A 57671-nucleotide genomic window follows, 5' to 3' on the forward strand; every position below is an offset into this window, starting at 1 on the left:
TGAGGTGGAACACCCTCTTGGCATTGACGGGTTAAGATATGGCTGCGTATGCAAAACAAGGGGAGGAGAGGTCCAGATGGCTGAAGTCACCAAGATTTTTCTAAGTTCTGCTGCGGATCCCGAGTTTAAAAACCTGCGATTAGAAATAAAAACCTCGTTAGAAGAACTAAATCATCGCGTAATTAATTTTGAACACCAGTTTGGTCCTATTGGGCGTGACGCTATTCATACATATCTAGAACGGGTATCGGCCTCTGACGTCTACTTGTTATTCATAGGTCGTCGATCAGGGGCCTATATCAAAAATGAAGACCGAACGACCACCCATCTTGAGTTTGAGCAAGCATATAATGAAAACAAGCAAATTTACGTACTGGTCAGCGATTTTATTAAGGACCATTATTTTTCCACGATCAAACCGTATATTGACCGCTTCTGGAATGATCATGGCAGAATGCCCCTTGCATCGTTCAAAGATGAATTTTTACCCTTTCTTGAATCCCAAGTTGATGTAGATGCTCATGGCGTAGAGCCTTATATTTGGTTTTTCCTTACGGATTTGTATCATAAAAAAATATATTTTGAATCCTTCAACATAGAGAATCCGGAATACTTTTCGCGGTTGCGGAAATATTTAAGCGATGATCTGCGTCGCGGATACAAGTACTTGGCACAGGAAAATGAAATACAAGAGCAGCTTTTACTGGCTCAGTCTTACCCAAGGCTGCAGCGTACCGTATTTTCGCTTACTGCATTACTTGAAGATGGACACATATATGACATGTCCCGCTTTCTTACAATATTAAGGGATGAATTGGATGGCGGCCGCATCGTTTACTCAGGTCGTCATTATGCCGCGCCAACTTTGGGTACGTATCGGCGATGTTGTGGCATTACCCTCTATCAACATTTCAATGGCAAGATGCGATTAGTCCAAAGCGAGGGAAATGTCGGTTATCGATTGGTGCGTTCGTTGGAAGATCCCAATTCCTATGTGGGGGATACGTTCAAAAATTACGATAACGGGTTATATTATGATCAAGCAAATCAGATGCTTTACTTTACGGTGTCCAAAGGGTCCTACGTATTGTGCTTTCATTATCCCTTAGAAGATCGGTGGGGTGATGAACAATTTGAACAATATCAAGAACATGTTAAATATGCTCTAATGCATTCACCAACCTATGACGTCTGCTTGTTTGCAGCTTATTTATTGGGAGGGATTAATAATCAACCCGAAGAAGACGCCGTCTCGAATTAAGCTCAGAATAAAACGAAGAAAACACCTTTCGCGCTGAAAGGTGTTTTCTTCTTTTCTTGAGAGATACCGTTATTGTGCCTTATTTTTTCTCCAGAACAACCATCCTGCAAACAGAATGATCAATCCGAGGAACCCTAAGTTGTAAACGTTCGTAGCTGTGTTCGGCAGCTTGCTGCCGGACTGCATTCCCGTTTGGTCCGCTGGCGAAGGAGCTTTTCCAGACTCCCCGGCAACGGTTCCGTTATCTCCAAACGGAGAGCCCGATCCGTCGCCCGCATCCGGAGCCGTGCCCTTTCCAGGATGGGTTGGCGTTGTTCCTGTTCCAGGATTCGTTGGTGTCGTTCCGCTTCCCGGATTCGTTGGCTCAGGGGTGGTTCCTGGAACGGTTGTTCCAGTTTCAGTTCCCTTTACATTGACCGTCACGACGGACGTCACGGTGCCTCCCCGGCCGTCGCTCACGATCACCGTAAAGCTGTCGCTGCCGGTATAATCGCGCTCCGGTACATACGTCCACGTTCCGTCCGGATTCACCGTTACCGTACCGTGCTTCGGATCGCTTCCTTTCGTATACGTCAGCTTGTCTCCATCCGCGTCCGTACCTTCTATTTTTCCGGTTGCCGGCGTGTTGATCGTCGTCTCCGTAGTATAGGAAGGCACGCTTGGTACCTGATTTGGTTTTCCAGGGTCCGTTCCCGTTCCAGGATTCGGCGTGGTGCCTGGGCTTGTTCCAGGGTCCGTTCCTGGATCTACAGGTGGAGTAACCGGTGGATCTACTGGATCGACCGGCGGGTCGACGGGTGGCTCTACTGGTGGATCCGGATCTACTGGCGGGTCAACCGGAGGATTGACCGGCGGTTCCGGCTCAACGACCACTTTTTCCGTGGGTGTGCCCGGCTGAGTAATATTGTCGCCTTCAACCAATGCGGTATTTTCGATCGTCTTACCGCCTTGTCCCGGTTGAATGACGGCCTTAAACTCCAGCGTATGCCAGTTAATGCCCATAACATTGCCAAATGAGCCATACACTTCTCCCGTTACCGAATAACCGGCATCGTTGTCGTTCTCATCGGTGACCGATGCACCGTCCACCTTTAGGCTGTCCGGCACGTATTTCAAGCCTGCAGGCAATGTATCTGTAATCGTCAGATTCTCCAGATACGTATCGTTGACCACGCCTCTTACACGAATCGTATAGGCGATCGTATCCCCGACTTCATAGGTGGCCTTGCTTACTGTATTCGCTGCGGACTTCTTCGTTTCAATCTGCGGATTCCGCGGATAAACTTCGACTTCATTTCTTGGTCTGTCCGGCGTTCCAATATTGTCGCCCTCGACGGCCGCAATATTGATAATATTCTTGCCTGCTTGTCCCGGCAGCACTTTCGCCTGGAACGTCACCTTGTGCCACGCGGTATCGGTAACATCTCCGAACTGACCGAAGATTTTGCCGTTAGCGAAATGGCCCTTGTCGCCATCTTGGTCATCGGTGACTTGCACGTCGTCAACTGTCAGCGTGCCCGCGACATATTCCAGACCAGCTGGAATCTCGTCCGTGATCGTCAGGTCGGTCACCCGACTATCGGAGGCCGTGTTGCGTGTCTGAATCGTGTAGTGCAGTGTGTCCCCGACTTCCGGATGTGCGGCGTCAGTGTTGCCGTCTGCTTTTTTAAACAGTTCCGCTGTTTTCGTAGACTCCAGAGCGTTTTCGCGCGGATAAACTTCAACAACTTTCTCTGGCGTGCTTGGCGTGGTGATATTATCGCCATTCACGACAGCTACGTTTCGGATGTTTTTGCCAGCTTGACCCGGCAGCACTTTCACTTGGAATGTCACCTTGTGCCACGCAGTATCGGTAACATCTCCGAACTGACCGAAGATTTTACGGTTAGCGAAATGGCCGTTGTCGCCATCTTGGTCATCGGTGACTTGCACGTCGTCAACTGTCAGTGTGCCCGCAACATATTCCAGACCAGCTGGAATTTCGTCCGTGATCGTCAGATTGGTTACCAGACTATCGGAGGCCGTGTTGCGTGTTTGAATCGTGTACTTCAGTGTGTCTCCGACTTCCGGATGTACGGTGTCGGTGTTCCCGGCCGCTTTATCAAGCAGTTCCGCTGTTTTCGCGGATTCCAGCGAAGTTTTTCGTGGGTAAACCTCTACTGCGTTCTCCGGCGTTTTAGGTGTGTTGACATTGTCGCCATCCACGACAGCGATATTTCGGATGACTTTGCCGGCTTGTCCCGGCAATACCTTCACTTGGAACGTCACTTCGTGCCAATTGGTATCCATCACATTCCCGAATTGAGCGAAGACTTTACCGTCTGTGAAATGACCTGCATCGTCGCCTTCAGCATCTGTGACAGCAGCGCCGTCGACTTTCAGCGTGCCTGGTACGTATTGCAGACCTGCCGGAATGTCGTCCGTGATCGTCAAATTTTTAACTAGACTATCTTTGATGTTGTTCCGCGTTTGAATCGTGTACTCCAGCATGTCCCCGACTTCCGGATTTGTGGCGTCGGTGTTGCCGGATGCTTTTTCAAACAGCTTCGCTGTTTTCGTGGACTCCAGCGAAGTTTCACGCGGATAAACCTCGACAATTTGCTTCGGCGTGCTCGGCGTGGTGACATTGTCGCCATCTACGACAGCCACATTTTGGATGTCATTGCCAGCTTGCCCCGGCTGCACTTTCACCTGGAACGTCACCTTGTGCCACGCGGTATCGGTAACGTCTCCGAACTGACCGAAGATTTTACGGTTAGCGAAATAGCCCTTGTCGCCATCTTGGTCATCGGTGACTTGCACGCCGTCAACTGTCAGCGTGCCCGCGACATATTCCAGACCAGCTGGAATCTCGTCCGTGATCGTCAGGTTGGTTACCCGACTATCGGAGGCCGTGTTGCGTGTCTGAATCGTGTACTGCAGTGTGTCCCCGACTTCCGGATGTGCGGCGTCGGTGTTTCCGTCCGCCTTTTTAAACAGTCCCGCTGTTTTTTCAGCTTCTAAATGCGGTTCTCTATACTGGACGGATGTTGTCACATTATTGGACTGGATTGTTTCATTTCCACCTGTCAGCAAGTTTTTGTAGCCAATAGTCGCTATATTGGCGACAGAACCTTCTGCATGGCTGGATAGTGCTTTCACTTTGAATTGTACGGTAATTCCATCAGGTGAGTTAGTCGTGTTTGGCAAATCGCCGAGCCTGATGATTACCTTTTGCCCGTCAAAATGCCCTGCGTCTTGATCGTCTGTATCGGTTAATGCCCCGGCATTCGGACCGTTCACAATTCTTATCGAGCCTGGAATGTATTCCGTTCCTTCTGGAATCGCATCTTCAAAGACGGTATTGGCTGCAATATCTCCACCATTGTTTTTAATGGTTACTTCATAGGTTAATACATCGCCAGCGTATACTTTTCCTTCTGGAGAGACAGTCTTCTCTGCAACTACACATGGCTCTGTTCCTAAGAAAATGTTATCAAGGTAATTACCGAAAGCCACTTTTCCAGTAGATGTACTAATTGCTTTAAAACCAAAACGTGTCACTGTTTGACCTGCTGGAACCGTATAACTCCCTGAATATGTTTTCCATGTAGTCCCAGTTGAAATTCTCATTATTTCTGGTGTGGTATTGAATGGATCAGCCGTAACCGGTCCAATATTCACACTCATCGTATCCACACCACTGTATCCTCTGTGATCTAAGCGCCAATAAATCGTCTGTCCTGGTGTGGTCGGTAATTCCTGGTATAACATACTGTTTTGATCAGCATTCAATTCAGCATATCTACTCGTAAGATTTTCCTTATTCGGAGTATCTGGTGGTATCGTGCTCGGTCGGGCAGGGTCCATGATTTGAATAATTCCTCTTGGTGTACGCCAGACATCAGTCGTTTGCCACCCTGGAACCGTGTCTGCATAGTAATAACCGCCTCCTGCTACCGAGTTATCATAGGTACCAGGTCCCTCCGGCTTTGCAAAATCACCATTAATCAACGCTACTGGTGTAGGACATACCTTGGGATTTAGCTCCGCGGCTTCCGTTTGCACCGGGTTCAATGGAAAAAAACCGCTCAAAGCGACCAAAAATACACTAAATTGAATAAACAGACGTTTTACCACATTTGCTCTAGTTACCGTACGGGTAAGGTTCAATTCCTCTCCCCCCAATCGTTGTTATTTCCAAATCACGCCGGTACTCTCGTTCTTTTAGGATAAGTATGTATTATTCTTGGTCAAAGCCTCTCCTCCTCGCTTATTCATCTCTTCTATAGACAAGGCATAACCCCTCGACTATCCATAATTAAAATTTTAAATATCTGGAAAAGAAAAAACCCCATCCACAAGCAAACGCTAATAGACGGAGTTGTCCGTCGTATTCGGCAACTGGCTGGCATAGCATTCGCTCTTTACAGCAAATACGTTAGCCCCTTTAGCTTTGCGTCCTCATTTTTCAATGAGTTTGCCTTGATCGTACGATCTTGTATGTAATCAAAAATTTAATATATATCTAAAAATATAGTATATATCTAAAAATATAATATAAAAGAATCATAAGTTAGGTTCTTTAGTCTCATTTTTCTAGTATTTTCCTCACCATTTGTCGTTTTTGTGAAAATTGTGACTTTCTTATAAAGCGAAGAAACACCTTTCGTATAGAAAGATGTTTCTTCTTGAGAGATCGTTATTGCACTTTATTTCTTCTCCAGAACAACCATCCTGCAAACAGAATGATCAATCCGAGGAACCCTAAGTTATAAACGTTCGTAGCTGTGTTCGGCAGCTTGTTGCCGGACTGCGTTCCCGTTTGGTCCGCTGGCGAAGGAGCTTTTCCAGACTCCCCAGCAACGGTTCCGTTATCTCCAAACGGAGAGCCCGATCCGTCGCCCGCATCCGGAGCCGTTCCGGTTCCAGGATGGGTTGGCGTTGTTCCTGTTCCAGGATTCGACGGCGTTGTTCCGTTTCCAGGATTCGTTGGTGTCGTTCCGCTTCCCGGATTCGTTGGCTCAGGGGTGGTTCCTGGAACGGTTGTTCCAGTTTCAGTTCCCCTTACATTGACCGTCACTACGGACGTTGTCGTGCCTCCCCGGCCGTCGCTCACCGTCACCGTAAAGCTGTCGCTGCCGGTATAATCGCGCTCCGGTACATACGCCCACGTTCCGTCCGGATTCACCGTTACCGTACCATGCTTCGGATCGTTTCCTTTCGTATACGTCAGCTTGTCTCCATCCGCGTCCGTACCTTCTATTTTTCCGGTCGCCGGCGTGTTGATCGTCGTCTCCGTATTATAGGAAGGCACGCTTGGTACCTGATTTGGTTTTACCGGGTCCGTTCCCGTTCCCGGATTCGGTGTAGTGCCCGGGCTTGTTCCAGGATCTGTTCCCGGATATACAGGTGGAGTAACCGGTGGATCTACTGGATCCACTGGATCGACCGGCGGGTCAACGGGTGGCTCCACTGGTGGATCCGGATCTACTGGCGGGTCAACCGGAGGATCTACTGGAGGATTGACCGGCGGTTCCGGCTCAACGACAATTTTCTCTGTTGGTTCGCCTGGTTGAACGATGTTGTCGCCATCAACCAGCGCCGTATTTTGGATCGTCTGACCGCCTTGTCCCGGTTGAATGACAGCCTTAAACTCCAGCGTATGCCAGTTCATGCCCTTCACATTGCCAAATGAGCCGTACACTTCGCCCGTTACAGAATAACCGGCATCGTTATCGTTCTCATCGGTGACCGATACACCGTCCACCTTTAAGCTGTCCGGCACGTATTTCAAGCCTGCAGGCAATGTATCCGTAATCGTCAGATTCTCCAGATACGTATCGTTGACCACGCCTCTTACACGAATCGTATAGGTGATCGTGTCCCCGACTTCATAAGTGGCCTTGCTTACGCTATTTGTTGCATACTTCTCAGATTCAATCTGTGGATTCCGTGGGTACACTTCCACTTCTGCTCGCGGTCTGTCCGGCGTGCTGGTATTGTCGCCACCTACGGTCGCGATATTGATAATATCTTTACCCGCTTGTCCAGGCTGTACCACGGCCCCAAATTGAACCGTATGCCAATCCGTATCGGTCACATCTCCGAATTGTCCCGTCACTTTTCCATTGGCATAATGACCTTTGTCGTCTCCTTCGGCATCTGTTACAGATTCTCCGTCCACAATGAGGCTGCCCGCGACATATTGCAGTCCCGCAGGAACCGCATCGGAGATCGCGAGGTTTTTCACCAGACTGTCTGTGATCGTGTTTCGCGTCTCAATGGTATACAGCAGTGTATCCCCTACTTCGGGATGCTGCGCGTCCAGGTTCCCTGGTGCCTTTTCCTTAATAACTACGGATTTTTTCGATTCCAACGCTGGAGCATGATAAGTCACGCTGCTTACAACTTCATTGGATTGAATTTTTCCCTCTGATGAGGTTACTGTTGCAGTATTTAAGATTTTCGTATCAAATGCAGCATCATCTTTTACTCGTACTTGAAAACGAATGGTTGCCGCATTTTCTTGACCATTAAGTATCACGCCATCGTTCGCATTGTTCGCAGAAGATTTAATCTTTAACCCTGTGACTAACGGGCTTTGACCGTTAACATCACTAATGGCATTTCCATTAAATTTCGTGCTATTAGCAACATACTCGGTTCCTTCTGGAATGATGTCCGTCAATACGACGTTGTCAGCCGGCATGTTTCCTGCATTGCTAACGACGATCTTGTATTCGATCACGTCGCCTCTTTTAACAGAACTTATTTCTTTGCTTCCATTCACAAACTTCTCTGCCTTCAAATCTGTATAAAAATTGGGGAACACGGCAGAAGTAGCATCCGTAAGAAAATTGATATCCGGTATTTGCACAAGATGTCTAGCCATATTATCCTTCGGATTGGAGGCAAAGAGATCTCCTTGTGTGAACACGATAAGCAGCTCATTCGAAGGCAAGTAGCTTAAACCCGCACCGTATCCAGGAGTTGTGAGTGGAATATTTCCGACTCGCCCATAAACGGTTTCTTGACCTGTACCACGATCATATCGAACCCATTCTTCATTTGTCGCGTCAATATAATAGATGTTTCCTTGATCATCAAAGATGATATCGCGTAAGTTCACTCGGTTATTGGGACTCATACTGCCATCGGTTACAGTCCCCGTATTGGGGTCGATCAAAACAATTCGTGATAATTTTTGTGCCACGTCCCTAACAAATACAGCATAATTCCCCGTAATTGGATCAATGGCCCCTCCGCCTTGGGGTTTGAACGTCTTTAATTCATTTGGCATAGATAAAGGTTCTAAAGTTACATTTCCATCTTCTTTAATTTTATAAAAAAATGTATTATCTTCAGCCTTTATTCCATAGAGCTGCGTTCCATCCTTAGACATGGCTATAGAATCAATCGTCGATACAGTAGAAGGTAACTGTTTCTCAAACTTGACCCCCGCTGAAGGGTTATTGCCATCAATTTGTAAGAGCCATACACCCGGCTTTCCTTTGTAATCTGTAACACTTAAATAGGTATCAGTAGCGTTAAAATTAAACGCTGTTTCCTCAGCCTTTACATATGTTATAGAAGGCAAGATTCCGCTTGTAGTCATAAAGGCTACCATTACGCATGCTAATACGTACTGGAGCCCTTTCCTCGCTTTTTTCGGTATTCTCAAGTTTTTCTCTCCTTTTTTAATTTTTGACCCTAATCCCCGTCTTGGACATCGCTAGGCAGAAATTCGGATCGCTCAGACTGTTAAGGAGTTGTTTGAATTCATTTCTCGCACCTAAATCCAGTTAGTCACCTCCCACTCCAAGATGGACTTTCCAACCTGCCTCCTCTCTTCATAAAAAAAGAAAAAACTCCATCCAAAAGCAAATGCTAATAGACGGAGCGATCCGTCGTATTCGGCAGCTGGCTGGCATAGCATTTGCGCTTTACAGCAAATCCGTTAGCCCCTTTAGCATTGCGTCCCCATTTTTCAATGAGTTTGCCTTGATCGTACGATCGTGTATGTAATTTAAAATTTAATATATATCTAAAAATATAATAGAAAAGAATCATAAGTTAGGATCTTTAGACTCATTTTTCTAGTATTTCCCTCGCCATTTGTCGTTTTTAGGAAAATTATAGGATTAAAAGGTGCCCTCACTCGGGTCATGTTCTGTATCCGGTAGGCGTCCGTTTTTTGGCTTTCGGTTTTGACCGGTTCGGTTCAAGAGCCACTTTTTGGGTTTACAGATCAAGCGCTATTTTTTAAACTATCAGAAAGTATTTGTTTTCAGCGATGGCTTGAACCATGTTGCCAATAACGTCAAAAAACAAGGAGTGATCGAATGAGCAGCGCTCCGAATACGTTGCGCTTCGGATTATGTACCGACGTCCACAACGATATTGCCCATGACGGCCGCGAAAGGCTGGCCGCATTTATCGACCGGATGAACGAAGAACAAGTTGATTTTATCGTTCAGATGGGCGATTTTTGCCACCCGATTCCGGATAACGAAAACTTTTTGGCGATATGGCATCGATTCAAAGGGCCGAAATATCATGTGTTAGGCAACCACGACATGGACAGCTGCGACAAACGGACAGTCATGAATTTTATCGGAATGGAACGAAATTATTACGCATTCGATCACGGCGACTTTCATTTCGTCGTGCTGGATGCCAATTTTATTAAGCACGACGGTCAGTTCCTGAATTATGAACACGGCAATTATTTCAGATACCGCGGCGAGATCCCTTATGTCACCGACGAACAGCTCGAATGGCTGCGGGAAGATTTAATGAATACAGACAAACGTACGATCATTTTTAGCCATCAAAGCTTGGAAAATGAATGGGACGGCATTCTCAATCGCGATCAGTTGCATTCGATTCTGGTTTCCGCAAATGAGGAAGCCGGCTATTCCAAAGTGGTGGCCTGCTTGAACGGGCATAATCATCTTGATGCAGTCACGACCATCGACGGCATATCTTATATCGAGATCAACAGCATGTCCTACCAATGGCTCGGTTCCGGGTATGAGTGCATCCGATACTCCGAGGAAGTCGACAAGCAATATCCGACGTTGAAATATACGGTCCCTTACAAAGATCCGCTGTATGCGATCGTTACGCTGAAGCAAGGCGAGCTGTCGGTGGAAGGCGTACAGAGCGAATTCGTCGGGCCGAGCCCTCTTGAGCTTGGGCACTGCAATATGGAGTCGGGACACGAAATTACGCCGGTTATTTCATCCCGCAGGCTAACTTTTAAATGATCCTGTAGGACCCGAATTACATATTCATTGGGGAGGTAACCGTATGAAAAGATTAAGTTTTCAAGTGATCAGCGACATCCATATTACCGAGACGGATCTGCAATCCAGACACAGTAGGCAGTTCATTCGCGTGTTGGAGGACATTCGGGAAAATGACCCGGATAGCGCGGCGCTCATCATTGCCGGAGATATGACCGACCGGGGTATGGAGGAAGAATACGACGGCTTTTTGGCGGTTTTGGAAGCGGTACCACATCCCCGCCCGTATTTTGCGCTGGGCAATCACGATATTCGGTGGCATGAAAGCTATGAGGTCAAAAGAAAGCGCTTCGAGGAGAAGCTCGGCACGGGCATTACATACGACTTTTGGCTGAACGGCTATCATTTTATCGTTTTGGGAACGGATTATAAAGACGAGGCGACTTTAAAAGATCATTCCTATATATCCAAGACACAGCTGGATTGGCTGGAACAAAAGCTTGCAGAGCGTTCGGATCCCGCTAAACCGATCTTCGTGATTCTGCATCAGCCATTTCAGGAAACGGTTGCCGGGTCCGTCGAATGGCATGGCGTCGTTCCGGATGCACAGCTGAGAAGCTTGCTGGGCCGGTATCCGCAAGTCGTCTATTTTTCCGGGCATTCCCATGCGGCACTGGAAATGTCTCATGCGTTGCACCGCGATAAGTTCACGATGGTGAATACGGCGAGCGTGATGGCATCATGGAACAGTATAACCGAAGAACAAAGCAGCCAAGGGTTATACGTGGAAGTTTACGACGACAAGGTTTTGATCAAAGGAAGAGATTTTGCCAAGAAGGAATGGGTACAGGAAGCCCAATATAGCATTGAATTTCAGGCTCGAGAATCAACCGCATAGCCTATAACCCCATAAAATAACGGCCCGGCCGACGATGCTGCCGGGTCGAGTCGTTTGCACGGTTTCTATTGATTTTGACGCGCCTCTGGTTGTTAATAAATCTTCTTCGATGGTGAGGCCAAAGATTTGTAATAAGAAGTGTCGTTAACCATTTGCTTCAGGGTCATTTCGTTGAGCCTTTCTTAAAGACTACATATGATGTTAAAAAATCGTAGGCACCATACCCCCGTCCATACGGATCGGAGAACCTTTGAATGCGGATGCATAGGGGCTGCAGACGAATGCAACCAGCCTGCCTATTTCAAAAGGTTTGATAAATCGCTGTATTTCGGATTGGGGCAGGTTTGCAGCCATAAATTTTTTCTCTTTTTCCGAAAATGCCATATCTTCAGGAAACATACTGTCAATGATTTGATATACGTTTTCGGAAAGCGTTGGTCCCGGCATGATCGTATTGGATGTGACTTCCGTTCCCGCTGTTAGTTTAGATAAGCTTTTTGACAGCGATAATAACATGGATTTGGTCATGCAATACTGGGGCATTTGCCCTGATGGCATAATGGCTTCTTCACTTGCAATAAAGATGATTCGCCCATCATTGTTATTCAACATGTTAGGCAAATAAAATTTAGATAATCCATTCGCGGCAAGGACATTCGTACGGAAGTATTTTTCCCATATTTCATCGTCAACGTCCTCATATTGCATGATTTCATAAATCCCCATATTGTTCACCAGAATATCGACGTGGGGATATTTCTCGAGCAACGCTTCTCTTTGCTGCAAATCCACAAGATCGGCCGTTGCATTCTGAGGAGAAGTAGCCGGGAACTCCGACCTCAATTCATTTACGGTTCTTTCTACCTCTTCATGCTCCCGTCCGTTAACGAGGACATTGACGCCTTCTCTGGCAAGTTCAATGGCAATGGCTTTCCCTATCCCTTTCGTCGATCCGGTTACCAAAGCCGTTTTGTTCTTTAATCCCATTTCCATAACTTAGGTGTCTCCTTTGTTGTCATTCACATCAAGCTGAATTAGAAATTATTCTTGGAACATCCTTGTGCTCCGGATAGGGATTATGTTACTTTGTCCGGACCGTCCGGTAACTAGCGTACAACGCCAAATTTCTTGTTTACCCCGCCAAATATAATGAAGCCGGAAAATGCCAGCCATGTTAGGAACAAGTTAGGCCCGGATTCTATGACATTGGGTTTGCCCTTAAATGTTCGGAACGCCAATTGGAAGGAGTATCTCCTTCCCAAAGGCGAAAGGCGCGGTAAAACGAGTTTTGGTCTTCATATCCAATTAAATAAGCCACTTCTTTTATGTTAAGCTTGGGTTCTGCCAAGTATTCTCGAGCCTGTTCATGCCGAACCTGTGTCAGCAACTGCTTGAAAGTTGTACCTTCGCCAGTAAGACGGCGCTGCAAGGTACGATCGCTCATGCAAAGCTCGCTTGCCACAGCCCGAATGTCCAGCCCCCCTCCGATTAAACTGCGCTTCAAGATCCGTCTGACGATCTCAGAGATTGAACGGTTGCGATCTTCCTCCAATGATTGGTCCAATACAGGAGTCAAGATCTCCAGCAACTCTTTATTATGCGAAATAAAGGGGCGATCCAGGTCTCTTCGATGCAGCGTCAATCGGTTGGCGGTTGCACCCGTCCGGATCGGACACCCGAAATAAGCTTCGAGGGCCTTTACACCCCCCATCGGGTGAGAAAATTCTACGGACCGTGCAGTTAAAGGCAAGCCCGTTCCCCGTCGTCCAAGCTCCAGAAGAAGGGCCAGTGTAGCTCCAACCAGCACGGGCGGCACAGGCTCTCCTCTGTGCATCCATTCCAATTCGATCGTACAGACATCGCCCTCTTCGGTTATACGCAAGCTTTCCGGAGGGCACAGTTGTTTGTACCTGGCCATTCGGTAAAGAGCGTCACGATAATCATGCGCATGGTAAGTCGCCAAGACGGGCGGCGGGTACTGTGCCGTTTCAAACACGGTTGCAAGTTTGATGATTCCAACGGCAGTGTCACCAACGAGATCGGAGTAAGCTTGCCAGATTTTAAAATACTGGGCTGCGGTGACGCCAGCCGATTCTGTCATCATGCTGAGCGGCAACCGAGCTTTGCTCGCTACGTCGTGCGGAGAAATTCCCAATAGTTGTAGTCCCGCCCAATATCCTGACGGAAATTTTATACGGTCGGATTTCATAGCCTATAACTCCTTTAGATGCTAACCTAAAAAAATAAAAGGTCAGCCAAGATACATCCTGACTGCCCTTTTATATAGTTTTTGACTCTTTATGGAGGCGAGGGGAGTAAAACCCCTGTCTGAAGATAACGCCACATAAGCTTCAACGGGTGTAAATGGCGACCATTGTGGTGTCACCGGCCCTCGCTTGATTTAGTGCTTCGTCTGATTAGGACTTGTATTTTCTAAAACAGGCAGCATTTTCTCGCTCTTCTCCATGAAGGAATGGCATTGGACACAAATGGGTTGAATCAAAAAAACAAAATTATCCCTCATCCATCCGTTGCACTTTTCATTCGTGCATGACCATATCGTCGTCATTTCCTCTGGAAGTTCCATCATCAGTCTTTTCCGCGAATCGTACAAGCAGCATCCCTCTTTCTCTTCTGGAATCATGAGCGAAAAAAAGGCCCCGACACTAAGTGCGGGACCTTTCAACTACAGTTTTACAGTTTAACGACATTCTCAGCCTGCGGGCCGCGATTGCCTTGAACAACATTAAATTCGACTCTTTGACCTTCGTCCAAAGATTTGAAGCCGTCGCCAACGATTGCACTGAAGTGCACAAATACGTCGTCTCCGCCTTCAACCTCGATAAAACCGAATCCTTTGTCTGCATTAAACCATTTTACTGTTCCTTGTGTCATGGTCAATTACCTCCATATTTTTATTTTTACATGATCTTTGAATTTAAAAAAAAATCACATATTGTACAAGGCTACATATCAAAATCTAACCCTCTACAATATGTGATCTCAGGTTCAAATTCTAATAAATCAACTATAACACAACCGGAGTTCATTTACAAGCTTGTTTTGCTTTTGTTTCCATTTTATTTCCTTCGCCTCATCCTGCAGTACGACACCGCATAAACTTTCCTGTGTGATCCTTAAAGGCGAACAGCGGCTTGGTAAAACCACAATTCGCCGGAGTGTATTGATGAGGTTACGGTAGGCCAAGTAACGGATCATAAAAAAAAGAGAGCTTCTAAAGCTCTCTATGGGCAGGCTGCATCATCCCTTGCGTGAGGTGGTCCTCCTGGTATTCATCATATCGCGACTGAACGGACGCATGGATTGGTTCTTCCATTGGCCGCACTGACGGCTGCTGATATGGCTCATCCACATACATGATTCTGCGCTGAATTTGCATGAGCCCATTCACGACGCGCAGCGCGACCCAGAACAGAACAAGGCCAACGCCAACGTACAGCAGATATTGCTGATTATAAGTCCAATCGATATGAAAGTAACTAAACAAGCTATTTTCTAAAATATCAAGCTGGATTTCATTCATTAATATGATATGCACAACGGGAAGCGCAATCAATCCGAGTCCTAGTGAAATCGCTGTAACCATAATAACAAAGAATACGATACCTGTTACAAATCTCAGGAATACAAGCAGCAGATTCCGAATGAATAGTCCGCCCTCAAAACCTCTCACCATTCGCATAAACCAGTTCTGCCCAGCTTCAGACTGTTGATGGTAGGAATACGAAACGGAAGGAGCAGGCAAACCTAAAATTTGTCTAATCATGCTTTGTTCAAAAAGCACAATCCCGTTCAACAGCTTCGCTACGCCGAAGAACAGCGGTATTCCGATAAATATGGGAGTTAATCCGATGGATAATGCCAGTCCTGTTATCGCTACTGTAAAATAAATAATCCCTAACGGGAGGGATAGCAATAAATAGAGGATCGTTGCGTAGGTTTTCGGATTAAAAAGGACCCATTTCACCTTACCTGCCCGCGCCGTGTTCGTCGCTTCTATTGCTTTCAAATTCAAACACCCCTTTTGGCTTCCTATATCACGTATCAGCGAGTTATATAGATTCATTATAACCGCCTTATTGGGCTGACATAACCGTCTCAGGGGGGGTCTGAACCTAGACTTAAGACTAGGGATCGGCCGGCTCAGATGAACTTTTTCTTCGGCATTCTCAATCGGAGCTTCTGTAAAGGGTTCAGTTCAAATCGTTGCTCTTTGATCGCGAAGGGATTATACACCCATTCACTGGACTATACGGGGGACCTTCATTAATGCTGATCCTTGAGGACTAAAACCGGGTATGATAAGATAAGAATAGAAATAAGGACGGATGGCAGTCCGTCCTCAGCACAACCTCTTGAGTGGGGATTCCCTCCAGGGTAATGCTTGTCCAGAGAAGTAACCCACGGTTTGCCAACCTTAAGAGTGGGTTACTTCTTTTTTCGGTCGATATAGGTCAGTAACGCAACGATAAACCCTGCGAATACGATCACATCGGAAAAAGAGAAGTGCATATGGACTCACCTCCTTTCCGGAGGAAGCCCCACCCACTCAAGGTGTGTTGTACATTCCAAATTATAGCATACAAGCTCCGTTATTCGGGGCTTTTTTCTTTCGCCTTTACATCAGTAAAATCCTATTAAAATTGACCCGCTTTTTCAGAAATTTCTCGGAGCTCTCCTTTAATCCAACCATCCCTTGCTACGTGCGATATCTATTGCCTCGATCCGCGTATTCGCCCCGAGCTTCCCAATCGCTTCCGACATATAGTTCCGCACCGTTCCATAGGATAGAAACAGCCGTGCTCCAATATCTTGAAGAACTAAGCCTTGAGCAGCCAACTTCATGACCTCCCGCTCCCTGGGTGATAATGGACATGGATCATCCCATACCGCGAGCGACAATTCTGCATTGATGACACGTTTCCCATCATAGACCCGACGAATCGCATCAGCCAGTTCATCGCTGCCCGTATCTTTAAGAAGATATCCATAAACTCCTGCCTGCATCGCCCGCTGGAAATATCCGGGGCGCGCGAATGTCGTCAAGATGATGACACGACAAGCGGACTTATTTTTTTGAACCAGCTCCGCAATATCTAACCCTGTTTTCAGCGGCATCTCAATATCCAGAACGGCTACATCTGGTTCATATTGCTGAATCATGGACAGCACTTCTTCCCCATTTTCAGCTTGACCGACGACTTCAATATCATCTTCTAACGAGAGTAACGTTGCCAGTGCTCCCCTTAATAACTTTTGATCTTCTGCCAACACAATACGAATCATCTAAGCGCTACCTACCTTTTCATTTCGTATTACCCTAGGTATATGTAAGGTGACCTCCGTCCCCTTGCCTGAGGACGAAGACAGCGACATACGTCCGTCGATCATAACCAACCGCTGCCGCAATCCGGCGAGGCCATTACTGCTAGTAGAGAGTTGCTCCGGATCTGCCCCAATCCCGTCATCACTTACAGATACACGGACTTCCCCTTCCTGAATGTCGAGAAGAACGTTGCACTTTGTTGCCCGGCTATGTCGAACCACATTCGTAATCGTCTCGCGAAAACACATCGCCAAAATCGTCTCCTGCAAGGGTGTTAACGGAAGCGGATTGTTCACTAAAGCGTCATCCGTTCCTACATTCGAAGGTCTGGAATCTGAAATCGATTGATATTGAAAAATAAGCGGTATGCCCGCAGCTGAACATAACGATACGGCATGCTTATATTCGTCAGCAAAATATGTAACTTTCATCTCCGTAACCAATTCACGCATTTGTTTCAAGGCTGCGCGTGCCGTTTCCCGTATTTCGCGAGCCTCTTCGATCGCTCTCTCGGGATGGCGATGGACCAATTTCTCAACGACCTCCCCTTTTAGCGCGATTAATGACAGCGTATGTCCCAATGTATCGTGCAATTCACGTGCGATCCGCTGGCGCTCCTCCTGCTGTGCCATTCGTTCAGCCGTTTCTGCCCGCAGCCGAGCAGACTTCTGTTGAAACCGATTCGAAGTTCGAATAATATACGGCAGAATACAGATGCCAAACATAGGCACCAGCCCTATCCATACTAGGCTGCCCATCCGGTCCAAGTAAGGAACGGCGATAAATCCCATAGCTACCGTAAAAACGATCGTTATAGAGAGTAATATCGGCAGCTTTTGTTTGCTCAGCGGAGCGGCGATCATAAAACCCATAAACGTATACATAGGGTGAAATACAGCGGCTAAAATTAAAAGTATACCCACCTGTACGATCAATATTGGCGTGGCCCACTTTGCATAAAAGTAGGATTGTCGAAACAATAGAACGAATAGGCCTAACAGAACAAAGCCAAGCCACTGTATATTTGATGGCTCATAGAGTAAAAAGTACATGGGTATCATTACATTTGTTAACAAAATATAAGGAGCGACTCCTTCCGATTTTGGAAAGAGGCGCCACTTTTCTCTATTCAATTAGACCGCATCCCGTCGATTATATATATAGATTGATAGTAGCATAAAGAGGAGACCGCATCCTGTCAAAATTATGAAATCGATACTTGCTGGATTTTTACCAGCGATCATATTCCATGCCCCATTGGCGTAACGGTGAGATGGAAGCCATTCCCCGACAGAGCCCATCCAGCTCGGCAAAGTGCTAAGCGGCATCCAAAGCCCCCCCACAATGGCAAGCCCCATCTGTAGTACATTTCCGATGGCAACGGAGGTGTTCGCGTTTTTAAGCGTTCCTAACAAGGCACCAAGCGCCAGAAAAGATATGCTCCCGATCCATAACCATAATCCGCATAAAATCCATTGCCCGGCTGTCAATTGTATATCATGAACAAGGCCAGCCGATAAAAATATAACAACAATGACGATTAAGTGAACAGCCATTTGCGATACAATTTTGCTGGCGATCCAGACTGCGGGAGATAGCGGAGTCAGCTTCAACAAGCGCACCCACCCGTCTTGATGCTCGAACGATAGACGGATACCGAATTGGGATACGGCCGTACCAATCAAACTGAATGCAGTCATCGACATCAATGAAAAGACGCCCCACGTTGTCGATTGAATCGATTGATCTACCCCATTCATGCTCGCAAATAAAAAGTAGAAGGCAAGCGGCATTGCAATGGAGAAGAGCAAGAAAAATGGACTGCGGATAATTCGTATACTTTCTGCTTTGGTCTGGGCAACGAACATATGTAACATAGCTGTTTTCCTCCTAAAAATGTTTTTTTATCGTATCATCGTTGGTTTATGTGTACCTGTAAGACTTAGGAATGTATCTTCCAAGCTGGCGGATTGTATATCAATATCTGATATTCCCCATTCAGACTGCATCAGTGTAAATAACAATGCATCGGTCTCCTTGACGTACAGACGAATCCGCTCGCCGTTGCACTCTGCCTTTTCTACACCAGGCAATGTGAACCATTCCTGCTGGGCTGGCGCGTTCGCCGCCCGAAATGAAACGGTTCTAAGCGCTGTCTGAGCCTTTAAACGTTCCGGAGTCCCTTCCGCAACAACCTGTCCTCTGGCGATGACTGCGATATGATCTGCGACAGCATCCGCTTCCTCTAAATGATGTGTAGTTAAGAGCACCGTACGTCCGTCATTTGCCAGCGCTTGGATGGTGTCCCAAAAGCGGCCACGAGCCTCGATATCCATTCCGACGGTTGGTTCATCAAGCAGGAGAAGCTCTGGATTCCCCGCCAAGCTTTGGGCGAAGGCTAATCTACGGCGTTGTCCTCCAGACAGGGAGGATGCGCGGCGTTTCTGATCCGCGTGGAGACCCGAAATATCTAACAATCGCTCGAGCGACATCGGATTACGATAATAACTGCGGAACAGTTGGAGCACTTCTTTGACCGTAAGTCCATCTGCTGCTTTCACATCCTGCAAAAGCGCTCCGACGCGTTGCCGTAATTCTTTTGTTCTGGATGGAACCCCCAAGATCCTGACTTCTCCTGAGGTTGGCTTGATCATTCCGAGGATCATGGAAATGGTTGTCGTCTTGCCTGCCCCATTCGGTCCGAGCAATGCGGATATTTGACCTTTCTCAAATGATAGATTCATATGATCAACGGCACAGTAGTCGCCGAATTTCTTCACCAGATTTATACATTCAATTGCCTTTGTCATTTTGTACTAACCTCCGCTAATTTCTTCTTTCGTTCCTTGATGTCCTCATTATATTGAAAAAACGCGGGATTCAATTAGTGTGGGTTGTCACAAGCTGGTTATGACAAATGTCAGATAAAAAGGACGAAAGCAAAAAAGAAGGACCTCTAAAGGCCCTTCTTCTGCAAAAGGTTCATTGGACACTCTTTAATTGGAGGCATTGGGGTGTCTTGCTTTGCAAACTTATAGCTAAGGAATTTGCCGTTTTTAATTGAACATAGAAAAAACCACAACCTCTACGGTTGTGGTTTTATGTATGGAGGCGAGGGGAGTCGAACCCCTGTCCGAAGACAACGCCACATAAGCTTCTACGGGTGTAGTGACAGTTTTGATGTCACCCTAGAGACTCCCTGTCACCGGATTCTCTTTGGGTCAGCCTGTTTGTCTTCTTCAGCTAGCCGCAGGCGGAGACTAGACAGCGTATCCCACTAAAAGTGAGCCCTCATCCCGGCACATGGGCGATGCAGAGCGAGAGCACGTCTGCAGGTTATTAAGCTGCGAGAGCGTAGTTGTTTTGTTGTTTGCCAGTTATTATTGGCGTTAGCGTTGATGAAGCGGACGCGTCCCCACTACCCGCTACTCATGCTCGAACTGTCCCCGTCGAATCCAAGAACGCCCCCTTGTTATAAAGGGCTTCTCCGGATTAGATGAGCTGCTCTGCAGCACAAGAAGCAATCTAATTCCGCATCCTTTCCCTCCATAAAGAAAGGACGATCAGAAGCAATTCGGTGATTCTGTAAAAGAATCGCGGCACTCCGCATCTCTTACATCATTTATTATATCACACCATCCGGCCAAAATGACACAGATGATGCAAGGAAACACAGGTGAAACTTGCTAACCTTTCACATAACAGGTCATTAACGCGCTATTTTCTGCTTTTCGCGCAAAGCACGCTGGATATCGCGCTGTGCATCGCGTTTGGCGGCGGATTCGCGTTTGTCGTATTGCTTCTTACCGCGGCCGAGGCCTAACAGCAGCTTGGCATAGCCATTTCGAATGTAGATTTTGAGCGGAACGATCGTGTAGCCTTCCTGTTTCGTCTGACCCAGCAGCTTATGGATCTGTTCCTTATGCAGCAGCAGCTTGCGCGCCCGCGTCGGATCGGTCGGATTGTACCGGTTTCCCTGCTCGAACGGGCTGACGTGCATATTGTGAATATGAATTTCCCCATTGCGGATCGTCGCAAACGCATCGCCGATGTTCGCTTTCCCGTTCCGGATCGATTTGATCTCGGTCCCGGTCAGCACGATGCCGGCCTCGTACGTATCCTCGATGAAATAATCATGGGAAGCTTTCTTGTTCTGGGCCAGTACCTTCCCGTCACTCTTCTTACCACCCATGTCTTTCACTCCTCACCCATTACAAAATAGCGGACTTCCGGCTCGGGCATCACAGTTCGTCGCGACACACGTACCAGAAGTCCATTGTATCAACTGGTTTCGCCAAAATCAAGGCAAAGACCGAGCTTGTCCAGATGCGAACGAAACCGCCGCTGATAAATCCCCAGTGCCCCAGCACTACCGAAAGCGATCTTGCACAAATTCCTGAAAAAGCTCAGAACCGGTTGAATCTCATTCTAACGGTCCTCACCAGCGTACCGAATTCACTTCTTCTTCTTCCGAACAAAAGCCGCCGTACCGTTTTTGCTGGCACCCTTTTTCTTCTTGCCTTTGCGGAACTGCCAAAAAGCTTCGCCGCCGCCCTGCTCGGAACCTTCGCCGCGTTTTCGCTTGCTTTCACCCGATCCGGCTCCTTCGCCGATAAAGATGCCGCTGCCCGACGTCTTCTTGCGGCGTCCGCTGCCGGCTTGTTCGCCTTGCGCCGGAGCCGAGTTGTAGCCGCCCTTGCCGGAGCCGAAGCTGAACGTCTTCGGCCGGTTGGCCTCGACGCTCTCGCCCCCCGCCGGGCTGCCTCCCCCGGCGGCGCCTGCGCCGCGCTTGCGCTTCCCGGCCCCCGCAGCCTCCCCGGCTGCGGACGCCCCGCGCTCGCGCTTGCCCGGCCGGCCGGCTTTGCCGCCGCTGCCGGCCTTATTGCCACGACCGCCGCGCTCACCGCCGCGGCCGCCAAACCCGCCGCCCGGTCTCCGTTCGCGGCGCGGCTTCATGTCCACCATCTCAAAATCGATGGTGTGATCGTCCATGTTCACCCGTGCCACGCGGATTTTCACTTCATCGCCGATGCGGAACACTTTGGAGGTCCGCTCGCCGATCAGCGACATCGAAGCCTCGTCGAAGTGGTAATAATCGTCCGTCAGCCCGGCCAGACGGATGAGCCCTTCCACCGTATTCGGCAGCTCGACGAACATGCCGAAGCCGGTGACGCTGCTGATCAGGCCGTCGAACTCTTCGCCGACCTTATCCAGCATGTATTCCGCCTTCTTCAGCTGATCCGTATCGCGTTCCGCTTCGACCGCGACGCGCTCCCGCTCGGAGGAATGCTGGGCGATGTCCGGCATCCGCGACGCCAAATATTCCTGCCTTTTCTCCGGCAGAATGTTGTTGTTTTCGATGACCTCGCGAATGACCCGGTGGATGACAAGGTCCGGATAACGGCGGATCGGCGACGTAAAGTGGGTATAGAACTCCGCCGCGAGGCCGAAATGGCCCGACATCTCGGCGTCGTATTTCGCCTGCTTCATCGACCGCAGCATCATCGTGCTGATGACGGTTTGCTCTTTCGTATCCTTGATTTCCTCCAGAAGCGTCTGCAGCGCCCGCGGATGAACCGAGTTGCCTCTGCCTTTCACGTGGTACCCGAGATTTTCGGCAAATGCAAGGAAGTTTTGCATTTTCTCAGGATCCGGATTATCGTGCACACGGTATATGAACGGCACCTTCAGCCAGTGGAAATGCTCCGCTACGGTTTCGTTGGCCGCAAGCATAAACTCCTCGATGATCTGCTCCGCGATCGAACGTTCCCTTTTTACGATATCGACCGGCTTGCCGTTCTCGTCTACGATCACCTTCGATTCCACGAAATCGAAATCGACCGCGCCGCGGTTCATCCGCCGCGAGCGAAGCTTGAGCGCCAGCTCCTTCATCAGGCGGAAATCGTCTACAAGATCCTTGTAGCGCTCCATCAGCTCCGGATCTTCTTCCTCGAGGATTTTGCGCACATTGTTGTAGGTCATCCGCTCTTTCGTTTTGATCACGCTGGTGAACACGTCATGTTTGACGACCTTCATATGCTCGTCGAATTCCATTTCGCAGGACAACGTCAGGCGGTCCACCTTCGGATTCAAGCTGCATATGCCGTTCGACAGGCGGTGCGGCAGCATCGGAATGACGCGGTCCACGAGGTAGACGCTGCAGCCCCGATTGTAGGCTTCCTTGTCCAACTCGGACTTCTCCCGCACATAATAACCGACATCCGCAATATGAACGCCCAAGCGGTAATGCCCGTTGTCCAGGCGTTCCACGTTGACGGCATCGTCGAGGTCTTTGGCGTCTTCGCCGTCGATGGTGACGATATTTTTGCCGCGCAGATCCCGCCGCCCCTGCTTCAGAATCTCTTCCTCGGTAATCGAATCCGGGGCGCTCTCCGCCTCAGCCATCACTTCATCCGGAAAATTTTCCGGCAGCTGATGCTTGCGGATGATCGACAAAATATCCACGCCCGGATCGTCCTTATAGCCGAGCACCTCGATGACTTCGCCTTCGGCCGCAGCGCGGCCCTCCGGATAACTGACGATGCGAACGACGACCTTGTCGCCGTCCACCGCGCCTTTCACCGATTCCTTCGGGATGAAAATATCCCGCACAATCCGTTTATCGTCCGGCAGTACAAATCCATAGGCTTCATGGCCCTGGAACACGCCGACGACCTGATTCACCGCGCGGGTGACGATTTTGACGACTTCGCCCTCGAGTTTGCCTCCGGCCGGACCGCGGGTCGTCACGCGCACAAGCACCGTATCGCCGTTCATGCCGCCCAAGAGATCATGGGCCCCGATATAGACGTCGGGATGCTCCTTATCCTCCGGGATCAGGAAAGCAAAACCTTTCGCATGTACCTGAAGCCGCCCGCGCAGCAAGTCCAACCGCTCCGGCAGGCCGTAGCGCTCCGTACGGGTCATCATGATTCGGCCTTCCTGCTCCAGCTTGTTCAAGACCTTCAGGAATTCCCTGAATTCGGAGCTGTCCGTGATCCCGAAATGTTTTTCGAGCTCTTGGTAGGTCATCGGTTTGTAGTCAGGGCTCTGCATCAAATCCAATATTGTTTGTTCCGTTATCATCAATTATCTCCTCGGTTCGCATGCGGGCAGGGCGTCCCTCCCGCAAGCCTCTATGTTATCTTACCAGTCGGCATTTTCCGTATTTATATACACATACCCTAGTATACACGGAATTAATCGTTTGCATCCCTGCGGGGCCGTGAAAGGCATCCAAGGATCAGCCTCTTGGAGCCTTCGACATCGGAAGATGTTTCCAAGGCCCAGGGATATTAAAAAACCCCCGCTCTTCTTCATGAAAGAGCGAAGGGTTTCCAAGTCAAGCTATATCATTTCGAAAAGACCGCCACAAGAATGGCCACAATCATGAAGCACGCCGCCACGACGACCGTCACGCGCTGCAGGATCAAGTCCATGCCGCGGGCTTTCGTTTTTCCGAAAAGATGTTCTGCGCCACCGGAGATGGCACCGGCCAGTCCTGCGCTTTTCCCTTTTTGCAAAAGAACGATTGCGATCAAAGCGATCGAGAAAATGACGAGCAGTACTTTCAACAAAATTTCCATTCGATCCACCTCCCAGTGAGCTAAACATCATTCTATATCAGTGCTCAACATTGCTTCTCAAACATTACCTGTCGTTCATAAAACAGCATTTTTATTGTACCATAGCCCAATTCCTAAAACAAGGACTTCCCCTGATCCTTCAACGAAAAAATCGCAAGAAGCGAATCGGAACGAGCCACTGGAAAATCCCCTGGACAGCCAAGCTGCTTCACAGATAAAAACTTTGCATCCCCTTCGTACTTTTTTATATCGGTCTCATTAAAACGGAATTTTAGCGTCCCCCGAAGCGATTTCTCCATGCGCACTTGCATGGCACCGAAACACGACAAAAAAACCGCCCCGACATCATGCCGGGACGGTTTTCGTTCAGCTTAGAAAAGCTGCTTCTTATCTATTCAAGTTGTAGAAGGACTTCAAGCCGTTGTATTGAGCCATTTCAGCCAGTTCGTCCTCGATGCGGAGCAATTGGTTGTACTTCGCGATGCGGTCGGTACGGGAAGGAGCACCCGTTTTGATTTGGCCGGCATTCGTTGCCACCGCGATGTCCGCGATCGTGCTGTCTTCGGATTCGCCGGAACGGTGGGAAACAACCGCAGTATAACCTGCGCGTTTCGCCATTTCGATCGCGTCGAAAGTTTCGGTCAGCGTACCGATTTGGTTCACTTTGATCAGGATCGAGTTGCCGATGCCATCTTTGATGCCTTTTTCAAGACGTTCGGTATTCGTTACGAACAAGTCGTCGCCAACGAGCTGGATTTTGTCGCCCAGTTTGTCGGTAAGGAGTTTCCAGCCTTCCCAGTCGTCTTCGGAGCAGCCGTCTTCGATCGTGATGATCGGGTATTTGTCGACCCAAGAAGCGAGCAGATCCACGAACTCTGCGGAAGTGAAGGATTTGCCTTCGCCTTCCAGGTGGTATTTGCCGTCTTTGTAGAACTCAGTAGAAGCAACGTCCATACCAAGGAATACGTCCACGCCTGGTTTGTATCCAGCCTTTTCGATGGCTTCCATGATGGAGGACAAAGCGTCTTCGTTGGAAGTGAAGTTCGGTGCAAAACCGCCTTCGTCGCCTACGGCCGTGTTCAGGCCTTTGCCCTTCAATACGGATTTCAGGCTGTGGAAGATTTCAGCGCCTGTGCGGAGTGCTTCCTTGAAGGAAGGAGCGCCTACAGGCAGAATCATGAACTCTTGCACGTCGACGTTGTTGTCGGCATGAGCGCCGCCGTTGACGATGTTCATCATCGGTACAGGCAGTTGTTTTGCGTTGAATCCGCCAAGGTATACGTACAGCGGCAGGTCAAGCGCGTCGGCTGCTGCGCGGGCAACGGCCATGGATACGGCCAGGATCGCGTTGGCGCCCAGCTTGCCTTTGTTCGGCGTGCCGTCCAGTTTGATCATCAGCTTGTCGATGCCGAGCTGGTCCAAAGCGTCCATGCCGATCACTTCGGGAGCGATGATTTCGTTCACGTTTTTCACGGCGTTCAGAACGCCTTTGCCAAGGTAACGGTCTTTGTCCCCGTCGCGAAGCTCAACGGCTTCGTGGGCGCCTGTGGAGGCACCGGATGGAACGATGGCGCGGCCCATGGCGCCGGATTCGAGGTAAACTTCAACTTCTACAGTCGGATTGCCGCGGGAGTCGAGGACTTCGCGAGCGTACACGTCAGAAATAATAGTCATAGTACTTAGTCTCCTTTGTTTGTGTATTTAGTCCATTTTCATACCATCTCTATCATTATACCGTTTATTTGCGGCTTGCAATCATCGATTCTCCGGTCATTTCCGCTGGTTTCGGAAGCTGCATCAGATCGAGGATCGTCGGAGCCACGTCGGCCAGGATGCCGCCGTCGCGCAGCGTCACGTTTTCGTCCGTCAAAATGAACGGTACCGGGTTCGTCGTATGCGCCGTAAAAGGTCTTCCCTGCTCGTCAAACACCATGTCGGCGTTTCCGTGGTCGGCGATGATGATCGCTACCCCGCCTTTGGCGATGACCGCGTCAACGACTTTGCCCATGCATTCGTCCGTCGCTTCAACCGCTTTGATCGTCGGCTCCAGCATGCCGGAGTGTCCGACCATGTCCGGGTTGGCGAAGTTCAGAATGATCGCGTCATGTTTTTCGGCTTCGATTTCCTTGACGCAAGCGTCCGCGACTTCGTAAGCGCTCATTTCAGGTTTCAGGTCGTACGTGGCAACCTTCGGCGAGTTGATGAGGATCCGGGTTTCCCCTGGAAGCTCGACGTCGCGTCCGCCGCTGAAAAAGAACGTGACATGCGGATATTTTTCCGTTTCGGCGATGCGGAGCTGCTTTTTGTTATGCTGCACCAGCACCTCGCCCAGCGTATTGTCCAGGTTTTTCGGCTCGTAGGCCACATATCCGCCAACCGTTTCGCTAAAGAGCGTCAGGCAGACGAAATGGAGGTTTTCAGGAAACTTCGGCCCGCGGTCGAATCCGCGGAAGTCCTTGTTCGTGAATACCTGGGAGAGCTGGATGGCGCGGTCCGGACGGAAGTTCAGGAATACGACGGAATCGCCGCTTTCCACGAGCGATACCGGCTGGCCGTTTTCGTCCACGATGACCGTAGGCTCCACGAACTCGTCGAATACCGACTTGTTGTAGGATTCCGTAACGGCTTCAAGCGGATCGGTGTATTTTGGTCCGTCCCCGTATACGATCGCACGGTAGGATTTCTCTACGCGTTCCCAGCGTTTGTCGCGGTCCATCGCATAATAGCGGCCTTGCACGGTCGCGATTTTGCCGATGCCCACTTCCTGGATTTTCGCTTGCAGATCCTGAATGAACTTCTTGCCGGAATCCGGGGCCACGTCGCGGCCGTCCAGGAACGCATGGATATACACATCATGCATACCCTCTTTTTTGGCAAGATCAAGCATGGCGAACATATGCTCAATGTGGCTATGTACGCCCCCATCCGACAGCAAGCCGTACAAATGCAGCTTTTTGCCGTTATTTTTCGCCGCGCGAACGGCTTCGACCAGCGTAGAGTTCTCGAAAAACTCGCCTTCACGGATCGATTTCGAAATACGGGTCAAATCCTGGTACACGATGCGCCCCGCGCCGATGTTCAAATGGCCCACTTCGGAGTTGCCCATTTGACCTTCCGGCAAACCTACGGCTTCGCCGCAGGCGGTCAGCGTCGTGTGCGGGTATTTGGCCATCAAGCGGTCATAATTCGGCTTTTTCGCTTGGGCAACGGCGTTGCCCTCCACGGTGTCGCGCAGACCGAATCCGTCCATGATAATCAATGCTACAGGTCTAGGTGCGTTCATCTTACTTCGCCCCCTGAACGAGCTGGATATAGGAAGCCGGCTGCAGGCTGGCGCCGCCGACAAGAGCGCCGTCGATGTCGCTTTGGCCCATGTACTCGGCTACGTTTTCAGGCTTCACGCTGCCGCCGTACTGGATGCGAACCTTGTTCGCCACGTCTTCTCCGTACAGTCCCTTCACCAGGTCGCGGATGTAGGAGATGACTTCGTTGGCGTCCTGCGCTGTCGAAGATTTTCCTGTTCCGATCGCCCAGATCGGTTCATATGCAATTACGGCTTGAGCCGCTTGATCAGCGGACAGTCCTTGGAACGCCGCTTCGGTTTGCACCTTGCAGACATCCTTCGTTTGTCCGGCTTCACGCTCTTCGAGCTTTTCGCCCACGCAAACGATTGGCGTCAAGCCGTGGCGGAATGCAGCGTGCATTTTTTTGTTGACGGTCTCGTCGGTTTCGGCAAAATAAGCGCGGCGCTCGGAGTGGCCGATGATGACATAGTCCACGCCAAGCTCCTTCAGCATTTCGCCGCTGATTTCGCCGGTAAATGCGCCGTTGTCTTCAAAATGCAGGTTTTGGGCGCCGATTTTGATGGACGTGCCTTTTACGGCCTCAACCAGTGCCGGAAGGTTGGTGAACGGTGCGCAGATGACGCTTTCCACGCCTTCCACTTCCGCTTTGCCCTTCACTTCTTCGATGAATGCTTTGGCTTCCGGAACGGTCTTGAACATTTTCCAGTTGCCTGCAATGATTGGTGTTCTCACTTGCTTCAACTCCTTCTTCGGAAATCCTTACGGCTGTACCCGCCCGGATTATTTATCGTTCAGAGCCACGACGCCAGGGAGCGCCTTGCCTTCCATGAATTCCAGCGAAGCGCCGCCGCCTGTGGAGATGTGGTCCATTTTGTCCGCCAGATGGAATTTCTCCGCCGCTGCCGCGGAATCGCCGCCGCCGATGATCGTGTAACCTTCGGTTTGGGCGCAAGCTTCGGCCACTTCACGCGTACCATTGGAGAATGGATCGATTTCGAATACGCCCATCGGTCCGTTCCATACGACAAGCTTGGAGTTTTTAATGATTTCGGCATACTTAGCGCGTGTTTTCGGTCCGATGTCCACGCCTTCCCATTTTTCAGGGATGTTGCCCACTTCCACGATATTCACGTTCGCGTTTGCGCTGAAATCGTCCGCGATGACGATATCGACCGGAAGCAGGAAGTTTTTGCCGAGATCCTTCGCTTTTTGGATAAATCCGAGCGCTACATCCAGCTTCTCATTATCGCACAAAGACATGCCGATTTCATACCCTTGCGCTTTCATGAAGGTATAGGACAGGCCTCCGCCGATCAGCACGTTGTCCGCGATGTTCAGCAGGTTGTTGATCACGTCGATTTTGTCTTTGACTTTCGATCCGCCGATGATGGCCGTGAAAGGACGCTCCGGATTCGACAAAGCTTTGCCGAGCACGCTCAGTTCTTTTTCCATGAGCAGACCGGATACGGCCGGCAGGTAATGCGCGATGCCTTCCGTGGAAGCATGGGCGCGGTGAGCGGCGCCGAATGCGTCGTTGACGAACAGGTCGGCCAGTTCGGCGAACTGTTTAGCCAGCTCCGGATCGTTTTTCTCTTCCCCAGGATAGAAACGCACGTTTTCGAGCAAAAGCACGTCTCCGTCATTCAGTTTCGCGATTTCGGCTTTAACGGCTTCGCCTACGGCCTCATCCACTTTCACGACCGGTTTGCCGAGCAGTTCGGACAGGCGTTCCGCTGCAGGCGTCAGACGCAGGGAATCGACGAATTCACCTTTTGGACGGCCCATATGGCTTGCCAAAATCACTTTCGCGCCGCGCTCGGTCAAATATTTGATCGTTGGCAGCGTTTCGCGGATCCGCGTGTCGTCCGTAATTTTTCCGTCTTCCAAAGGCACATTGAAGTCCACGCGCACGAATACGCGTTTGCCGCTTACTTCCACATCACGTACAGACTTTTTGTTCATGGTTCGTTCCTCCGTACCCATTTTTTGTTTTTATTCAGGAATTACAGGGGACAAGCTCGTTCGTTTACGGGATTTTTTCAATCCTCTTGTTTTATCTATCCAAACTCTCCATCTGTCTCTATCCAAATCGGATGTATGCTTGTATCCTCTTCAATTCGAAAAATCAGCGGACATCCGAAAGGCGGCTTCCGATCGGATGGCCGCATTCAATTTACAAAGAGCGGAAACAAAGGTTCTGTTTCCGCTCCGTATATTCCGCTTGACCGGCTATTCTTACTTGGCCAGTTTCGCGAAGTATGCCAATGTGCGAACCAATTGAGCCGTGTAGGACATTTCGTTGTCGTACCAAGCAACGGTTTTTACCAGCTGTTGGTCGCCTACAGTCAGCACTTTGGTTTGAGTTGCGTCGAAGAGCGAACCGAACGTGATGCCTTTGATGTCGGAAGATACGATTTCGTCTTCGGTGTAGCCGTAAGTTTCTGGGTCGGATGCTTCTTTCATGGCTGCGTTGACTTCATCAGCCGTTACTTTCTTGTTCAGAACCGTAACGAGCTCAGTCAGGGAACCTGTTGGTACAGGCACGCGTTGAGCGGCGCCGTCCAGTTTGCCTTGCAGCTCAGGAAGCACCAGGCCGATTGCTTTTGCAGCGCCAGTGGAGTTAGGAATGATGTTCTCGGCAGCGGCGCGAGCGCGGCGGAAGTCGCCTTTTGGATGCGGAGCGTCCAGCGTGTTTTGGTCGCCTGTGTAAGCGTGGATCGTCGTCATCAGGCCGGATACGATGCCGAACTTGTCGTTGAGCGTTTTAGCCATTGGAGCCAGGCAGTTCGTTGTGCAGGAAGCGCCGGAGATAACCGTTTCGGTTCCGTCCAGTGTTTCATGGTTTACGTTGTAAACGATCGTTTTCATGTCGCCTGTCGCAGGAGCGGAGATTACGACTTTTTTCGCTCCGCCTTTCAGGTGAAGCTCGGCTTTTTCTTTCGTCGTGAAGAAACCTGTGCACTCCAGAACGATGTCAACGCCAAGCTCGCCCCAAGGAAGTTCTTCAGGGTTGCGGTTCGCAAGAACTTTGACTTCTTTGCCGTTTACTTTGAAGTAACCGTCATGAACTTCGATGTCCCCGTCGAATTTGCCTTGCGTCGTATCATATTTAAGCAAATGAGCCAACATTTTAGCATCAGTCAAGTCGTTGATTGCTACAACTTCGATGCCTTCCACATTTTGAATGCGGCGGAATGCGAGTCGTCCGATACGTCCAAAACCGTTAATGCCTACTTTTACACTCATTGAATAGTCCTCCCAAAGTTTCTTATTTTGTGAATGTTTGTCATGCCGGCAAGCCGGAAGGCAACATTCATGATTTATTCAAAACAGGCAATTGCGCCTGTGTTGATAACGGGGTTAATGCCCTTCCTTGCCTTGTTCGTCGATCTGCCTGCAGATTTCGACCGCCGCCGCCTCATCCGTCACGAGAATGTCCTCGTGGCCGAACCTCAGCACGGAATGGATGGCCGTCGCTTTGTCTTTCCCGCCGGCAATGCCGATCACGATCTCCGTCCGGATAATGTCCTCCAGCCGGAGGCCCAGCGTAATCATGCGATGAACCACTTCGCCTTGCTCGTTAAAATAATAGCCGAAAGACTCCGCTACCGCGCCTTCCCGCTGAATCTCCTCCGCTGCGGCCGGATCCAGCCTTCTTCTCCGGGTCATCTCCATCGCGTCGCCGATGCCGTGCATGATGATGCGGCACCTGCGGATTACGTCCACGATTTCCTGGATATTGCGGTCCTGCACAAGCGATTGGTAAGCATCGTCGCTCAGCAGATCGGGGACATGCAGCAGCCGGTATTGGGCGCCTACGCGTTTGGCCATGGTCGAAGCGATCGTATTCGCCTGAAACTCCACGCTTTCGCCAAGTCCGCCCCTCGCCGGAACGAACCAGCTGTTTTTCATCGAGACGGAAGCATGCGGATTGAGTTCCTCCGCCACCGCGGCCAGCGTGGAACCTCCCGTGACGGCAATCGTGTCTTCCTGATTCATGACGCCGAGCAGCGCCTTCGCCCCTTCGCGGCCGAGATCGCGCTTCGTCAGCGGCGATGCTTCGCAATCCCCCGGCACGACGACGACCTTCCTCAGGCCGTATGTACGGCGGATTTTCTCGCTCAGCTCGTTCAGTCCGAACAGTTCCTTGGCCATCGGGCCCATCTCTTCCAGCAGCCTTCGCCCAGCTTCGCTGATCCTCATGCCGGAGCTTTCGATTTCGATAAGCCCCTGGGCTTTCAATAGATCCGTCTCGGCGCGCAGCACCCGCTCCGTCATATGCAGCGAGGCCGCCAGCGTACGCCGGCCGATCAGCTCCGAGAGCATGATCTGATGGAGAATGTTGTACCTTGTCTTGAGCACGTCCATGAGATCAGGCAGAAGCTGCTTTTGTATCTCTAATATTTTCCGCATTTGCTCTCCACTCCTGCAACTTCAACTTCCGTCTCTCCTGCTCCCTGGCCCTAAAACGTCCCACGGTAACGATTTAAGTCCCACTTATATTCTACTCAATTTCACCCCTTGTTGCAAGTAGTCCACCGTCTATCCTTCACATTATTCTTTCCTCTTATACAGGCGTTTGCGGGCTATTTTTCACGGTTTCAAAACATCCGCTTGCAATTCCGCAAAATTTATCATATAATAACTCTTGCTGTACGGAATATATGAGGCTGCGGCCTTCCGGAAATCCGATTGAAGCAGCATTTGAAATATGCGCCCGTGGTCCAATGGATATGACGCAGGCCTCCGGAGCCTGAGATCGAGGTTCAATTCCTCGCGGGCGCGCCATTTTATTTTTTAATGAAAAGCATCTACCATATGATTAACCTCAACAACCAAAGCCAATCATGGCTATTTTTTTTGCCCTGAGTTTGACTTTCTTTGACTTTTTGTTCGAAATTGTTTATCATGTGGTTAATACGGTAAGAGTAAGTATAGAATCATCGATAGTTGATCCAAGGACGCTGCAAACATTCAAGGATCGCGTTCGACCGGGAGCGGCATGGACCCGATGGTCCGGCCCGTTGCTTTCCCCGTTGCCCGGCGGTCCGGGACGAAATGTTGCAGCATCCGCATATCCATCTATATAGGGAGGTTTTCCACGTGAGTTATATACCTATGGTCGTTGAACAAAGCAACCGCGGCGAACGCGCCTACGACATCTATTCCCGCCTTTTGAAAGACCGCATCATTTTCCTGGGATCCGATGTCAACGACGTGGTAGCCAATTCGATCATTGCCCAGCTGCTTTTCCTGGCTGCCGAAGACCCTGACAAAGACATCCACCTCTACATCAACAGCCCAGGCGGTTCCATCACGGCCGGCATGGCGATTTTCGATACGATGCAATACATCAAGCCGGATGTGTCCACCATCTGCGTGGGCCTGGCCGCTTCCATGGGCGCGTTCCTGCTGAATGCAGGCGCCAAAGGCAAACGCTACGCGCTGCCGAACAGCGAGATCATGATTCACCAGCCTTTGGGCGGTGCCCAAGGACAAGCAACGGATATCGAAATCCGCGCCCGCCGCATTTTGAAAATGCGCGACACGCTGAACCGTATCCTGGCCGAACGTACAGGCCAACCGCTGGAGCGCATCGAACGCGACACCGACCGCGACTACTTCATGAGCGCGCAGGATGCAGCTGAATACGGCATTATCGATAAAGTGCTTGAGCATCCTCCGGTCAAAAGCGTCTAAACACCATATCTAGATGCAGGACGCCAAGGGCTCCCGAAAAGATCTTTTTTTGATCTTTCGGGAGCCCTTTTTTGCCGCGCCCTGCCGCCGATTCTACCTGTTCTAGCGCAACCGCTCTCATAGGGAATTCGTCATTTGTCCATTGACGAACCCAATATATTGATGTAAAATTCAATTTACCAACTACATATTGATCCCAAACATCATATATAACCTATTACGACTTGCATTCGCCTAAGGACGCAGCGTCGTTTTTTTTGCAAAGATTCGGTAGGAGTGATAGAGTATGCTGGTTGTCTACGATTCCAAGACAGGGAATGTCAGACGTTTCATAAACAAGCTGAATATGCGGAGCGTGTCGATCGCCGAAAAGGATGAAATCGACGAGCCTTACGTGCTCGTGACATACACGACCGGTTTCGGGCAGGTCCCCGAGAAGGTAAAATCGTTCCTGTCCCGCAACAGCAAAATGCTGCGTGGCGTATCGGCCAGCGGGAACCGGAACTGGGGCCCCCGCTTCGCCAAAAGCGCGGACGCGATCTCCGAAATGTACGATGTGCCGATCCTCACGAAATTCGAGCTGTCGGGAACAACGCAGGATATAGAAACTTTTGTTGAAAGGGTGCGGACTATTGAAGCATATTGAATTGAACAACGAATTGATGCAGCGGGGGGCTGACGGTTATTTCCAGCTTTCCAAGGATAAAGAAGCGGTCGCAGCCTTTATGGAAGAAGTCGAGAAGGACACGATGAAGTTCGGTTCCCTCCGGGAAAAACTCGACTACCTGATCCAAAACGACTATTACGAAAACGTGTTTGAAAAATACACGTACGAAGAAGTCGAATCCGTGTTTAACCTGACGGCAAGCAGCGACTTCCAGTTCCAGTCCTACATGGCGATCTCGAAGTTCTACAAGGACTACGCGATGAAGACGAACGACAAAACGATGTACCTCGAGCAGTATCCGGACCGGGTGGCCATCGTGGCCCTGCATCTGGGAGACGGGGACATCGGGAAGGCGCTGCGGATCGCGGAAGCCATGATCGACCAGCGCTTGCAGCCGGCGACGCCGACCTTCCTGAACGCGGGCAAAAGCCGCCGCGGCGAGCTGGTCTCCTGTTTCCTTCTGGAAATGGACGACTCCCTCAACTCGATCAACTACGTGCTCGGAACCTGCATGCAGCTGTCCAAAATCGGCGGCGGCGTGGCGGTGAACCTCTCGAAGCTTCGCGGACGCGGAGAACCGATCAAAGGGGTAGCCGGAGCGGCTAAAGGCATCATGCCCGTGCTCAAACTCATGGAGGATGCCTTTTCTTATGCCGACCAGATGGGCCAACGCAAAGGATCGGGCGCCGGATACTACAACATTTTCGGCTGGGACGTCATCGAATTCCTGGATTCGAAAAAAATCAACGCCGACGAAAAACTGAGAATCAAAACGTTGTCCATCGGACTCATCATTCCGAACAAATTTTATGAGCTTGCCGCTCAAAACAAGCCCCTCGTCGTATTCGGTCCATATTCCGTCTACAAAGCCTACGGCAAACATTTGGACGACCTTGACATGGACGAGATGTACGAGGAGCTGCTTGCCAACGACCAAGTCACCAAAAAAACGGTGATGAGCGCGCGCGACATGCTGACGAAAATCGCTTCCACCCAGCTGGAATCCGGTTATCCTTACATCGTGAACAAAACGAACGCCAACCGCGTGCATGCGCTGAAGGATATCGGCCAGATCAAAATGTCCAACCTGTGCACGGAGATCTTCCAGCTGCAGGAGACGTCGGAAATCAACGACTACGGCATCGAAGACATCATCCGCCGCGACATCAGCTGCAACCTGGCGTCCCTGAACATCGTCAACGTGATGGAACAGCGCAAGGTGAAGGATTCCGTCCATGTCGGCATCGAAGCCTTGACGGTGGTCAGCGACCTGTCCAAGATCGAAAACGCCCCAGGCGTACAGCGCGCGAACAGCGAGCTGCATTCCGTCGGACTCGGAGCCATGAATTTGAACGGTTACCTTGCGAAAAACAAAATCGCCTACGAAAGCGCGGAAGCCAGAGAGTTCGCCAGCACGTTTTTCATGATGATGAACTTCTACTCCATCGAAAAAAGCATGGAGATCGCCCGCGACCGCGGCGTTACGTTCAAGGATTTCGAAAAATCCGAATACGCCAAAGGCACGTACTTCGACAAGTATCTCGAGACGGACTTCCGTCCGACGTCTGAACGCGTTCAGAAGCTGTTTGAAGGCATCGAAATCCCAACTCCAGAGGATTGGGCCCGCCTGAAGGAGCAAGTGCAAAAACACGGCTTGTACCATGCCTACCGTTTGGCAATTGCGCCGACGCAAAGCATTTCGTACATCCAAAACGCCACGTCCAGCGTCATGCCGATCGTCGAACACATCGAAACGCGTACATACGCAAATTCGACGACCTACTATCCGATGCCGTTCCTGAGCGCGGAGACGCAGTGGTACTACAAATCGGCCTACAACATCGACCAGTTCCGCCTGATCGACATGATCGCCGCGATTCAGCAGCACGTGGATCAAGGCATTTCGACCGTACTTCATGTCAACAGCACCGTGTCGACCCGCGAGCTGTCCCGTTTTTACGTATACGCCGCCCAGAAGGGGCTCAAATCGCTTTATTACACCCGGACGAAAAAGCTGTCCATCGAAGAGTGCACAAGCTGCGCAGTCTAAAAAATTGATCATACGGCAAGGCAATCGCAGGGACCTCGGGTCCCTCGTTGCCTTCTTAATATAAAGGAGCTATCGCCTAATGAAAGCAGTAAACTGGAACCGGCCGGACGACGATTTTACGTTGATGTTCTGGCAGCAAAACATTATGCAGTTCTGGACCGACGACGAAATCCCCCTGTCCGACGACAAAATGGACTGGATCAAAATGACGGACGACGAGCGTACGGTCTACAAGCATGTCCTCGGCGGCTTGACGCTGCTTGACACGCTGCAGGGCGGCGTAGGCATGCCGAAGATCCTGGAGCATGTCGAAGGGCTGCAGCGCAAGGCTGTACTCGGCTTCATGTCCATGATGGAGCAGATCCATGCCAAATCCTACAGCAGCATTTTCACGACGCTCGCCTCGACGGAGGAAATCGACGCGATTTTCCGCTGGGTCGAAGAAAACGAGCAGCTGCAGTTCAAAGCGAAGCAAATCGAGTCCTGGTACAAAAACATCAACTCCGATCAGGACCTGTACCGGGCCATGGCCGCTTCGGTTTTCCTGGAAAGCTACCTGTTCTACAGCGGCTTCTTCTATCCGCTCTATCTCGCCGGCCAAGGCAAAATGACGAGCAGCGGCGAAATCATTGACCTCATCATCCGGGACGAGAGCATACACGGCCTGTACGTCGGCCTGCTCGCCCAAGAGCTGTTCCAGACGTTTACCCCTGAGGAACAAGCTCAGCTGCAAAAAGAGCTGTATGAGCTGCTGGAGACGCTGTATCAGAACGAGGTCGTCTACACCGATGCATTGTACGCTCCGATCGGTTTGCAGGAGGAAGTCAAAACCTACGTCCGCTATAACGCCAACAAAGCGCTGATGAACCTCGGCTTCGAGCCTCATTTCCCTGAAGAGCCGATCAACCCGATCGTGTTTAACGGCATCAGCACGCATACGAAGCAGCACGACTTTTTCTCGAAAAAAGGCAACGGCTACGTGCGCGCGATCAACATCGAACCGCTGTCCGACGAGGACTTCATTTTTAACGTATAATTCCAATAACGAAAGCCCGCTATGCTATGCATAGCGGGCTTTTTTTAATCTATAAGAGTTAACTTTCACGACGGTCACACGTATTCAACAAAGCGGGAAGGGATATTACCCTATGCCGCTTTTTCCCGAAACTCTAAACCGTTATTTAAACGCCGCGAACGGGTCGGTTCCTTTCGGAAGCAGCTCGCCGAAGCTGAAGGCATACGTCGGAAAACCTGCCGCGTAAGGCGCGATTTCGTACTGCTGGTAGAAGATTGCGAAACCTCCCTCTTTTAGATAGAAATCGGGTTGGTCCTTCAGGCCGGCGGTAACGTCGCTAAATGCCGTGTCCTTCGTTTTTTGCTTCAGCATGCGATCGAGTTTTTGCTTGTAATCCGGCGCGGCCTTCAGCAGATCGTCCAATCCGAGCTGTTTGCCGTCCTTCAGGGAGAAGGTCAGGCCTTCACGGAACGTGCCGCCGTGCGCGCCGCCCGTGTAGCCGTATTGGTCCGTGACGATGCTCAGCACTCCCTCGCGGTTAAACGTTACCGCAAAGTTTTGCACGAAGTCGTACGTGTGTTCGATCTTGCCGTCCCGATGGCTTGCCTGCTCCTCGCTGCTTTTTGCGAATTGCTCCGCTTTTTCCTTAAATACGGCATTGATCTTCTGCTCTACGTCCTCGCCAAGCCCTCTCACTTTCGGATAATGGATGACGATGCTCGCGTTTTTGTTGGTTTTCGTGACCGTTTCGCTTGTGATGCCGATTTTGTTCATCGTCTGCTTGCCGAGTTCCAGGGACTTCAGGGAAGGATTCCACGTCCCCTTGATGCCCATATAATCGCCCAGAAGCTTGAAAGGCACGTACAAGTGGCCGTTCAGGTTCTTTGCCTCATACTGGTCGCTGCCGCTGTTATCGTAAATGGAGTAGCCGTTCAGATTGGTGCTGACGCCGTAATCGGATACCTCCAGATTCAGCTTCATGATGCCGCTGCCGACGCTGTACGTTTTCGTTCCCGGATTATAATGAAGCGGCAGGCCCAATGCGTCGCGAAGCACCGTGATCGGAATCATCGTGTTGCCGTTGACGATTTTCCCCTGCTGCGTCAGCGTTTTGCCGTTAGCCTTCAGCGTTACCGCAGGCTGGGCGTTTTGCTTGGCTGCCGTTTTGCCTGCAGGAGCCGCCTGCACGTTTCCTCCCGTTACGCTTGCTCCGCCAAACAGCACGCCGGCGGCCAGCACGGCCGCTCCCCACTTCATTCCTTTGTTCATCCTTAAAATCCCCTCTCTCCACACATTGCCGTATATGCTAGTCATATGAACGATTACTTTTATTACCCATGGAACGATTATATAAAACTTGCCATGGCAATAGATGACAAACACGGTTACAGTATTGTCGTTAACCATAGGAAAAAGTATAAATTTGTTCATTTCTCCGGCTTTGTTTGGGAGCCGCTGCTCTGCCGATGTTTATTTGGCCCGGGGACGCCGGTTATAGCCCTTCTCGTCGTAAGGCTGAAGTTTTTCCAGCCACGCTTTCTCCATCTGGGCCACCTTTTCCTTGTATACCCTCTGCTGCTCGAGATCGTTGGGCGACTGCGGGTCGGGGCGCAGCTCCTCCAAAATTTCGAAGGCAAAGGCATCCTCGCCAAGCTCTTTCCAATCCTTTTGCAATTCGGGACTGACGTGGTAGTTCGAAGCCAGCTTCGCCTTCTGGCCGTTTATCGCGCCGGGCATGTTGGTGCTGCTGGTCACGTAGATTTTGCCGCTTTGCTTGTTGCGGATTTGAAACACCCCCATCGGACGCGGCGTGTTCATATATTCGTTGACCAATTCTTTTCTGCGTTGTTGGTCCTTCATGTTTTTCTTCCCCTTTCCTTGGTTTTCAGGCTGTTTGGCCCAATATTGGCTTCCGTCCGGCTTGCGGTCCAAAAAACCGTATTCGATTAAAAATCTGCGCAGCGTGACGTAATCCCCGAAACGGGCTTCCAGGATCTGATTTACCTCATGCTCCGTATAGGTATGCCCTGCCTCGAAATCGCCGGCAATGTGACTCAGCACGGCCAGCCTGCGTTTCTCCTGCTTCGGAAACGAAGTCAGCGGGCCTTCCGGCCCGGCCGTAAAATATTTGCTTATGATCTTCTCCCGTTCGTCTTCGGATATGCCCGGCGCTCCCGGCAGCTTGGACTGGGATGGCTTGGATGGGATGGAAGCCGTCCGGCCGGCATTTTTTCCGCCTTCCTCCATCAGCTCCATGACCGCCAGAAACAATTTGGCCTGCTTCATTTTCTCGCGCAGCATAAAACGGTGGTTGCGGATCGTGGAAGTGCTCCCTCCGTCCAACTCGGCAATGATGTCGTGATCTGTGAGCCCCTGATGGAAATAACCGATCAGCTTGCGCTGCAAATCGGTCAGTCCTGTCATTTTTTTATCCAGGCTAAGCAAGTAATCGAGCATGGAATGATGTTGTTGCTGAATGTGGCGGCGCATCGATTTTTCCGCTTCGTAGAACACGCCCGCTTCCTGGTAGACGATCCCCTTTTCCGTTTGGTATCCGCAGACAAGGCATGTGTACGTGTCCAGCAGGGAATCCTCTTTGTACCCCCTCTTCAAATCATGAATATCCGCATTCAGCAATTCATCCGAAACGCTTTCCACCAATAAACAACCTCCTGAATTATTTATTATATATTAGACATTTTATATTATTGTCTATGTTTTATCAAATTTCCTTTTGTTTCAGCACGCAAAAAGCCCCTTTCCTGATGGAAAGGGGCCTTGTTTCATATGCTTTAATCACGATTGACGGTTATTCCCGCCCGCTTTTCAGTTCGGTCCAGTAACGGTCGTAGACCTGAAGGGTCTCGCCGACGTCGCCGAGCCATTCGGTGCGTTTCAGTTCTTCTTCGGACAGGTTGATCATATGGTTGTTGCGGTATTCTTCACTGTGATAAGGCATCGCCTTGGCGTTCGGATCGCTGTAGCCGATGGACTCGTAGTTTTTAGCGCTCACCTGCGGATCCAGCATGTAGTTGATGAATTTTTCGGCCAGCTCCTTGTTTTTCGCGCCTTTCGGAATCGCGTAGTTATCGGAGAAAATCGTCGATCCTTCCTTCGGAACCACGTATTCGATATCCGGATTATCCTTGACGATGAAAGCGGCGTCGCCGGACCATACCGTGCCGATCCAGCCTTCCTCTTGAATCATCTTTTGCTTGATCGTGTCCGTATCAAAGGCCAGGACGCTCGGCACCAGCTTTTTCAGATCGTCAACGGCGGCTTTGATTTCGCCTTCGTTGGTCGTGCTGTTCGAATGCCCCTGTTTTTTCAGCGCCATGCCGATGACCTCGCGGTTATCGTCCAGCAGCAGCACTTTCCCTTTGTAGGCAGGGTTCCACAGGTCTTCCCAGCTGTCGATTTTGTCCTTCACGTATTTTTTGTTATACGCGATCCCGGTCACGCCGGACATGTAGACGATCGAATATTTGTTGCCCGGATCAAACGCCGGATTTTTCAGCGACTCCTGAATGTTGGCGAAGTTCGGGATGTTCTTCATGTCGAGCGGCTCGAGCAGCTGGTTTTTGATCATCGTGGCCACCATGTAATCGGATGGTTGGATCAGATCATAGCCGCCTCCGCCTGCTTTGATTTTGGCCAGCAGGTCCTCATTGTTTGCATAGGTGTCGTACGTAATATCGACGTTGTACTTGTTTTCGAAGTCCTTCAGCACGTCCTCGTCGAAATTGTCCGCCCAACTGTAAATATGAAGCGACTCCTTGGAGGAACAGCCCCCCATAGCGGTCAATGACAATGCGGCAATAGCCCCTGCCAGCAGCAAGCCGGCGATACCCTTTCTTTTCACAGTTACATATCTCCTCTCTTTCCGTTACTCCGTTTTTTAATTGGAAATGATGCGGTTCCCCGCCAGGATCGTTGTTAAATCGGAAGCATTTTGTGTTTTTTCTGCCCTTTGCCGCGGTTCAAAATAAACTGCGCAAGCAGGATCAGCACGACGCTCACCAAAATCAGCAGCGTACACAGCGCGTTGATCTCGGGCGAGATGCCCCGCTTGACCTGTCCGTAAATATAAATCGGCAGCGTGGTCGAGCTTGGGCCTGCGACGAAAAAGCTGACCATAAAATCGTCGAGGGACATCGTGAAGGCGATCAGCGCCCCGGAGACGATGCCCGGCATAATTTGCGGCAGCGTTACGTACCGGAACGTCTGCCAGCCGGTGGCGCCGAGATCGGAGGCGGCTTCCTCAAGCTGACGGCCCATGCCCGCAAGCCGCGCGGTGACGACCACGTACACGTAGGACATGCTGAACGTAATGTGGGCAATAATGACCGTCGCTTTGCCAAGCGGGATATGCATTTGGCTGAACAGCACCAGCAGCGACAAGCCCATAATGATGTCCGGGATCACGACCGGCAGGTACATCAGGCTGTTCATGCCGCCTTTCCACCGTTTGCCCACGTTCCGGAGCGACAAGGCCGCCAGCGTCCCCAGCAGCGTGGCCACGACCGTGGAAACGACCGCAACCGTCAAGCTGTTCGTGAGCGCCTCCATGACATGCCGGTTATCCAGCAGCGAGGCGTACCATTCAAAGGTAAATCCCTTCCAGTCTCCGCTTAACCTCGTATTGTTAAACGAGTACACGATGATAAGCAAAATCGGCACATAGATAAAAATCATCAGCAGCAGCGAATGAAGCCCCAAGAGGGGATGGCTTTTCTTTTTCATGCGGTCCCCTCCTTTGCACGGTCGGCCCTCGACTGCATGGCCCGGTTAAACAACAGGATCAGAATCAGCGACGTGACCACGAAAATAATGGACAAGGCCGAACCGAACGGCCAGTTGCGCGCCCCCAGATACTGCGACTGGATGATGTTGCTGATCATCATCGATTTCGCGCCTCCCAAAATGTCCGTGACGACGAACATCCCCGATGTGGACACGAAGACGAGCACGCAGCCCGTCATGATGCCGGATTTGCTCTGGGGCAGCGTAATGTGGCGGAACGCTTTCCAGCGCGTCGCCCCAAGATCGCTGGCCGCATCCAGCAGCCGCTTGTCCATCTGCTCCAGCGCCACGTAAATCGGCAGCACCATAAACGGTATGAAGTTGTATACCATGCCGAGCAGCACGGCCCCCTTGGTATACAGCATCTGCATCGGCTCGTGGATCCAGCCGAAATGCAGCAGGACCGAATTCACGATGCCCTGTGTCCGCAGCAGCAGCACCCAGGCATACGTCCGGATCAGGAAATTGATCCAGAACGGAATCGTGATGAGGATCAGTCCCCAGGTTTGGATTCTAGGCGTTGCATTCGCAATGTAATAAGCCAGCGGGTAGCTGACGAGCAAGCAAACGACCGTCGTTACGACGGACAACACGAGCGTATCCCAATAGATTCCGAGATACAGCGAATCAAAAAAAGTCTTGTATCCCGTCAAGCTGAAGGGAAAGACAACATTGCCCAGCGTGTCGCGGCTTAGAAAAGAAACGACCACCACGATGAGCATCGGAATCAGCAGAAACAATGCCGCCCAAAGCAGTACGGGTACCATCAAAAACTTCGACTTGTTCATGCCCCGATAACCACCTCGTCCTTCGGACTCCAGTTCACCCCGATCCGCTCGCCGATTTGCCATGGTCTTTCGTCCGTGAAATCCAGGGCGATCGTCACCGACATCGGTTCTTGGTCGAGTTGGACCGTCAGCTTATGCACGTTGCCGAGGTACAGCACGTCCTGAATGACCCCCGTCACGCGGGCGCCTTCCGTCTCGCGCACCGGACGAAGTTTCTCCGGCCGGACGGCAAAAAGCCCTTCGTTCGAAGAAAAAATGTTGTTTTCCCCTACAAAGGTCGCGGCGAACAAGGTTTTAGGCGTAGCGTAAATTTCCCTTGGCGTCCCCACCTGCTCGACTCGGCCGCCGTTCATGATGACGATCCGGTCGGACAGCATCATCGCCTCTTCCTGGTCATGCGTGACATAAACAAACGTAATGCCCAGTGAGCGCTGCAAATGTTTCAGCTCGGACTGCAGGTTTTTGCGCAGCTGCAAATCCAGCGCGCCAAGCGGCTCGTCGAGCAGCAGCACCTTCGGCTTGTTGGCGATGGCGCGGGCGATGGCGACGCGCTGCTGCTGTCCGCCGGAGAGCTGGTGCGGATAACGCGAGGTCAGCGCCGTCAGCTGCGTCATCGCGACCGCTTCTTCGATCCGTTTCTTCTGCTCGTCCTTCGGAATTTTTTTCATTTTCAGCCCGAAGGCGATATTTTCTTCGACCGTCATGTGCGGAAACAGCGCGTAGTGCTGGAATACGAGATTCAAATCCCGCTGGTTCGGCGGCAGTTTCGTGACATTCTGACCTGCCAATACGACGTCGCCATGGGTCGGTTGCTCAAAACCGGCAATCATGCGAAGTATCGTCGTCTTGCCGCAGCCGCTGGGACCGAGCAGAGTCAGGAACTCTCCCTCCTCGATGTTCAGCGACAGCGGATGCACGACGATTTGTCCGTCAAAATGCTTTTCAACCTGGACAAGATCAATCAAGGTGCATAACCCCCTATCGGTGCTTCAGGATTCCTGGAATCCGGCTTTTTATGAAAATATCATGGAAATCAAAACATGCTAAGAAAAAAAAGCCATATCCATGGGTATGGCTTACCAGGCTCAAACGCTTCAATATTCGAAAGTTTCGCCGGTGATTCCGGCAATCCTCTTGCAAATTACAGAAATTCGCATATTCACTATACCGTTTTTTCCCCTTGGGTACAACACTTTTCTATAGGATTCGACAGGAAAAAGCTACATATGTACATTTCACGAAAAAACCGCCCCTTCCCGGCGAGCAGATGTATGCTCACCGAAAACAGGGCGGTCGATCTCCGCATGTTCGCGGTTACTTCAATTCATATTGCACGCTGAGCTGCGTCGAAACTTTCACTTCGCCAGGGGAAACGGCCGTGGTGTTCGCGGAATCGGCTGCGGCAGCGACGGACATTTTCGCTTCGTTGAAGATAACCGGATTGCTGACATCCCCTTGGCTGACGACAAGCACCATGCCGAGCTGGCGTTTGGCCGCTTTGGCAATCGCCCCGGCTTTCAGGTCGGCGTTGGCCATCGCTTTTTGAATGACTTGCTCTTCATACTGGTCGCGGTTTTCTACGGAGAATATCACATTGTCGATGTTATTCGCTCCGGCTTCGGAAGCATCGTCCAGAAGTTTGCCTACTTTGGAGAGATCGCGGTAGGAAACTTGAAGCGTGTGATGCGCCGTGTATCCCTTGACCTTTTGGCCTTCCTTGTCATTGTAAGTGTAGTTCGGCTGTACGTAGAAAGATACGCTTTGAATGTCCTTGTCCTCGATTTTCCACGTGTTTTTCAACAGATTGGTGATTTTCTGGATTTTTTCGGCATTGGCCTTTTGCGCGCTTTGGGCCGTTTCCGCCTGGGTATCCACACCGATCGACAAATACGCGATGTCCGGTTTGACCGAAATTTCGCCTTTGCCGACAACGTTAACGACGTTGCGCTGCACATCCTGATCCGCGTACGCGGTGGACGTCCCTGCGATGCCGGCCGCGCCGGCTCCCCCCATCAGCAAAGCGCCTGCAATCAGTACCGAACCTACGGGCTTGATCCATGTTTTCATTTTCATTGACCTCCTCATCATATCGAACAGTATTCCCAGGCGGACGCCTTCTTTTGGCGTTCACCTGATTTGTCTACTAGACGAGCGAGAGGGTGGAAAATGTTGCAGGTACGAATCTTTTTTTATCATAGATTTTTGCGGATTTTTTGCACGGGTTCTGCACGGAAATTCGGGGCCCTATCGGCTTCAGACCAATTCCTGCAGGCTGCCCTGCGCTTTTTTGATGCTTTGCAGGCTGTTTTCGTTGTTGCGCAGCAGGGATTGGAGCGTTGCGGTCAGCTGCTGCATGGCTGCGGAGGTCTGCTCGTTCACGGACGCCAAATGCGTCGTCGATTCGTCGATCGAACCCGAGAATACGGCGATTTCCCGGATGTTTCCTCGGTAGCCGTTCGATACGTTCAGAAGCGCCGCCACCGACTGCTCGATGGACCTGAAGGCTTCCAGCGTCTCCTCCGTCAGCACGCTGCTTTTTTGCATCCGTTCCGCAACCTGCCCCATGCGCTGAATCGTTTCGTTCATCAGGCTGGAGAAGCCGCCCATCTCCGATTGGATTTTCTCCGCCGAGCCCGATGCCACTTCGGCCAGCTTGCGGATTTCCTTGGCAACCACCGCAAAACCCGCCCCGTGTTCGCCCGCTCTCGCCGCTTCGATGCTGGCATTCAAAGACAACAGGTTCGTTTGGTTCGCGATTTCCTGGATGGTGTGGCTGAATTCCGACGTCCGCTGCACCCTCTCGGTTAAGCTTTGGATGTCGGCCGACATGGCATCGATCTGCTCTTTGAAGTCCAGGATCGCTTCGTTCAGCAGATCGACCTTTTCTTTGCCCGACTCGGACAACCGGTTCGTTTCCCCCGTTTGCTCAAGCAGCGTTTCGGCGGATGCGGTCATCTGTTTGACCATCATGTTCATCTGTTTGACCGATTCATTAATCGCATAAGTCGAATCTACCTGCGCCGTGGCGCCGCTTGAAATTTCCTGGAACGCGACGTTCATTTCCTCGAAGGACGCCATGTTGTCTTCGACGCCGTGCGTGATGTCGGCCATGCTGGCCGTGACCAGCGTCACATGCTCCACCAATCGCTCCCTCTGCTCCTGCTGTTCGGCCAGCAGACGTTCGCTTTGCTCGCGCGCTTCCTTCGTCTTTTTCATCAGCGTATTGGTAAGCCGCAGCAACAGAATGACCATGACCGACACGATGGCCATCATCAAAATCGCGGACTGCCTGTCCCGGGCCGGCATGACGATGCCGGTATCGGCGGTCACCAGATAAACCGTAATCAATAACGAATACAGGAGAGCGATCGAAGTAACGGCAAGGCGAAGCGTGATCAGCGCAAGAACGATCAAGTAATAAACCGCGAACAGAGTGGCGATCGTGGGCAGCACGAACGTTTGAATGGCAACGTTCACGGCCATGCCGAACACGCTCAGGTACGCAATATGCCGGATATGTTGTTTCCGAAAATGAAAATAAGCGAAAGCGGCGACCGACAACAGGTTGATCAAAAGACCCAGATTGGGCCAGCTGAAGACGCGGGACGCATCCATCGTCGTAAACGCAAAAAATGCCGAGATTGCCGCGGCAACCAGCAGAATCTTGTTTCGGTCATGAATGTCCTTTTCCTCGTACGATAAGGCCTTGCGGGCGTCCGTGCCTTCCCCTGAGGCGGCAAACCCCTGTTGATTTCTCCATTTCCCCATACCTTTGGTGACTCCTTTATCTATTGTTATTTGCAAAAAGAGCGCTGCGCCATGGAACATGCAGCTATAGTATGATATCGGTTTTCATGTCACTTTTTGTAAGAGATAATGGGAAAATACGGATGCCCGTAAAACGCAAAACAGCCTTCTCTTCAAGCTGAAGAAAGGGCTGTGCTTTTCTTGGACATGACCGCAAAGCGGTTCATCCCCATCGTATGAATGAAACGGTTTATTGGTTTTCGAGTTCTTCTTTGCCTACAAGGCTTACTAAAGCGTTTACAGCCTGATCTGCGTCCGCACCTTCGGCGCTGATGATAATTTCCGTACCCGAACTGATTGCAAGGCTCATAATTCCCATGATACTCTTGGCATTCACTTTTTTATCATCTTTTTCCACGAAAATTTCGGACGAGTATTTATTCGCTTCTTGGACGAACAACGCTGCCGGTCTTGCATGTAGGCCCGTTTTCAGGCGGACGACTACCGGATGCTTTGTCATGGAAACCTTACCCCCTATTTAAGAAATCTGCATAGTTCTCATACCATATTTGGTAACATTATAACATTATAACATGAACGACACTAGAAGAAAAAACTAGCCGTTCCGAATCTTCTCGGCCATCTCGTCGATCTTGCGCAGCCGGTGGTTGACCCCGGATTTGCTGACCGTTCCTTTCAGAAGCTCGCCGACTTCCTTCAGGTTCATGTCCGGATGCGCCAGGCGGATTTCGGCAACCTCCCGCAGCTTGTCGGGCAGGTTTTCAAGGCCCACCTCTTTCTGCAGAAGCTTGATGTTGTCGATTTGCCGGACGGCGGCACCGATCGTTTTGTTCAGGTTGGCCGTTTCGCAGTTGACGATCCGGTTTACCGAATTGCGCATATCCCGCATGATGCGGACATCCTCGAATTTGAACAGTGCTTGATGCGCCCCGATCAGGCTCAAAAACTCGATGATTTTCTCGCCTTCCTTAATGTAAAGGACAAATCCCTTTTTGCGCTCGATAAAGCGGGCATTCAGCTGAAACTCATTCGCCAGGTCCACCAAAGCCTTGCAGTGCTCTTCGTACATGGAGGAGATCTCCAAATGGTAGGAGGAACCCTCCGGATTGTTCACCGAGCCGCCGGCCATGAATGCTCCGCGCAAATAGGCGCGTTTGCAGCAGTTCTTTTTGACCAGATCCGGATGAATGTCTGCACGGAACAAAAAGCCTTCCGAAACAATTCTCAGCTCTTTCAGTATTTCCTGAACGCGGGCCGGAATACGGACAATGTACACATTATTTTTCTTCAGGCGCATTTTTTTGCGGACCAGCAGTTCGGTATGGGCCTGAAAATGCTTTTTGATCAGCGTATAGATCCGTCTGGCGATCGCTGCGTTTTCCGTCGAGATATCTAAAATGACCTTCTTGTTCGAAAGCTGGACGGCCCCGTTCATGCGGATCAGTGCCGACAACTCGGCCTGTTCGCAGCAGGTGTCTGCTTCGATCATGGTCAATTCTTTTTTCGTCAGCGCCGCAAACGACACGGGTCTCACCTCTTTCGTAAAATCCAGTCCTGTACAAGCTGGTAAATATGCTGGCTCAGCTTGTCGGCGTCATGCCGAAGATACGTCCGGAAAAGCACCAGCGTATCGGCAATGACCTTGTATCCGAGGCTTGTGACCTCGTCGTAGTCCAGTTCGACCGGCTTTGCGCCTTTTTCGGCGTATTTATGCTGAACCTGGGGAGGGATGTCCCCGCTATTTACAATAACATAATCAAACAAGTGTTTGCCAACATGGTCGTGAATCGCCTGAAGATGGTCGCTGACGGTGTACCCGTCCGTTTCTCCCGGCTGGGTCATCACGTTGCACACGAAAATTTTGATGGCTTCCGATGCCATGACCGCTTCCGCAAGCTTCGGAACCAGAAGATTCGGCAGAATGCTGGTATACAGGCTGCCCGGACCGATCAGAATCGCGTCCGCCTCCTCGATGGCCGCTACGGCCTCCGGCAGCGGTTCAACCTCCGAAGGCGTCAGGAACACCCGTTTGATCCGTCCGCCCGCTTCCGGGATCTTCGATTCGCCGGTCACGATCGTGCCGTCCTCCATCTCCGCCGACAGCACCACCGCCTCGTCGGCTGCGGGCAGCACGCGCCCCCGCACCGCGAATACGCGGCTCAGTTCCCGCACTGCCGTGACAAAGTCCCCGCTGATGTCCGTCATTGCGGCCAGGATCAGGTTGCCGAGGCTGTGTCCGGCAAGTCCGGAGCCGCTGCTGAAGCGGTATCTCATCATTTCGGACATGAGCGGCTCGACATCGGCCAGCGCCGTCAGGACGTTGCGGATATCGCCGGGAGGCGGCATTTGCAGCTCGCTGCGGAGAATGCCCGAACTCCCCCCGTCGTCCGCCACCGTGACGATCGCCGTGATGTCAAGCGGCATTTCCTTTAAGCCCCGCAGCATCACGGACAGGCCGGTGCCTCCGCCCATGACCACGATCCGCGGACGCTCTCTTTTTTGTACAGCCACTCTCATCACTTCCACTCTCATTAATGCCGATCACGTTCAGAATCGCGGTGACTGACCGAAACCGACTCCGTTTCGCTGGCGCCCAGCATTTTGCCCAAATATTCGGCGATCGCCACCGACCGGTGTTTCCCGCCGGTGCATCCGATGCCGATAATGACCTGGCTTTTGCCTTCCTTCCGGTACTGCGGGATCAAAAAGTGGAGCATATCCAGCAGCTTGGTCAGGAACGCTTGGGTTTCGGGCCATTTCATCACATAATCGTAGACCTCGGTGTCCTGCCCGGTCCGCGGCCGGAGATTCTCCACATAGTGGGGATTAGGCAGGAAACGGACGTCAAACACCAGATCGGCATCAATCGGAATGCCGTATTTGAAGCCGAACGAGGTGATATTGACCGATAGCGTGTTGCCTTCCAAATGGGAAAAGCGCGAAATGATTTTCTCCTTCAGCTGCGCCGGTTTCATGCTGCTCGTGTCGAGCACGACGGTCGCGGAGCTTTTAAGCTCCTCCAGCATTTTGCGCTCCAGGCGGATCCCGTCGAGCGGCATGCCTTCGGGAGCCAGCGGATGCCGCCGCCGGGTTTCCTTATAGCGCTGCACCAGCACCGAATCCGTCGCCTCGAGAAACAGGATTTCGCAACGGATCGTAAAATGGTCCTTGATATAGTCCAAAGATTCGGATAATGCCGTAAAAAACTCGCGTCCGCGCAGGTCGATGACCAGCGCCACCTTTGCGATTTTGCCTTTCGACTGTTCGATCAGCTCGGCAAATTTCGGGATCAGCACGGGAGGCAGGTTATCGACGCAAAAAAAACCGAGATCCTCCATGCTGCGTACCGCCAGCGTCTTTCCGGCACCCGACATGCCTGTAATAATGACCAGGGTGGCCATGCCAGGCGCGTTGTTTTCACCCTCGAGCATCAGCGTTTCCTCCCTTGGTTTGGTACTTGCACAGGCAACCTCGACGATAAGGGTCTGCCCCGGGTCCATTACCCTTCATGCATTCGCCCCCTTACGGGGACAAACGGAGATCCTTACGAACGGAGCAGCAATCCGGCCGCCCCTACGACGCCCGCGTCGTTTCCAAGCTGCGCAGGAATGATGGAAACGCCCTTCTGCAGCGGTTCCGGCGTCAGTTTGGCGAATACGTCGCGCACTTCGTTAAACAAAATGTCGCCGGCCTTGGATACGCCGCCGCCGATGATGAACACTTCCGGATTGAGCGCCGCGGCAACGGCGGCCATCGATTTGCCCAGATAGAAAGCCGCGCGCTTGACGATGCGAAGCGCCACCTCGTCTCCGGCTTTGGCGGCATCGAATACTTCCTTCGCCGCGATCTTCGTCTCCAGCGCCAGGGACGTTCTGTCGCCGCGTTCAACGGCGTCCTTGGCCATGCGGATGATGCCCGTTGCCGAAGACACGGTCTCGAGGCATCCCATCTTGCCGCAGCCGCATTGAATGGCTTCCAGATCCGGAACGACCGAAATATGGCCAAGCTCGCCGGCAAGGCCCGAGAAGCCCTGATAAATTTTGCCGTTAATAATGATGCCGCCGCCTACGCCTGTTCCGAGCGTGTAGCATACGCAGTTGTCGACTCCGCGTCCCGCGCCGCTCCAAGCTTCCCCAAGCGCGGCCACGTTTGCGTCATTGTCTATTTTAATAGGCTTGCCGATTTTTTCTTCCAAAATAGCACGAATCGGCACATCGCGGAAACCTACGTTTGGTGCAAAGATGATGATTCCTTCACGGACATTGGTAAAGCCGGCAACCCCCGCGCCCACACCCGCAAGCTGGTCCCAGCTGTATGGGGACTGTTCAACAATATGACGCACATATTTCTCGATATTACCGATGACAACATCTACGCCTTTTTCCGTTTCTGTAGGTCCTTCATACGTTTGTATTAGCTGTCCTGATTGATTGCAGATGCCGACTTTAATGGCGGTTCCTCCTAAATCGACACCAACGTAGATTTGCTCAGACATGTTACAAGCCACCTTTTTTCCTCGATAATAGTTTGCTCCTACTGTACCCACTATAATTGAAGCCTACCTATCGGTCAAGAGATGTGAGAACTGTCACAAGCTGCCCGGAGTGCCCGTTTTTCGGGCTATACCGGCGTTTCGGAAGCGGTACGTCCGCCCCATGTTTCCTTCCTTTGCATGACAACTGTCACATGCTTTTCGTGACAGCATACACTTACCGGCCCGGCCTTGTGCAAGTAGAATGGATGTAATTGGAAGGCAATGCGCAAATGACATAGGAAAACGGAGGTTGGCATGGAAAATATAGCCGAGTTAAAACGCGTCACCAAAACCTACGGCGGCAAAACGGCCGTCGACGACGTCTCATTCGTTATCCCCCGCGGCTGCGTTACCGCGGTTCTCGGTCCCAACGGGGCCGGAAAAACGACGACCCTCTCGATGATGCTCGGGCTGCGCGAGCCCAGTCAGGGAACGGTCGCATTGTTCGGCCTCTCTCCCAAGGAAGCGGAGGTCAGAAGGCGCATCGGCGCGATGCTGCAGGAAGTGAGCGTCATCGACGGCCTGAAGGTGCACGAGGTCATGGCGATGATCCGCAGCTACTACCCGAAACCGCTCAAGTTGTCGGAGATGGCCGATCTTGCCGGGTTTGCGCCGGAGGAGCTGAACAAGCGGGCCAGCAAGCTGTCGGGCGGGCAGAAACGCAGGCTCGGATTCGCGCTGGCGATGGCCGGCGACCCGGATCTGCTGTTTTTCGACGAACCGACGGTCGGACTCGACTCCATGTCGCGGCGGGCGTTTTGGCAGCAGGCCCAGGCACTGGCCCGAAAGGGAAAAACGATATTGTTTTCCACGCATTATTTGCAGGAGGCGGAGGACGCCGCCGACCGGATTTTGCTGTTCAACAAGGGAAAAATCGCGGCAGACGGCACCCCTGACGAAATCGTATCCCGGCTGACCAGCCGTTCCGTCTCTTTTATTGCCGATATGGATGCCAGACTTGCCTCCTCCGATATGGCCGTTCAACTTCGGGCTGTTCCTGGAGTCAAAGATTTGAGGGAACAGGACGGGAGATGGATCGTGACGGCCGAAGATACGGACACGGTGCTCGCAGCCATTTTCAGGCACGGTATCCCTGCAAGGGATATCCGCACGGGACAGGGGCGGCTGGAGGATGCTTTTGAATTGATGTTATCGGAAGAAGGACGCGGGGAGGCTGTCTCATGACCAGAATGCTTTTCATGCAGTGCAAGGTTGAAATGCTGCGGATCGTCCGCAACCCTTATTACGTGTTTTGGTCGCTGCTCATGCCGATCGTGTTTTATTTTATATTTACCAAAATCGTCAATACCGGCGTCGATAACGCACAGGCATGGCACGCGCATTATTTGATGTCCATGACGACCTTCAGCGTGATGGGTTCGTCGATCATGACCGTCGGCATCCGGATGGTTCAGGAGCAAACGCTGGGATGGTCGGTGTATATGCGGATCACGCCGCTGCCCGGAAGCGTCTATTTTCTATCCAAAATGTTCGGGCAAACGGTCATGCATCTGTTTTCGATCATCGTCATTTTCACGTCGGGATTCCTCATCAACGGGGTTCGGATGTCCTTTGCCCAGTGGGTGGGCAGCGGCTTATGGATCCTGGTCGCCTCCATCCCGTTTCTGGCGCTCGGCACGATGTTCGGGTCGATGAAAAGAGTCGATACGGCCAGCGGCGTAAGCAACGTCGCGTACATGCTGATGGCCATTCTGGGCGGGATGTGGATGCCGATCGACAGCCTTCCATCCGTACTGCAGACGATCGGCAAATGGCTTCCGTCCTACAACTACGGCAGCGGCGTTTGGGCCATTGCAGCGGGAGATGCGCCGGGATTGAGACCGATGCTGATTCTTGCCGGATATTTGCTCCTGTTTATGGTACTATCCATATATATCCGAAAAAAACAGGAAGCGGTGTAGCCGTTGAAACGTTCCCGGTTTGAGCTTTTTCCGAGCGACATGGGTTCCTTCCCTTATGTATGGCTGATTTATATTGCTATTCCGATTTATTACGTTGCCCACGAGCGTGGATTTCGAATGGCGGCGGGTTATCTGATGATTGCTTTGTTCGTGTTAACCTACCGCCAGCTGTTTTTCGCCAAGAAATCGTTTGTCTTATGGCATGGGCTGCAGATGCTGCTGTTATTTTCGCTTTCCATGGCGTACAGCCCGTATATGTTGTTTATGGGATTTTACGTATCCAGTTTTATTCCTTATTACAAGGATCGGCGAAAATTTTACGTCGCTTTGTTTTTCTTCTATGCCGTGCTGATCCTGCCGCTTTTGTTTTATCTTCCGGGTCTTGGCGTGCAAGATCTTTATGTCTTGCTGCCCTTCATGGTCGTGATGATGATGTCCCCTTTCGGCATGCGATCCATGTACAGGCAGCGTCAGCTGGAGACGGATTTGAACGAAGCCAACGAACGGATCGCCGAACTGGTGAAGCGCGAGGAACGTTTGCGGATTTCCCGGGATTTGCATGATACGCTCGGCCATACGCTGTCGCTGATCACGTTAAAAAGCCAGCTCGTGACCCGGCTGATCCACCGGGACCCGGAGAAGGCGCTGCTTGAAGCGGGGGAAATCGAACAAACCTCCAGAGCCGCCCTGCGCCAGGTAAGGGAGCTTGTGAGCGGAATGCGCGCGTTGACCTTGACGGAGGAGCTTCAGGCATGCAGGCGGATGCTCGAGAGCGCAGGGATACGGCTTGAAGCGGAGGGCGACTTCGAATCCCGGGCTATTTCCGGCCTGGCGCAAAATATTCTCAGCATGTGCTTGAAGGAATCCGTGACCAATATCGTCAAACATAGCCGGGCGGACATATGCAGCATTACCCTGAAGCAAACGGAAAGCGAAATAAACCTTACGGTCAGCGATAACGGAATAGGTCTCGATGGCCGGGCGGAAGGGCCGCGAAGCGACGGCAACGGGCTGAAAGGAATGCTTGAACGTTTATCCCTGATCGACGGATCGCTGGAGTTTTCTTCAAGAAGCGGCTTCACGGTAAGCATCCGCGTTCCGGTGGTCAAAAGAAAAACGTCCATCGACCTGCATGCTCAAAAGGCGGACCGCGGTTAACGATAATTTTTTCTTGTAATATGAGAACGCCGATGGCAAGGAGAGTGAAAACCGAATGATTCGAATCGTGATTGCCGAAGACCAAAGGCTTCTTCTCGGCGCCCTTGCCTCTTTGCTTGACCTGGAAGATGATCTGGAGGTCGTGGGCCAGGCCGGAGACGGGCAGGAGGCATTGTCCATGATTTTGAGCATGAAGCCGGATGTCTGCCTGCTGGACATCGAAATGCCCATCCAAACCGGCATCGAAGTGGCCGAGCGGCTGAAGCTGGAAAACTCGCCTTGCCGCGTGATCATGCTGACGACCTTTGCCCGGCCGGGTTACTTCGAGCGGGCCGTCAAGGCGGGGGTCAGCGGATATTTGCTGAAAGACGAGCCGAGCGACAGGCTGGCCGAAGCGATCCGGCGGGTAATGCAGGGACATCGCGAAATTTCGCCCGAGCTGATTTTCGACTCCGCCGCGCAGAAAAATCCGCTCACAGCAAGGGAGCGCGAAATATTGCAGCTGATCGCCGCCGGCAAAACGGCGAACGAAGTCGCGCGTTCCCTCCATCTCTCCCACGGCACGGTCCGCAACTATATTTCGGAAATCCTGAACAAGCTGGATGCCAAAAACCGGATTGAAGCGATCAGTCTGGCGGAGGGAAACGGCTGGATTTAACGGACAAGCAAAAAAACAAGGGGTATCCCTTGAACCCTGTCAAGGTTCAAAGGATACCCCTTTATTTATCAATCGCAAGTTACAGCGTGCCGCTCCAGTCGTGAACCATGCTGCCTTCGAGGAACTTCTCGCAGTCCATCGCCGCCATGCAGCCGGTTCCCGCCGCTGAAATCGCCTGGCGGTAACGCACGTCCTGCACGTCGCCGCAGGCAAACACGCCCGGAACGTTCGTTTCCGTCGTTCCCGGTTTGACGAGGATATATCCGATCTCGTCCGTCTCGATCTGATTCTCCAGGAACTTCGTGTTCGGCGTATGCCCGATCGCGATGAAAATGCCGTCCGCTTCAATCAGCTCTTCCTGCTGGGTTTCGTTGTTAAAGACCTTAAGGCCCTTCACGCCGTTATCGCCCGCAACGATCTCCTTCGGTACCCGGTTGAGCGCCCACTGGATTTTTTCGTTGGCGCGGGCGCGGTCCTGCATGATTTTCGATGCGCGCAGCTCTTCCCTGCGGTGCACCAGCGTGACGCTGGAACCGAAACGGGTCAGGAAATTCGCTTCCTCCATCGCCGAATCGCCGCCGCCGACCACGATGATTTTTTTGCCGCGGAAGAAAAATCCGTCACAGGTCGCGCACGTGCTGACGCCGCGTCCGACGTTTTCCTGTTCCCCGGGGATGCCCAGGTATTTGGCCGAAGCGCCCGTGGAAATAATGACCGTTTCGCTTTCCACTTCGCCCATGCCCTCGACGGACAGCTTGAACGGCCGCTTCGAGAAATCCACCTTGTTGACCCAGCCGGTCTTAAACTCGGCACCGAACCGCTCGGCTTGCTTACGCATGTTGTCCATCAGCTCCGGACCCATGATCCCGTCGGGAAATCCGGGGAAGTTTTCCACCTCGGTCGTCGTCGTGAGCTGCCCGCCAGGCTGCATGCCTTCGATGACAAGCGGCTTCATGTTGGCGCGGGCCAAATAAATCGCTGCCGTAAGTCCGGCAGGACCGGTTCCGATGATGATTGATTTGTACATTCCGTTAGCCTCCTTTAGAGCGAATCATCGTTTCAAGATCATCTCGCGATTGTTTCCAAACCTGCTGCATGGTCTATATATTTTCTGTAAAAGGACGGAAAATATCATCCTTTTCATCCTTCGGCGAGCAGACGCTGTCAATGCGTTTCGCGTACCGGCTGACCGTGGAGACGGACACGCCGTACCGCTGCGCCACTTCCTGATACGTCAGCGAGCTGCCGCGCTGTTTGGCGGTCAAATACTCCAGCGCCGCGGACCATCCTTCCGTATGGCGGATCAGCGGCTTTTCCGGGTATAGCTTGCCCAAAAACTGGAACCACAGGTTTTGCAAATGCCGCCTCTTCTCGCGGTCGGCCCCCTCGTCCATACGAAGCCAAGCTTGATCGACGACCGCCTGCAGGGTATCCCCGGCGGGGTCGTACTCATAAGAAGCCTCCGTCTCGGCGACGTGCATTTCCGAAGCCGCACCCGCCTCCAGAACGGCCTGCACGGAGCCTTCAAGCCCCATTCCGTTCAAAACGCGCAGGGCTTCCTTCTTGAGCTCCGACGTTTCGTCAGGGTCGTTCAAAAAGGCCTTCAACGTCTCTCGGACCTCGTCGTCCGCGATCCATCCCAGCGCGCGGATTACCTGCAGCTTCGTCCCTTTATCGCCGTACCGGAGCGCCCAGAAAAACGAGGAGCGGATGAGCGGATTGCTTTTGACCTCCTCGCACAGCTCGCTTTCATTTTGTTCCCACCGTTTCAGCTGTTCTTCGAACGGCAAGTGGTAATGGTAGCTGAGCTCGAACCGCTGCCCGCCGTTCAGATCCAGCTTCTCCAGCTGGTCCAGGTAAAAGCGGGGGATATCGGATAGGGGATCGAGCTTTTGCGCTTTCAGCCAATACTGGCGCGCCTCCCGGTACCTTCCGCTGTTAAAAGCGGCGACCGCGGTGTAATGGTAAAGGCTCGGGTCCCCGCCCAGCTCTTCTTCCTTCAACAGCCGGCGGAAATGGCCGTACGCTGCCGCATGTCTTCCCAGGATTCCCATGGTGGTCGCCAGTTTAAACACATGCTCCTGATGATACGGAACCATCACCGACAGCATTTCGAGCAGAGGGTTCAAGGATGTAGTATCCCCTTCATGCTGGTAAAATATTGCCAGGTTGCACAAACCGTGAATATTGCCCTGCTCCTGCTCCAGCACTTCGAATATGGTCGCTTTGGCTTTGCGGAATAAGCCCATGTAGTAATAGGCCAACGCCAAATTGTTGCGCGCGGCCAGGAATTCCGGCTGCTCCCGCACGATCCTCTCCAGGACCTCGGCTGCCTGGGCGAACTTTCCCTCTTCCATCAGCGCCCGCGCCTCTTCGTGTTCGGCCACGCCTTCGCGGCTGCGGATGCGGGCCGGCTTCACCGGACGCCCCAGCTCGTATTGGAAAAGCTCCATCATTTCTTCGGCTTCTTCCAAAAACTGACCGGCCGGATCTTCCTCCAGATATTGAAGCAGCACCCGTTCGGCCTCTTCAAATTGCTCCAGATTGGCATAGTTGTTGGCCATATAAAAATAACATTCCGTCATGGAAGCGTCGACATGCTCCAAAATATCGGAAAGGACGGCGTTTGAACCTTCAAAATCGCCCATCTCTGATAATATACCCGCTACATTGCAATGATTCACCGGATTTTCCGGCTCATATTCAACGGCTTTGCGAAAATATTTCAATGCCTTCTCGTAATGAAGGCGGTCCAGCGACCGGACAGCGCGCTCAAAAAAGAAGTTGGCATCCATATGAATGGGTATGACTTTATGTTGTAGGTCCTCAGCCCGTAGATGATGATCCTCCATGTAAGCAAGGCACCTCCCTTAAGTTGCATAAACCTGTTACCCGCGCAAAATGCTAGATTCATCTATCCAGAACAGTATACCATAACTTTAAAGCCGCAAGCGAAGGCAATATCTATTAAAACCAAAATG

At 51.4% G+C, this 57671-nt stretch carries 46 protein-coding genes, 1 tRNA gene, 1 other RNA gene and 2 riboswitches; of the genes, 12 read left to right on the forward strand and 36 right to left on the reverse strand.

All coding sequences use genetic code 11. The features are described from left to right. Positions 1 to 76 precede the first annotated feature (76 nt). Positions 77 to 1261, forward strand: coding sequence for a DUF4062 domain-containing protein (locus tag AC27KL_RS23850; RefSeq protein WP_487171328.1), 1185 nt, complete (start codon positions 77 to 79; stop codon positions 1259 to 1261). A 69-nt stretch (positions 1262 to 1330) separates the two neighbouring features. Here the strand turns inward: AC27KL_RS23850 and AC27KL_RS23855 are convergent, their stop codons facing one another. Beyond that, positions 1331 to 5413 carry an isopeptide-forming domain-containing fimbrial protein gene (locus tag AC27KL_RS23855; RefSeq protein ID WP_487171329.1) on the reverse strand — a complete coding sequence of 1361 codons (4083 nt, stop codon included), beginning with the start codon at positions 5411 to 5413 and terminating at the stop codon, positions 1331 to 1333. 223 nt (positions 5414 to 5636) lie between these two features. Continuing rightward, positions 5637 to 5735, reverse strand: a riboswitch (cyclic di-GMP riboswitch). Positions 5736 to 5942: 207 nt separating this feature from the next. After that, complete coding sequence (locus AC27KL_RS23860) at positions 5943 to 8924, reverse strand: isopeptide-forming domain-containing fimbrial protein (protein WP_487171330.1); 2982 nt, start codon at positions 8922 to 8924, stop codon at positions 5943 to 5945. Positions 8925 to 9155: 231 nt separating this feature from the next. Then, a riboswitch (cyclic di-GMP riboswitch) is annotated at positions 9156 to 9254 on the reverse strand. Positions 9255 to 9585: 331 nt separating this feature from the next. On the opposite strand from AC27KL_RS23860, the gene AC27KL_RS23865 reads away from it, so the two are divergent. Together AC27KL_RS23865 and AC27KL_RS23870 are read left to right on the forward strand one after the other, a co-directional pair. Then, on the forward strand, positions 9586 to 10512 hold the full coding sequence (locus tag AC27KL_RS23865) for a metallophosphoesterase family protein (RefSeq protein ID WP_487171331.1): 927 nt from the start codon (positions 9586 to 9588) through the stop codon (positions 10510 to 10512). Positions 10513 to 10555: 43 nt separating this feature from the next. Next, complete coding sequence (locus tag AC27KL_RS23870; protein ID WP_487171332.1) at positions 10556 to 11389, forward strand: metallophosphoesterase family protein; 834 nt, start codon at positions 10556 to 10558, stop codon at positions 11387 to 11389. Between the two features lie 201 nt (positions 11390 to 11590). On the opposite strand, the gene AC27KL_RS23875 is transcribed toward AC27KL_RS23870, so the two are convergent. The 19 genes from AC27KL_RS23875 to AC27KL_RS23965 all read right to left on the reverse strand — a co-directional run bounded on the left by AC27KL_RS23875 (position 11591) and on the right by AC27KL_RS23965 (position 32040). Beyond that, positions 11591 to 12382, reverse strand: coding sequence for an SDR family NAD(P)-dependent oxidoreductase (locus tag AC27KL_RS23875; protein ID WP_487171333.1), 792 nt, complete (start codon positions 12380 to 12382; stop codon positions 11591 to 11593). A 205-nt stretch (positions 12383 to 12587) separates the two neighbouring features. Next, positions 12588 to 13598 (reverse strand): helix-turn-helix domain-containing protein, encoded by a 1011-nt coding sequence (locus tag AC27KL_RS23880; RefSeq protein WP_487171334.1) that lies wholly within the window; start codon positions 13596 to 13598, stop codon positions 12588 to 12590. A 192-nt stretch (positions 13599 to 13790) separates the two neighbouring features. Further along, positions 13791 to 14033 carry a cold-shock protein gene (locus AC27KL_RS23885; protein WP_487171335.1) on the reverse strand — a complete coding sequence of 81 codons (243 nt, stop codon included), beginning with the start codon at positions 14031 to 14033 and terminating at the stop codon, positions 13791 to 13793. Between the two features lie 50 nt (positions 14034 to 14083). After that, positions 14084 to 14284 carry a cold-shock protein gene (locus tag AC27KL_RS23890; protein ID WP_036711062.1) on the reverse strand — a complete coding sequence of 67 codons (201 nt, stop codon included), beginning with the start codon at positions 14282 to 14284 and terminating at the stop codon, positions 14084 to 14086. Between the two features lie 340 nt (positions 14285 to 14624). Continuing rightward, a complete protein-coding gene (locus AC27KL_RS23895) occupies positions 14625 to 15419 on the reverse strand; it encodes a sensor domain-containing protein (protein ID WP_487171336.1) in 795 nt (264 codons plus the stop codon). Positions 15420 to 16090: 671 nt separating this feature from the next. Continuing rightward, a complete protein-coding gene (locus tag AC27KL_RS23900) occupies positions 16091 to 16696 on the reverse strand; it encodes a response regulator transcription factor (RefSeq protein WP_487171337.1) in 606 nt (201 codons plus the stop codon). Further along, positions 16697 to 17869 carry a sensor histidine kinase gene (locus AC27KL_RS23905; RefSeq protein WP_487171338.1) on the reverse strand — a complete coding sequence of 391 codons (1173 nt, stop codon included), beginning with the start codon at positions 17867 to 17869 and terminating at the stop codon, positions 16697 to 16699. It abuts the gene before it with no gap. Next, positions 17870 to 18613, reverse strand: coding sequence for an ABC transporter permease (locus tag AC27KL_RS23910; RefSeq protein WP_487171339.1), 744 nt, complete (start codon positions 18611 to 18613; stop codon positions 17870 to 17872). Positions 18614 to 18640: 27 nt separating this feature from the next. Continuing rightward, positions 18641 to 19546 (reverse strand): ABC transporter ATP-binding protein, encoded by a 906-nt coding sequence (locus AC27KL_RS23915; protein ID WP_487171340.1) that lies wholly within the window; start codon positions 19544 to 19546, stop codon positions 18641 to 18643. A gap of 293 nt (positions 19547 to 19839) precedes the next feature. After that, positions 19840 to 20205: a transfer-messenger RNA gene (gene ssrA, locus AC27KL_RS23920) on the reverse strand. A gap of 240 nt (positions 20206 to 20445) precedes the next feature. Further along, positions 20446 to 20928, reverse strand: a complete 483-nt coding sequence (gene smpB / locus AC27KL_RS23925) for an SsrA-binding protein SmpB (RefSeq protein ID WP_036711047.1) — start codon at positions 20926 to 20928, stop codon at positions 20446 to 20448. Positions 20929 to 21191: 263 nt separating this feature from the next. Beyond that, positions 21192 to 23822: a ribonuclease R gene (rnr, locus tag AC27KL_RS23930; RefSeq protein ID WP_487171341.1), complete on the reverse strand. Its 2631-nt coding sequence runs from the start codon at positions 23820 to 23822 to the stop codon at positions 21192 to 21194. Positions 23823 to 24088: 266 nt separating this feature from the next. Continuing rightward, positions 24089 to 24322 carry a preprotein translocase subunit SecG gene (secG, locus tag AC27KL_RS23935; RefSeq protein WP_487171342.1) on the reverse strand — a complete coding sequence of 78 codons (234 nt, stop codon included), beginning with the start codon at positions 24320 to 24322 and terminating at the stop codon, positions 24089 to 24091. Between the two features lie 387 nt (positions 24323 to 24709). Next, positions 24710 to 25996, reverse strand: coding sequence for a phosphopyruvate hydratase (gene eno, locus AC27KL_RS23940; protein WP_212950618.1), 1287 nt, complete (start codon positions 25994 to 25996; stop codon positions 24710 to 24712). Positions 25997 to 26060: 64 nt separating this feature from the next. Beyond that, the gene (gene gpmI, locus AC27KL_RS23945) at positions 26061 to 27605 is read right to left on the reverse strand and encodes a 2,3-bisphosphoglycerate-independent phosphoglycerate mutase (RefSeq protein ID WP_487171343.1); all 1545 of its coding nucleotides are present in this window, start codon (positions 27603 to 27605) and stop codon (positions 26061 to 26063) included. 1 nt (position 27606) lies between these two features. Beyond that, positions 27607 to 28359 (reverse strand): triose-phosphate isomerase, encoded by a 753-nt coding sequence (gene tpiA, locus AC27KL_RS23950; protein WP_340996282.1) that lies wholly within the window; start codon positions 28357 to 28359, stop codon positions 27607 to 27609. A 48-nt stretch (positions 28360 to 28407) separates the two neighbouring features. Then, a complete protein-coding gene (locus AC27KL_RS23955; protein WP_487171344.1) occupies positions 28408 to 29589 on the reverse strand; it encodes a phosphoglycerate kinase in 1182 nt (393 codons plus the stop codon). 273 nt (positions 29590 to 29862) lie between these two features. Further along, entirely contained in the window at positions 29863 to 30873 is a 1011-nt protein-coding gene (gene gap, locus AC27KL_RS23960) for a type I glyceraldehyde-3-phosphate dehydrogenase (RefSeq protein WP_212950625.1), read from the reverse strand. 114 nt (positions 30874 to 30987) lie between these two features. Beyond that, positions 30988 to 32040 carry a sugar-binding transcriptional regulator gene (locus AC27KL_RS23965; protein WP_487171345.1) on the reverse strand — a complete coding sequence of 351 codons (1053 nt, stop codon included), beginning with the start codon at positions 32038 to 32040 and terminating at the stop codon, positions 30988 to 30990. A gap of 300 nt (positions 32041 to 32340) precedes the next feature. Here AC27KL_RS23965 and AC27KL_RS23970 point away from each other — a divergent pair. From AC27KL_RS23970 to nrdF, 5 genes are all read left to right on the forward strand, one after another. After that, a tRNA-Arg gene (locus tag AC27KL_RS23970) sits at positions 32341 to 32415 on the forward strand. A gap of 315 nt (positions 32416 to 32730) precedes the next feature. Continuing rightward, on the forward strand, positions 32731 to 33327 hold the full coding sequence (gene clpP / locus AC27KL_RS23975) for an ATP-dependent Clp endopeptidase proteolytic subunit ClpP (protein ID WP_487171346.1): 597 nt from the start codon (positions 32731 to 32733) through the stop codon (positions 33325 to 33327). A 286-nt stretch (positions 33328 to 33613) separates the two neighbouring features. Continuing rightward, the gene (gene nrdI, locus AC27KL_RS23980; protein ID WP_487171347.1) at positions 33614 to 33973 is read left to right on the forward strand and encodes a class Ib ribonucleoside-diphosphate reductase assembly flavoprotein NrdI; all 360 of its coding nucleotides are present in this window, start codon (positions 33614 to 33616) and stop codon (positions 33971 to 33973) included. Continuing rightward, positions 33960 to 36044 carry a class 1b ribonucleoside-diphosphate reductase subunit alpha gene (gene nrdE / locus AC27KL_RS23985; protein ID WP_487171348.1) on the forward strand — a complete coding sequence of 695 codons (2085 nt, stop codon included), beginning with the start codon at positions 33960 to 33962 and terminating at the stop codon, positions 36042 to 36044. Before nrdI ends, nrdE begins: the two co-directional genes overlap by 14 nt. A 79-nt stretch (positions 36045 to 36123) precedes the next feature. Next, on the forward strand, positions 36124 to 37080 hold the full coding sequence (nrdF, locus tag AC27KL_RS23990) for a class 1b ribonucleoside-diphosphate reductase subunit beta (RefSeq protein WP_487171349.1): 957 nt from the start codon (positions 36124 to 36126) through the stop codon (positions 37078 to 37080). A 141-nt stretch (positions 37081 to 37221) separates the two neighbouring features. On the opposite strand, the gene AC27KL_RS23995 is transcribed toward nrdF, so the two are convergent. The 13 genes from AC27KL_RS23995 to AC27KL_RS24055 all read right to left on the reverse strand — a co-directional run bounded on the left by AC27KL_RS23995 (position 37222) and on the right by AC27KL_RS24055 (position 50913). Continuing rightward, on the reverse strand, positions 37222 to 38328 hold the full coding sequence (locus AC27KL_RS23995; RefSeq protein ID WP_487171350.1) for a PdaC/SigV domain-containing protein: 1107 nt from the start codon (positions 38326 to 38328) through the stop codon (positions 37222 to 37224). A gap of 201 nt (positions 38329 to 38529) precedes the next feature. Further along, the gene (locus AC27KL_RS24000; protein WP_487171351.1) at positions 38530 to 39717 is read right to left on the reverse strand and encodes a DUF2087 domain-containing protein; all 1188 of its coding nucleotides are present in this window, start codon (positions 39715 to 39717) and stop codon (positions 38530 to 38532) included. A gap of 151 nt (positions 39718 to 39868) precedes the next feature. Next, positions 39869 to 40855, reverse strand: a complete 987-nt coding sequence (locus tag AC27KL_RS24005; protein WP_081992445.1) for a polyamine ABC transporter substrate-binding protein — start codon at positions 40853 to 40855, stop codon at positions 39869 to 39871. 140 nt (positions 40856 to 40995) lie between these two features. Beyond that, positions 40996 to 41802 carry an ABC transporter permease gene (locus AC27KL_RS24010; protein ID WP_036711019.1) on the reverse strand — a complete coding sequence of 269 codons (807 nt, stop codon included), beginning with the start codon at positions 41800 to 41802 and terminating at the stop codon, positions 40996 to 40998. Beyond that, complete coding sequence (locus AC27KL_RS24015; protein ID WP_487171352.1) at positions 41799 to 42650, reverse strand: ABC transporter permease; 852 nt, start codon at positions 42648 to 42650, stop codon at positions 41799 to 41801. The genes AC27KL_RS24010 and AC27KL_RS24015 overlap by 4 nt, the downstream gene beginning before the upstream one ends. Next, on the reverse strand, positions 42647 to 43615 hold the full coding sequence (locus AC27KL_RS24020; RefSeq protein WP_487171353.1) for an ABC transporter ATP-binding protein: 969 nt from the start codon (positions 43613 to 43615) through the stop codon (positions 42647 to 42649). The genes AC27KL_RS24015 and AC27KL_RS24020 overlap by 4 nt, the downstream gene beginning before the upstream one ends. 349 nt (positions 43616 to 43964) lie before the next feature. After that, a complete protein-coding gene (locus tag AC27KL_RS24025) occupies positions 43965 to 44717 on the reverse strand; it encodes an SIMPL domain-containing protein (protein ID WP_487171354.1) in 753 nt (250 codons plus the stop codon). A gap of 186 nt (positions 44718 to 44903) precedes the next feature. Continuing rightward, positions 44904 to 46418 carry a methyl-accepting chemotaxis protein gene (locus AC27KL_RS24030; protein WP_487171355.1) on the reverse strand — a complete coding sequence of 505 codons (1515 nt, stop codon included), beginning with the start codon at positions 46416 to 46418 and terminating at the stop codon, positions 44904 to 44906. A 229-nt stretch (positions 46419 to 46647) separates the two neighbouring features. Continuing rightward, a complete protein-coding gene (locus AC27KL_RS24035; RefSeq protein ID WP_036711002.1) occupies positions 46648 to 46917 on the reverse strand; it encodes an HPr family phosphocarrier protein in 270 nt (89 codons plus the stop codon). 96 nt (positions 46918 to 47013) lie between these two features. Then, positions 47014 to 47943, reverse strand: a complete 930-nt coding sequence (gene whiA / locus AC27KL_RS24040; RefSeq protein ID WP_487171356.1) for a DNA-binding protein WhiA — start codon at positions 47941 to 47943, stop codon at positions 47014 to 47016. A 5-nt stretch (positions 47944 to 47948) separates the two neighbouring features. Next, positions 47949 to 48935 (reverse strand): gluconeogenesis factor YvcK family protein, encoded by a 987-nt coding sequence (locus AC27KL_RS24045; protein ID WP_036710995.1) that lies wholly within the window; start codon positions 48933 to 48935, stop codon positions 47949 to 47951. Positions 48936 to 48949: 14 nt separating this feature from the next. Continuing rightward, entirely contained in the window at positions 48950 to 49849 is a 900-nt protein-coding gene (gene rapZ / locus AC27KL_RS24050) for an RNase adapter RapZ (RefSeq protein ID WP_340996261.1), read from the reverse strand. Between the two features lie 113 nt (positions 49850 to 49962). Next, positions 49963 to 50913 (reverse strand): ROK family glucokinase, encoded by a 951-nt coding sequence (locus tag AC27KL_RS24055; protein ID WP_340996259.1) that lies wholly within the window; start codon positions 50911 to 50913, stop codon positions 49963 to 49965. A 294-nt stretch (positions 50914 to 51207) separates the two neighbouring features. Between AC27KL_RS24055 and AC27KL_RS24060 the strand changes: the two genes are divergently transcribed. From AC27KL_RS24060 to AC27KL_RS24075, 4 genes are read left to right on the forward strand one after another with little or no spacing between them, the layout of a single operon-like run. Next, entirely contained in the window at positions 51208 to 52137 is a 930-nt protein-coding gene (locus AC27KL_RS24060) for an ABC transporter ATP-binding protein (protein WP_487171357.1), read from the forward strand. After that, positions 52134 to 52874 (forward strand): ABC transporter permease, encoded by a 741-nt coding sequence (locus tag AC27KL_RS24065; RefSeq protein ID WP_487171358.1) that lies wholly within the window; start codon positions 52134 to 52136, stop codon positions 52872 to 52874. The genes AC27KL_RS24060 and AC27KL_RS24065 overlap by 4 nt, the downstream gene beginning before the upstream one ends. A 3-nt stretch (positions 52875 to 52877) precedes the next feature. Next, positions 52878 to 54032 carry a sensor histidine kinase gene (locus tag AC27KL_RS24070; RefSeq protein WP_487171359.1) on the forward strand — a complete coding sequence of 385 codons (1155 nt, stop codon included), beginning with the start codon at positions 52878 to 52880 and terminating at the stop codon, positions 54030 to 54032. Positions 54033 to 54087: 55 nt separating this feature from the next. Further along, on the forward strand, positions 54088 to 54690 hold the full coding sequence (locus AC27KL_RS24075; RefSeq protein WP_487171360.1) for a response regulator transcription factor: 603 nt from the start codon (positions 54088 to 54090) through the stop codon (positions 54688 to 54690). Positions 54691 to 54769: 79 nt separating this feature from the next. On the opposite strand, the gene trxB is transcribed toward AC27KL_RS24075, so the two are convergent. Beyond that, complete coding sequence (trxB, locus tag AC27KL_RS24080; RefSeq protein WP_487171361.1) at positions 54770 to 55717, reverse strand: thioredoxin-disulfide reductase; 948 nt, start codon at positions 55715 to 55717, stop codon at positions 54770 to 54772. A gap of 73 nt (positions 55718 to 55790) precedes the next feature. After that, entirely contained in the window at positions 55791 to 57542 is a 1752-nt protein-coding gene (locus tag AC27KL_RS24085) for a tetratricopeptide repeat protein (protein WP_340996255.1), read from the reverse strand. Between the last annotated feature and the right edge of the window lie 129 nt (positions 57543 to 57671).

Source organism: Paenibacillus sp. YAE3 (assembly GCF_057546105.1).

Excerpts from the sequence above, each read along its gene's own strand:
- AC27KL_RS23850 (WP_487171328.1), top strand. The coding sequence starts at position 77 with ATGGCTGAAGTCACCAAGATTTTTCTAAGTTCTGCTGCGGATCCCGAG.
- AC27KL_RS23865 (WP_487171331.1), top strand. The coding sequence starts at position 9,586 with ATGAGCAGCGCTCCGAATACGTTGCGCTTCGGATTATGTACCGACGTC.
- AC27KL_RS23870 (WP_487171332.1), top strand. The coding sequence starts at position 10,556 with ATGAAAAGATTAAGTTTTCAAGTGATCAGCGACATCCATATTACCGAG.
- AC27KL_RS23875 (WP_487171333.1), bottom strand. The coding sequence starts at position 12,382 with ATGGAAATGGGATTAAAGAACAAAACGGCTTTGGTAACCGGATCGACG.
- AC27KL_RS23880 (WP_487171334.1), bottom strand. The coding sequence starts at position 13,598 with ATGAAATCCGACCGTATAAAATTTCCGTCAGGATATTGGGCGGGACTA.
- AC27KL_RS23885 (WP_487171335.1), bottom strand. The coding sequence starts at position 14,033 with ATGATTCCAGAAGAGAAAGAGGGATGCTGCTTGTACGATTCGCGGAAA.
- AC27KL_RS23890 (WP_036711062.1), bottom strand. The coding sequence starts at position 14,284 with ATGACACAAGGAACAGTAAAATGGTTTAATGCAGACAAAGGATTCGGT.
- AC27KL_RS23900 (WP_487171337.1), bottom strand. The coding sequence starts at position 16,696 with ATGATTCGTATTGTGTTGGCAGAAGATCAAAAGTTATTAAGGGGAGCA.
- AC27KL_RS23910 (WP_487171339.1), bottom strand. The coding sequence starts at position 18,613 with ATGTTACATATGTTCGTTGCCCAGACCAAAGCAGAAAGTATACGAATT.
- AC27KL_RS23915 (WP_487171340.1), bottom strand. The coding sequence starts at position 19,546 with ATGACAAAGGCAATTGAATGTATAAATCTGGTGAAGAAATTCGGCGAC.
- smpB (WP_036711047.1), bottom strand. The coding sequence starts at position 20,928 with ATGGGTGGTAAGAAGAGTGACGGGAAGGTACTGGCCCAGAACAAGAAA.
- rnr (WP_487171341.1), bottom strand. The coding sequence starts at position 23,822 with ATGATAACGGAACAAACAATATTGGATTTGATGCAGAGCCCTGACTAC.
- secG (WP_487171342.1), bottom strand. The coding sequence starts at position 24,322 with ATGGAAATTTTGTTGAAAGTACTGCTCGTCATTTTCTCGATCGCTTTG.
- eno (WP_212950618.1), bottom strand. The coding sequence starts at position 25,996 with ATGACTATTATTTCTGACGTGTACGCTCGCGAAGTCCTCGACTCCCGC.
- gpmI (WP_487171343.1), bottom strand. The coding sequence starts at position 27,605 with ATGAACGCACCTAGACCTGTAGCATTGATTATCATGGACGGATTCGGT.
- AC27KL_RS23955 (WP_487171344.1), bottom strand. The coding sequence starts at position 29,589 with ATGAACAAAAAGTCTGTACGTGATGTGGAAGTAAGCGGCAAACGCGTA.
- gap (WP_212950625.1), bottom strand. The coding sequence starts at position 30,873 with ATGAGTGTAAAAGTAGGCATTAACGGTTTTGGACGTATCGGACGACTC.
- AC27KL_RS23965 (WP_487171345.1), bottom strand. The coding sequence starts at position 32,040 with ATGCGGAAAATATTAGAGATACAAAAGCAGCTTCTGCCTGATCTCATG.
- nrdI (WP_487171347.1), top strand. The coding sequence starts at position 33,614 with ATGCTGGTTGTCTACGATTCCAAGACAGGGAATGTCAGACGTTTCATA.
- nrdF (WP_487171349.1), top strand. The coding sequence starts at position 36,124 with ATGAAAGCAGTAAACTGGAACCGGCCGGACGACGATTTTACGTTGATG.
- AC27KL_RS23995 (WP_487171350.1), bottom strand. The coding sequence starts at position 38,328 with ATGAACAAAGGAATGAAGTGGGGAGCGGCCGTGCTGGCCGCCGGCGTG.
- AC27KL_RS24005 (WP_081992445.1), bottom strand. The coding sequence starts at position 40,855 with ATGGGGGGCTGTTCCTCCAAGGAGTCGCTTCATATTTACAGTTGGGCG.
- AC27KL_RS24010 (WP_036711019.1), bottom strand. The coding sequence starts at position 41,802 with ATGAAAAAGAAAAGCCATCCCCTCTTGGGGCTTCATTCGCTGCTGCTG.
- AC27KL_RS24015 (WP_487171352.1), bottom strand. The coding sequence starts at position 42,650 with ATGAACAAGTCGAAGTTTTTGATGGTACCCGTACTGCTTTGGGCGGCA.
- AC27KL_RS24025 (WP_487171354.1), bottom strand. The coding sequence starts at position 44,717 with ATGAAAACATGGATCAAGCCCGTAGGTTCGGTACTGATTGCAGGCGCT.
- AC27KL_RS24030 (WP_487171355.1), bottom strand. The coding sequence starts at position 46,418 with ATGGGGAAATGGAGAAATCAACAGGGGTTTGCCGCCTCAGGGGAAGGC.
- AC27KL_RS24035 (WP_036711002.1), bottom strand. The coding sequence starts at position 46,917 with ATGACAAAGCATCCGGTAGTCGTCCGCCTGAAAACGGGCCTACATGCA.
- AC27KL_RS24045 (WP_036710995.1), bottom strand. The coding sequence starts at position 48,935 with ATGAGAGTGGCTGTACAAAAAAGAGAGCGTCCGCGGATCGTGGTCATG.
- rapZ (WP_340996261.1), bottom strand. The coding sequence starts at position 49,849 with ATGCTCGAGGGTGAAAACAACGCGCCTGGCATGGCCACCCTGGTCATT.
- AC27KL_RS24055 (WP_340996259.1), bottom strand. The coding sequence starts at position 50,913 with ATGTCTGAGCAAATCTACGTTGGTGTCGATTTAGGAGGAACCGCCATT.
- AC27KL_RS24060 (WP_487171357.1), top strand. The coding sequence starts at position 51,208 with ATGGAAAATATAGCCGAGTTAAAACGCGTCACCAAAACCTACGGCGGC.
- AC27KL_RS24065 (WP_487171358.1), top strand. The coding sequence starts at position 52,134 with ATGACCAGAATGCTTTTCATGCAGTGCAAGGTTGAAATGCTGCGGATC.
- AC27KL_RS24075 (WP_487171360.1), top strand. The coding sequence starts at position 54,088 with ATGATTCGAATCGTGATTGCCGAAGACCAAAGGCTTCTTCTCGGCGCC.
- trxB (WP_487171361.1), bottom strand. The coding sequence starts at position 55,717 with ATGTACAAATCAATCATCATCGGAACCGGTCCTGCCGGACTTACGGCA.
- AC27KL_RS24085 (WP_340996255.1), bottom strand. The coding sequence starts at position 57,542 with ATGGAGGATCATCATCTACGGGCTGAGGACCTACAACATAAAGTCATA.